Origin of the sequence: Pseudofrankia coriaricola (assembly GCF_001854805.1) — a bacterium.
Lineage (GTDB): Bacteria > Actinomycetota > Actinomycetes > Frankiales > Frankiaceae > Pseudofrankia.
In genome coordinates this window covers 1-44,186 of sequence record NZ_MBLO01000049.1, presented here as the reverse complement: position 1 = coordinate 44,186, position 44,186 = coordinate 1, and the positions used below count along the sequence as shown (strand labels likewise).

The following is a 44,186-nucleotide window of genomic DNA, read 5'->3' as shown; positions in this document are numbered from 1 at the left end:
CACCGGACCTGGTCACGACGGTCGAGAAGGCCCACGGCCGGATCGAGGCCCGCTCGCTGAAGGCACTGACCGTCACCACACCGAAACTCGTCGGCTTCTGGGGCACGAAACAGGTCGTCGAGCTGCGCCGGCGCACCCGGCGCAAGAAGACCGTCACCTCGAAACCGGCCCTGTCCGAGGAGGTGTTCTACCTGGTCACCAGCCTGCCCGCCGAACAGGCCCACCCACGGGACCTCGCGGCACGGGCACGCGGGCACTGGACGGTCGAAGCGGTCCACCACGTCCGCGACCGCGTCCTCGACGAGGACCGCCACACCGTCCGCACCGGCAACGCGCCCCTGGCCTGGGCGATCGCCCGCGACACCGCCATCAGCGCGCTACGCCTCACCGGCCACGACAGCATCGCCAAAGCCATGCGAGCCACCGCCCGCCAGCCCGAACGCGTCCTCCAGATCATCGGCCTGATCAGCGAAAAGGGACTTTGACGGCACCCTGGCCGCACAGGCCACCGCCGCGGTCTGCTCAGGAACCCGCGGCCACGGACGCGGCTGCATCGACATCGACCGACTCCTCCCGCAGCCAGGGTCAGGGCCAGCCGCGCCCCACCATCCTCCACGATCCACCATCCGACCGACCAAAGCCGCCAGCCGCAGCAACGCATCCACACTGATTATCGGCCCGCTCGCCCCAGCGCCGCCATTTTCAGATGCACTGTGCGTAGCCGATCTCGACCGGCCAGCGGGCGGGGTAGGCGCACGCCAGGTCGAGCATCGGCCACTGTTCGGGGTCGACCAGGTCGGTGACCAGGCAGAACAGCTCCGAGGTGGTCTCGCCGTCGGCGGTCGTGGAGTGCACGGTGTACTCGATGACCCGCACGGTCAGCGGCGGCCCGTCCGCGGCGCGGGCCGGTTTCAGCTCGGCGAGGTGGGTGCCGTCGTCGAGGACCTGGACCGGGGTGAGCGCGAAACTCGCCTTCGCCCGCCACAGGAAGTGCGCCCCGGTCGCGGCGAGGTCGGACGCGAGCCGGTGGGACAGGAAGTCGCGGTCCGCGAGCGTGATCATCCCCGGGGCCAAGTGGCACAGCAGGTCCCGGGCCAGTGGCTGCTCGCCGGTCGTCCACGGGCCGAACGACGCCCCGAGCAGCGCCTGGGTGCCGGCCTCGGCGGCGATGACCCAGCGGACCTTCGGGAACGGCGACGGCCCCGCGGCGTTCGACGGCCCGCCGAAGAAGGCCCGGTTGGCCTCCGTGTCCGGCACATTCGAGGTCGACCCGTCGATCTGGACAAGGCGGTGCCCGTGCAGGAACACCCCCGCCTGCCCGTCCACCCCGACCGGCCCCGCCGCGTGCTCGAACAGCATCCGCACCGGATCGGCCCCGACCCGCGCCCGCGCCTCGCCCAGCGACGGACCCGCCGGCAGCGACCACGACCGGTCCGCCGGCCGGCCCTCCACCAGCGCCGCCGCCCGCGACTGGAAGTGCAGCCCGTCGACCAGGCGCACCAGCACCTGCACATAGCCACGGTTCCGCCCCGGAACAGCCACAACGCCAGCACGAAGTACACCACCAGCCGCGACGGCAACAACCGACGCCGGACCTCCACCGTGTCCGTCTCTTCCAGCACCCGATCCACCAGCTCCGGCGGATACACCCGCGCCAGCACACCGCCCGGCGCAGCCGTCGCAGACCGCAGCTGATGGTTCGACAAGCAGGAACCCGCAACCATGAGGGAGCTCCAGAAGGCGAAACACGGCGCAGACCCCACGACGGGGTCCACACGATGCGCCGTGGACTGCTCGCCCTGGAGAACGCGCTGCTGCCCCTCATGCCAGCTAGGCCTTGGTCGTGCCCGCGGCCTGGGTGATCGCCTCCATCGACGTGCCCTCGTAACCGTGGTCGAGGAACAGCCGCAGCGCGTGCTCGCGCACGTCCAGGTCGAGGCGGGCCGCCTGCTCCCGGGTGGGCCGGCCACCGCGGTGCGGCCTCGTCTCAGCGGGCGACGTCATGACCATCAGTCTGGCAGAGGGACGCAACAACTAGACGCGGAAGTCTGGTTAAAACTAGACTGACCGGTGTAGTAAAAGCGTCGACGGCTGCGTGCCCGTCGCGCGAGGCGAGGAGGCGGCCCCGTCACCCCGGGCGCCGACCTCCACAGACCTCCCAGCACCCATCGCAGAAGAGGGGCGTCATGTCCGTGACTACCAGCCAGCAGGCCGGCCTGGCACCGGCGACCGTGGCGGCGCTCGACGCCCGGTTCCAGGAGCGCCGGGCACAGGTGCCGGTGCTCGCGCAGCGCGCGAAGGCCGAGGGCATCGAACAGATCCGCTCGGTCGAGGACATGGTCGGGCTGCTGTTCCCGCACACGACCTACAAGAGCTACCCGGAGTCGATCGTCTCGAAGGGGCGGTGGAAGCAGTTGCGCCGGTGGCTCGACTCGGTCTCGACCTACCGGGTCGACGTCGACGTGACGGGCGTCGAGGACCTCGACGGCTGGATCGCCCGGCTCGAGGAGCACGGCCACCTCGTCTCCAGCTCGTCGGGCACGTCCGGCAAGGCGTCGTTCCTCAACAAGACCGTCACCGACCGGGAGGCCTCCGGCCAGAACCTGCTCGACAGCCTGGCCTGGCTCGGCATGCCGCCGGCGAAGGTCTGGCACGTCGTCCCGGTCGGCCCGGACACGGGCATCAGCTCCGCGATGTACATCCGCGACGTCTTCCTGAACAACTACCGCCGCGACGACGCGCTCCCGCTGCCGGAATCGAAGCCGGTCACCGACCACCACAAGTACATGGCGCGTCTCGGCGCGATGCGCCGGGCGATCGCGGACGGCGCCGCCTCTCCGCAGGAGGTCGCCGCCTTCGAGACCGAGGGCGCGGCCAGGCAGGCCGACGTCGAGGAGCGGCTGCGGTACCTGGCCGAGCAGGTCATCGCCCACAAGGACGCGAACATCTTCTTCAACTCGATGTTCCCGATGCTCTACCGGCTCAACGAGATCCTGCGGGAGAAGGGTGTCGAGCCCGGCGACATCACCGGTGCCAACGGCCTTCAGGTCGCCGGCGGCCTGAAGGGCATGACCCTGCCGCCGGACTACCGCGAACGGATCTTCGAACTGCTCAACATCCAGCCGGGCCGCTTCCTGCACTACTACGCGATGCAGGAGGTCAACCTGCGCAGCGTGAAATGCCGCCAGGGGCGCTATCACGTGCCGCCGGGTCTGGTCCTGCTCGTGCTCGACAAGAACGGCGAGGCGCTCGCGCCGACCTCCGACGGCCAGGTCGAGGGCCGGGCCGCGTTCTTCGACTTTTCGGTCGACGGCCGCTGGGGCGGCACCATCAGCGGCGACAAGATCACCGCCGACCTGGGCGGCTGCCCGTGCGGCAAGGAAGGACCCACCGTCTTCGAGGACATCACCCGGTACAAGGACCTTCCGGACGGCGACAAGATCACCTGTGCCGGCACTATGGACGCCTACGTCCGCGGCTTCATCGACAACTGAGGGAGCGGCACATGACCATCACCGAACCCACCGCCGCCACGGTGTCTCCCTCGCCCGGCCTCGCGCCGTCCGGGCCGGCCAGGCCGAAGAAACTGAAGGTCCCGCACGTCATCCGCGGCAGGGTCGTCTGGGGCGAGGACGTCGAGTACGCCTCGCGCGACTTCGACGTCCCGTTCGTCACGTCGCGGATCAACTTCAACGAACTGATCACCCCACGCACCGAGCAGGGCCCCGCCTTCGACGTCTCGCTGACCGACATCATCGACTACCTGGTCGAGGTCGCCCAGCACCTGGAGCTCGGGCGCAACCCCTACCTGCAGGAGTCCCTCGAACTCACCGCGCAGGTCAGCCAGATGCCCCGGCGGATGATCGAGAACACCTTCCGCCGGCCCGGCCAGTTCCTCACCCGCCAGGCCATCCAGTTCCGTCTGGAGAAGACGTTCCGCGACCCCCGGGTCCTCGACGGCTGGGTCGAGCACACCGACCCGCACGGCCGCACGACCCGGGTCCGCGCCTTCCCACCGCGGCTCGTGCACATGCTCGCCGGCAACTCCCCGTCCGGCGCCATGACCTCCATCGCCGACGCGGCACTGGTCAAGGCCATCAACGTGTTCAAGCTGCCGTCGGCCGACCCGTTCACCACCGTCGCCGTGCTGCGCACGATGGCCGACCTCGACCCGCAGCACCCGGTGCTGCGCTCCATGTCGGCGGTGTACTGGCGCGGCGGCGACGCCAAGGTGGAGAACGTCCTCTACCGGGCCCAGTACTTCGACAAAATCATCGGCTGGGGTGGCGGCGCCGCGATCAACAACGTCATCAAGTACACCGGGCCGGGCTTCCACCTGGTCGCCTTCGACCCGAAGGTCTCCATGGCGATCATCGGGCGGGAGGCGCTCGCCGACGAGGCGACCATGCGCGAGGTCGCCGAACTCGCCGCGACCGACTCGACAGTCTTCAACCAGGACGCCTGCCTCGCCGCCCGGCACATCGCCGTCGAGTGCGACCTCGACGACGACGAGCAGCTGGCGCGCCTCGACCGGTTCTGCGCGCTGCTGCGCGAACGGCTGAACGTCGACCGCGAGTTCGCCAGCGCCGTCGGCCCCTCCACCCCGAGCGACATCCGCGAGGCCGTCGAGGGCATGCGGTTCCTCGAGCCGGACTACCGGATCTGGGGGGAGTACGACGGCTCCGGCCTCGTCGTCCGCTCCCCCGAGCTGGTCGATTTCCACCCGACGAACAAGACCGTCAACGTCGTCCCGGTCGCCTCCCTGCGGGAGGCGACGCAGTTCGCGAACGTGGCGACGCAGACCGTCGGCGTCTACCCTCCGGAACGCAAGGCCGAGATTCGCGACCTGCTCGCCACGGCGGGCGTGCAGCGGGTCGTCAGGCTCGGCAGCGCCATGACCGGTACCATGGGTAACCCGCACGACGGCATGTACCCGCTGCACCGGTTCGTCAACTGGGTGGCCGATGACGACGCCTAGCGCGACGCCGAACGGCTCCAGCGCCGAGGCCGGTTCCGAAACCACGGCCAGGGCTGGGGCTCGGGCTCACTCGGATCCGGCGGCCCCGGCGAAGGGGGTGCCGTCAGCCGCGGCGGTGCCGCCGCCTGCCTGGGTGCACGGGGACGCCACGACGCTGCGCCAACGGGTGCTCGGCCGCTCCGGCATCCGGGTCAGCGAGCTGGCCCTCGGCACCATGACATTCGGCACCCGGGCCGGCTGGGGATCGCAGGAGCGCGTCTGCCGCGAGATCTACGCCGCCTTCCGAGAGGCCGGCGGGAACTTCGTGGACACGGCGAACAACTACGCCGCCGGCGAGAGCGAACAGATCGTCGGCCGGCTCGTCGCGGGCGAACGCGACGAGGTCGTCGTCGCCTCGAAGTTCACGCTGCCGACCGACCCCGCCGACCCGAACTCGGGCGGCTCTGGCCGCAAGGCCCTGCGGCGCACGGTCGAGACCACGCTGCGCCGCCTCGGCACCGACCACCTCGACCTGCTCTGGACGCACGCCTGGGACCGCAACACCCCGGTCGAGGAGACGCTGCGCGCGCTCGACGACCTGGTCCGCGCGGGCAAGGTGCTCGCCATCGGGGTGAGCAACATGCCCGCCTGGGTGGTGTCGCGGGCGGCGACGGTCGCGTCGCTGCGCGGCTGGACGCCACTCGCCGCGGTGCAGGTGGAGTACTCACTGCTCGCGCGGACGGCCGACCGGGACCTGCTGCCGATGGCCGACGCGCTCGGCCTGGCGGTGGCGGCCTGGAGCCCGCTCGCCCGCGGCCGCCTCGCCAGGCGGGCGCCGGACGGCGACGCGGTGCCGGCCGCGCAGGCACGGGCCGCCGAGGCGCTGGGCAAGGTGGCCGCCGAGCTGGACACGACGCCGGCGCGGGTGGCGATCGCGTGGGTCAGAGCCCACGGCCTCCTCCCGGTCCTCGGCGCGAGCAGCGCGCGGCAGCTGCGCGACGGCCTCGGCGCCGCGCGCCTTGCTCTGTCCCCGGCGCAGCTCGCCGCCCTCGACGCGGCCACCGCGATCCGCCTCGGCTACCCCCACGAGTTCCTCCGCGACCGCTGCCCCACTCTCGCCTCCATAGCGGTCCAGCCGGAGTGAGTCGTCGGCGCGGGTCTGGTACGAGGTCATCCCGCCCGCGCCGACGCTGAGCCGACCGCGAGGTCAGTTAGTGGTTCCTGCGACGTCATTGGTTGGTGATGTTCCGGCCGCCGAGCATTCCGACGTCGATGTCGCTGTCTTCTCGAAATAGGGAGTACGACTGTGGACTATGCGCTTGAGGCCGCGTATGCGTTGCGCCGGGCCACGTTGGGCGACGACTACGTTGATCGACAGATCGGTGAGACCGAGCCGATCGCGCAGGAGTTCCAGGATCACATCACCCGCCAGGCCTGGGGCGTGTGGACCCGGGGCGGCGAGCTGTCTACCAGGGACCGCAGCCTGCTGGTGCTGGCGATGACCGCGGCGCTGGGCCGGCTGGAGGAGTTCCGGCTGCATGCCAGTGCCCAGGCACGCACCGGGGTGTCCGACGCCGAACTCGACGAGTTGCTCTTCCAGGTCGCGGCCTACTGCGGCGCCCCCGCGGCAATCTCCGCCCGCCGCGTCCTTCGCGGGGTGCGCGCGGCACGTGCCGCCGAGGCCCCCGCCGGGCCAAACCGCCAGTCGACGCCCACCAGGGCGGTCTGACAAGTGGCCACCCCCGTCGTTGGCTTCATCGGGCTCGGCAACATGGGCGGCGCGCTCGCGGGCAATCTCGTCGCATACGGCTTCGACGTCGTCTCTTTCGACGTGGCCGGCCCAGATCGAGCGCCGCAGGGCTCTCGCATCGCCGTCGATGTCGCCGACGTGGCCCGCGAGGCCGACGTCGTCGTGCTCAGCCTGCCTGATGGCGCCGTCTGTGAGGAGGTCGCCGCCGGGCTTGCCAGTGTCGTCGATCGCCGTCTCCGCCACGTGATTGACACTTCGACGATCGGTGTCACCGCTGCGGGCCGCATCGCCGAGTTGCTTGCCGCGGCAGGCATCGACTATGTCGACGCGCCAGTCTCTGGTGGTGTTGCTGGCGCGAAGGCCCGGCGGCTCGCTGTCATGTACGCCGGCTCGGACATGGCGGTGGCCGCCGTACGACCGGTCCTGGCCGGACTGTCAGACAAGATCCGCCGGGTCGGTGACCGGCCGGGGCTGGGCCAAGCGCTCAAGCTGGCGAACAACTTCCTCGCCGCCACGGCGCTGGCGGCAACCAGCGAGGCCGTCACGTTCGGCGTCCGAGCAGGTCTCGACATGAAGACCATGATCGAGGTCCTCAACACCTCCAGCGGCCGCAACGGCGCCACGGACGACAAGTTCCCAAGTGAGGTCCTCACTGGCCGCTACGGCTCCGGCTTCGCCAACACCCTCATGGCCAAGGATGTCCGCCTCTACTTGGCCGAGGTCCACAACGCCGCTACTCCAGACGCCGTCGGGCGGGTGACCTCCGATCTGTGGCAGCGCTTTGCCGCCACCGAACCGAACGTCGATTTCACCCGCATCTATCCGTTCATCGAAGCGGGCAGCGCGGGGGACGCGGCGAACAGTAGACCCACGCCGAGAACGAAGGGTTGATCGCCGCGTCGCCTGTCGCTGCTCTGGCCGCCGGCTGTGCAGCGCTGGACGACGACCGAGATCGTGGCGGTCTGTCCGGACCGCCTGCGGCAGAGGTCATTGACCCGCCCCGACGGTCGGGGTGAGCTCTGTCGGGATACCACTCCGGGCTCCCCCGCCCGGCATGACAATCTTGTCTGGTGCCGACAATGATCGTGGCAGGACAGCGTGATGTCGTCCGGTCGCGGTCTGGTGCCTGTCCCAGCTACCGGGTGGGGCGACGGAGATCGATTTGGTGTCGAGGAAACCTTCGATGCCTTCCTTGCCGAGTTCGCGGCCGATGCCGCTGGCCGTGACGCCGCCGAAGGGCGCGGCGGGGTCCATGCTGTAGGCCTCGTTGACGCCGAAGGTGCCGCTGCGTACGCCGCGGGCGACGGCCAGGCCGCGGTCGACGTCGGTGGTACACACGGAGCCGGACAGGCCATAGTCGGACTCGTTCGCGATGCGGATGGCGTCGTTCTGGTCGGTGTAGGGGATGACGGACAGGACCGGCCGAAGATCTCTTCCTGGGCGATGCGCATCGTGTTGTCGACGTCGGCGAACAGCGTCGGGCGGACGTACCAGCCACGGTCGACGCCCTGGGGCAGGTCGGTGCCGCCGGTGACGAGGCGGGCGCCTTCCTTCTGGCCGATCTCGATGTAGCCGCGGACCCGGTCCTACTGGCGCTGGGCGACCAGCGGGCCGACCACGGTGTTGGGGTCGGTGGGGTCGCCGGTGGGCAGCGTCTCGACCATGGCGGCCAGCGCGTCGACGTATTCGGCGTAGCGGGAGCGGGGGACCAGCACCCGGGTCTGGGCGACGCAGGCCTGGCCGCTGTTCATCAGGCCGGCGACCTCGATGCCCGCCGCCACCGCGGCCGGGTCGGCGTCGTCGAGCACGACCGCCGCGGACTTGCCGCCGAGCTCCAGGCTGACCCGCTTGAGGTTCGCCCCGCAGGAGGCGGCGACCTTGCGGCCGGCGGCGGTGGACCCGGTGAACGAGACCTTGTCGATGCCTGGGTGGGCGCCGAGGTACTCGCCGGCCTCGCGGCCGGCGGGCAGGATGCTGACCACACCCAGCGGGATCTCGGCCTGTTCCAGCAGGCCCGCGAGCCAGTAGGCGTCCAGCGGGGTCTCCGGGGACGGCTTGAGCACGATCGAGCAGCCCGCGAGCAGCGCGGGCACGAGCTTGCCGAGCGGGACGGCCTCTGTAAACACTCTGAAATGGGCGGCCATTCGGTACCCGGTCGACCGACGCAGAGGGCGACTGGAGGGGGTGGCAATCGACAGAGATCAGTTAGTCCAGGTCGAGATTGCAGGCCATGCCTCCTCTTGCGTCGAGGCCGGGCCTGCGGGACGGGCGTGCTAACGGAACTCACTGATAGCGATGTGCAAGACCTACTGCCGCGCGCGGATGCGCCCGCTGCCTCGCTCAAGGCCAAGGGCGCTCTGTCTGAAGCCGCCGTTAGCCTCGATCTTTCACGTCTCGGTGGTGGATGAGCGCGGGGTGCCTTCCCGACGTTGTTGATGTTGAGTTGTGGGCCTCGGCTGGTTCGGGTCGTGGCCGGGTGCCCCGTTGTCGCGCGGGGTGGGCGCCCGGTCCACGTCCGGGTGGGGTCCTTCGGGTCGGTGGGTCGGGGAGGTCGGTGGCCCCGGCTATCCGGGGGTGGGCAGGGCGCGTAGCCGGTTGATCGCGGCGATGGCCAGTGGTGCCCAGGGGTGGTGCGTGGGCAGGTGTAGCACGGTGCGCCGCGCGTGGCGGGCGAGCCGGCCGGCGAGCCAGAACAGCCGGTGGCGCAGCCGTTTCGGTTCCCATCGCCGCGCGTCGCCCTCGGCGAGGGCGAGCATCTGCGCCCAGGCGATCAGTGTGCAGGCGAGCGCGACGATCGCGCACCAGATCTGGTTGGCGGCGAAGTCGTGCAGCGGGCAGGTTCCTCAGGCCGGTGTCCTTGGCGCCGCGGATGCGGTCCTCGAAGAGCAAGCCGCACTGCACGCATAAATTCTTCGGGAGTGGAGGGAATGAGCGCTCCCGTGATCGGGGTAGACGCCCTGTTGGCGCTGGTAGCGGCCGTCCGACGGCTGCGGGATGCGCAGATCGACGAAGAAAATGACGAAGAACCGGGAGGTTTGTTGCGATGTCAGGAAACACAGCTGTCCCCCCGGGGTGGCGGGCCCGGCGGTTGTCGTCCCACCGTGGGGGGCGTTCCCGGAGGTGAACCGGCTGGCCGTGCGGCGCCTGCTGGGCCTGCTGGTCGAGCGGGCGGTGGCAGGGTCGGCACCGACGAGCGGCGGGAGCGGGGGTGAGCGGGGTGAGCACGGCGGCCCTGCCGTGGGAGCGGGTGCACGGCAAGGTGCAGCCGCGGCACTGTGATCTTCTCGCGGCGGTGTATGTCCGCCAGTCCACCCTCGCGCAGGTCGAGCGCAACACCGAGTCGACCCGGGTGCAGTACGGGCTGGCCGAGCGGGCGGTGGCGCTGGGGTGGGACCGGTCGCGGGTACTGGTCATCGACGACGATTTGGGGTGCTCGGCGTCGGGGGTGGCCGACCGGCCGGGGTTCGCCCGGCTGGTCGCCGAGGTCGGGTTGGGCCACGTCGGCATCGTGGTGGGCGCGGAGATGTCCCGGCTGGCCCGCGGCGGCCGGGAGTGGCACCAGCTGCTCGAGCTGTGCGCTCTGTCGGGGACGCTGCTGGCTGATACGGACGGGGTCTACGACCCCAACGACCACAACGACCACAACGACCGACTGCTGCTGGGGCTGAAGGGGACGATCAGCCAGGCCGAGCTCTACCTGATCCGGCAGCGGATGTCGTCCGGGCGGGTGAACAAGGCCCGGCGCGGGGAACTGGCGCTGGAGCTGCCGGCCGGGTATGTGCGCCGCCTCTCGGGGGAGGTGGTGCTCGACCCCGACGAGCAGGTCCAGGCCGTGGTGCGCCTGGTGTTCGAGCTGTTCGAGCGGCTCGGCACGGTGAACGCGGTGCTGGCCTACCTGGCCGACAACCACATCCAGGTCGGGGGGCGTCTGCACCACGGGCCCCGGCGCGGGGAGCTGACCTGGCGCCGGCCCAGCCGGGCCGGGATCCAGAACATGCTCCACCACCCGGCCTACGCTGGTATCTATGCCTACGGCCGCACCGGCCTGGACCCCCGGCGGCGGCAGGCCGGGCGGCCGGACACCGGGCGGGTACGCCAGCCCCGCGAGGACTGGGTGGCCTACCTGCCCGGGGTGCTGCCGTCCTACATCAGCGTCGAGCAGTACGAGCGGAACATGCAGCGATTGGACGCCAACCGGTCCTGGGCGCGCAGCATGGGCGCGGCGCGTAACGGCCCGGCCCTGCTGAGCGGGCTGGTGGTCTGCGCCCGCTGCGGCAGGAAGATGGCGGCGCACTACCGGCGGGGGCCGGGCAGCAGGCAGCAGCCGGTCTACGTCTGCTCCCGCGACAAGATCGAATATGGTGCCGAGCGGTGCCAGCAGCTGGCCGGCGGCTGCGTGGACGCCTACGTCACCGCGCTGCTGCTGGCAGCCGTGGCCCCGGCCGCACTCGAGGTCTCCCTGGCGGCGGCCGAGCAGGTCGAGGCGCAGCGGGCGCAGGTGGACCGGATCTGGCGGCAGCGCCTGGAGCGGGCTGACTACGTCGCCGACCGGGCCCGCCGCCAGTACCAGCTGGCCGAGCCGGAGAACCGGCTGGTCGTGCGCCAGCTGGAGAGGGACTGGGAGGCTGCGCTGGCCGAGCGCCAACGCCTGGGTGAGGAGTACGACCGCTTCGCCGCGGCCCGCCCGCGCACCCTCACCGCAGCCGAACGCGAGCACATCCGCGCCCTGGCCGCCGACATCCCCGCGCTGTGGCACGCGCCCACCACCGCCGACGCCGACCGCAAACAGCTGCTGCGCCTGCTCGTCGAGCAGGTCCGCGTGGAGGTCCTCGATACCAGCGAGAAGGTGAAGGTGCAGGTGACCTGGGCCGGGGGCCACCGCAGCGACGGCGAGGTGGTGCGGCCGGTGGCCCGCCTGACCCAGCTCAGCTACTACCCGCAGCTGGCCGCGCGGGTCCGCGAGCTCGCGGCCGCCGGGCAGAACGCCACCCAGATCGCCGACTGCCTGAACCGGGAGGGCTTCCGCCCGCCCAAGAGGCGGGCCTGCTTCGGACCGCAGGCAGTCCGCGACCTGATGGGCACCCTCGGCCTGACCGAACCAGCCACCCAGCGCCACACCAGCCCGCCGCTGGGCGAGCACAAGTGGTGGCTGGCCGACCTCGCCCGCGAACTCGACATGCCCCAGGTCACCCTCTACACCTGGATCGGCCGCGGCTGGGTGGACGCCCACCGCCACCCCGACGCCCCCCGCAGATGGGTCCTGCACGCCGACCCCGCCGAGGTCGAACGGCTCCGCGCCCTGCACCTGATGCCCAACGGGGGACACACCCGCCGGCCCTGGCTGGCCAACCAGCAGGCCACCACGAACACCGACATGAACACAGAACCGGAAGGAAACACCCACGATGCCAGCGAGTCGCAGTTATAACAGCACTGCGGCTTGCTCCTCTCGCAGCGGGCCCGGCGGCGGTGACGCAGCTCCAACGCGGCGAGCTGGCCGCGGCGGCTGTTGGTAGCGAACGCGGTGATCCGGTTGCCGTCAACGTCGGTGATCCGCAGCTGCGCGCCGGGGTGTGGCCGTTCCTTGCGCACGATCACCCGCATCCCCGGCGGCCAGCCGGACAGGTCGAGCAGGCCGGTGAGCTCCGCGATCCAGGCTCCGGGCCGGGGCAGGCCGTCGGCGTCGTAGGCCGCAGTCCACGCCGCGGTCGGCAGCTTCATGATGATCTCGGCGTGGTCATCGGTAAGGGTGAACCCGACCGAGTACGACAGCCGGCGGCCGTGTAGCCAGGTGAGGAAGTCGTGCGTGCCGCCGGCGCCGTCGGTGCGGACCAGCACCGAACGGCCCCGGCGCAGCCGCCGCGACAGCCCGGCGAGTGCGTCTTTGGCCACGGTGATGTGGTCGGCGGCCGTATTCGACCCGGCGTTCCCGCGGCGCAGCAGCACCGCCGCCGGCTCCCCGGTGCCGTCGGGGCCGTGGTCGACGAACCCGAACAGCGGGTGGAACCCGAAACCCCGTTTGAACGTCGGCGCGGCCTGTTCCTTCTCCGAGTGCGCGGTGACCAGGGTCGCGTCCAAGTCCACGACCAGCGGGTCGGCGACGCTGGCCGCGTGGCCTGGAGCGTGCACCCCGGCGAGCGTCCAGACCCGTTCCCGCGCGCCCGCCAACGCTCGGAACACCGCCGCCAGCACCTTCTCGACGTCGGCCGCGAGCCGGTCGACCGTCCGTGACACCGTCGGGTCCGAGGCCACCAGCCCGAACAGCTCCGGCTCCACCCGCAGCAACGCGACGTCGGCGAGGCAGTCACCGCCCAGCGCGAGACTGACCGCCAGATCCGTCAGCACCTTCGCCGGGTCGTGCACCGCCGTCGGCGCCCGCCACGGCGCCAAAGCCTCCGACAACGCCGCACCCAGCCCGGACACCCGGACCGTCTCCGTCAGCAACACCCCACCCGCCGACGACACGACACCGCGCCCAGCGGCATCGACGCAGACAGACGGATACACACCGGTAGGCTTCACCGCGAAGGTGCTCCTTGGTACGGGATCGATCAGGCCCTCAGCAAGCCCAATCCTCCCAGCTCAGGGGCACTTTCCTATTTCCAGCCACCCAACAGACGATCACCCCGGTGAAAGCCCGAGGTTAGGCGACAGCTTCTTCACCGACGAGGGTAGTGCGGTGCATCAGGCGGCGAGACGCGGCCGTATACGGCTGGGCGCGGTGCAGGATGCCGGTGTTGTCCCAGATCACCAGGTCGCCGTCGTGCCAGTGGTGACGCAGCGAGAACTCCGGCTGGGTCGCCCACGCGAGCAGCCGGTCCAGCAGCGCGCGGCTCTCCTCGGCCGCCAGGCCAACCACATGATCGGCCGTCGCGCCGACCAGCAGCGACTTGCGTCCGCTGCGCCGGGTCCACACCAGCGGATGCTCCCGCGACGGCACCTTGTCCCACGCGGCCCGCATCTTCGCCGACGCGTCCGGGTTGGACAGCCGCTGGGTGGCCGCGAAGCTGTGCACCACCCGCAGCTCGGCCAACGTGGCCCTCTCCTGCGCGGACAGCGCCTCGTAGGCGGCGTAGAGGTTGGCGAACTCGGTGTCCCCACCCTCGGTCGCGACCTCCAGCGCGGTCAGCAACGTCGCCTTCTGCGGCACCAGGTCGTTCGCCCCGTCGATATGCCAGAAGAACGTACCCGCCCGGTACGCCGCCAGCGTGCTCTGCGCCGGGTCCAGCGAGATCGTCGACACCTCCGGGAAGTCCTCCTCTCCGCCCATCGGCGCGACGATCACCTCACCGAGCATCCGGGACAGCGCCACCAGGTCGGCGTCACCGATCCGCGCCTCGCGGTAGATCACGACACCGTACTCGTCGAGGTACTCGCGCACCTCGGCGGCGACCTGCGGAGTCGCCAGCTCCGGCCCACTACGGCCCGAGATCTCGACGCCGACCCCCCGACTCACCGGAGTGACAGACACGGCCATGGCTCTCTCCCGCTTCTCCAACAAACACGATCCACAACGGCATGATCGACCCAATGGCCGCCGACGGACGCCATCTCCCTGCCGGCGCCACGGCAAGTACCCAAACCGGATCCACGCCGGATCGGCACGTAGATGGATGTCGATCTGCCGTCCTTGAGCAGGTCATCCCGGCGCCTGCCCCGCGCCTCGGGCGCCAGAGTGCCACAACCATACCGACGGGTCTAGTTCTGGCGCACCAGCTCGCCAAGGCAGGCCGGCGGCGTCAGGCGAGCACAGCGACCGGACCAGGCCGAGATCGCCCTCCGGCGGAGGAACAGGCGAGGGCCACCCGCGGGTAGCCGGGATGCCCGCCACCAGGCAACCCAATCCGCGCAGCCAACTGGCCGCCAACCGCCGTCGACCGCGCCAGACCGGACGCGTGTCGGCACCACGAGCAGGAGATTATCGACAAAACTAGACCTAGTGGTATAGTTCTGGACGCCGAGGTCGCTGGTCCGCCGGCTGGCACCTCGTAGGAAGGCTGACGGGCCCGTGCCGGGCCGCCTCGCCGACAGCCTTGGACATCCACCAAGGCAGGTCCTTCTATGCCACCCCACCCAGCAATCGCCATCCCGTCCGGCGCTGAGGGCAGCAGGCCGTTCGCATGGGCACGACGCCCACCGGACAGCGGACCCGAGCGACGCACCTGCCTCCCCGCCGCAGCAAGCTGACCGCCGCCATGGCCGCGACGACCAAGACCGGCGTCGACCTCCTCTTGCCTACACGCGGACGCGCTTGTCCACGCGTCGGCCGCCTGGGCTTTCCGCCGATCTTCGAGCCGAAAAAACAGCGGCCGACCCGCACGAACCGACCCGGTCTCCGGTATTCCGGTCCCGCCTGGCGCACGCTCCTCGTGCGCGGATACCCACTCAGTCTATTGGTTCACGGAACAACCTTCACCGCTGCCGGGAAACAACATCCGACTAGCAGGTCCACTTGGAGGATGCATTGGGCGCCAACAGTCCTGCCTACTGGGACCCTTATGACGGTAGTTTCAATACGGATCCCTACCCGGTCTTTAACCAGATGCGGGAGGAGGCCCCGGTCTACTACAACGAGAAGTACAACTTCTATGCGCTCAGCCGGTATGCGGACTGCGAGCGCGGCCTGCCGGACTGGCAGACCTTCCAGAACTCCCGGGGCAACATCCTCGACATCATCCAGTCTGGTATGGAGATCCCGCCTGGCACTTTGATCTTCGAAGACCCACCCATGCACGACATCCACCGCAAGCTGCTCGTCAGGGTCTTCACCCCTCGCCGGATAGGCGAACTCGAGCCGCGGGTTCGGGAGTTCTGCGCGCGCATTCTCGACCCGTTGGCCGGAGTCACCGACTTTGACCTGATCGCGGCCTTGGGCGCGGAGATGCCGATGCGGGTCATCGGCATGCTCCTCGGCATTCCGGAGGCCGACCAGGCGGGTATCCGCGACCTCACGGACGAGAAGCTGCGCACCGAGTCCGGCGGGCGGATGGACCTCTCGGAGGGCGTGATGATCGACAGCGGAGTCTTCGCCGACTACATCGACTGGCGACGCGACCACCCGTCGAACGACCTCATGACTGACCTGCTGAACGCCGAGTTCACCGACGAGAACGGCGTGGTCCGGACGCTGACGCGAGACGAGGTGCTGACCTACGTCACGGTCGTCGCCGGTGCCGGGAACGAGACGACCGGCCGGCTGGTCGGCTGGATCGGAGCTCTCCTCGCCCGGAATCCCGACGCGCGACGCGAGCTCGCCGCCAACCCGAACCTGATCCCCAACGCGATCGAGGAGATCCTTCGCTACGAGCCGCCCGGCCCGTTCATGGCCCGCTACACCGCCACGGACGTCGAGTTCCACGGGCAGACGATTCCCGCTGGAAGCGCCACGATGTTCATGCTGGCCGCCGCAAACCGTGACCCGCGCCGATATACCGACCCGGATCGTTTCGACATCCACCGGAAGATCGGCCAGTTGATGACCTTCGGGCTCGGTGGTCACTACTGCCTGGGCGCGGCGCTCGCCCGCCTGGAGGGACGAGTCGCGCTGGATGAGTTGTTGCGTCGCTTCCCCGACTGGGACGTCGACTGGTCGGGCGCGAAGCTCGCGCAGACGTCGTCCGTCCGGGGCTGGGAAACCCTGCCGCTCGTCGTCGGGTAGCCGGCCCGGGCGACGTCGGCGGGCGGGCACAGACGCTGGTCGGGAGTAGAGCGACCAGGTTGAAGAGGAGGACGCATGGGACAGTTGGACGGTAAGACGGCCGTCATCACCGGAGCCGGCTCCGGAATGGGGAGGGAGGCCACGAGGCTCTTCGTGCGCGAAGGAGCGAGGGTGTTAGCCGCGGACATCAGCGAACGGGAGAAGGAGACGGCGGCCGAACTGGGCGACGCGGTCGTACCGTTTCACTGCGACGTGTCCCTCGAGTCCGATGTCGAGACGATGTTCCAGGCCGCCCTCGCGGAGTTCGGCGCCCTGAGCGCCGTACTCAACGTCGCCGGCGTCGGGGGCGCGCAGCCGCTCGCCGAGATCACCATGGCCGAGTACGACCGGATCATGGACGTGGACCTGCGCGGCGTGCTGCTGGGCACCAAGCACGCCATCAGGGCGATGCTCCCCACCGGCGGCGGCTCCATCATCAACTGGTCCTCGACGGGCAGCATCAACGCTTCCCAGCGACAGGTAAGCGCCTACTCGGCCGCGAAGGCAGGGGTGAACGCCTTCACCAAGGCCGCCGCCGTGGAGTACGGACCAAAGGGGATCCGCGCCAACGCGATCTGTCCCGGCTTCATCGTGACCGAGCTGTCGGCCGAGGCCGTCGAGAGGTTCCCCCAGCTGGTGGCGAGCTCGCCGATGCGGCGCGCCGGCCGGCCGGAGGAGGTGGCGGAGCTCGCGCTCTTCCTCGCCTCCGATCGTGCCAGCTTCATCAACGGCGCGATCATCCCGATCGACGGTGGCACGACCGCATCGCTCCCGTGAACCATCCGCCCTGCGCCGCCGTCGCGAACCGTCCGGCAGGCCGGCCCACGGATCTCGTCCGATTCGCCCAGGCGGACGATGCGTCGGAGCAGGGACCCACCAGATGCCGCGGGTCGGGTCACGGCGGCGCAGGGCGGGAGGCTGTGCGCACAGCGAAGGTCTGAAGGGATACCGTCAGCGGGACAAGACGGACGGCGCGGGCGCTGACCTGCGTGGACGTCCTGGCCGTCCCGCGGGCACGGCGGCCAGCCGGACCGCCCCCGTCTCAGTTTGGCTGACACTTTTCATTGACACTCGCCAGCGAGCGCGGTAGAAAGATCTCATGCTGGAGGAGCGGACCAAGCCACACGCTCGCGAGGCGCAGCGGCTCGAGACGCGCCAGCGGGTGTTCGACGCAGCCATTGCCGAGTACAAGCGTTCTGGTATGGCCGAAGCGGACATTGGCGCCATCGCCACGGCGGCGGGGGTGGCGCGGGGCACCTTCTACTTTCATTTCCCGACGAAGGAGCATGTTCTCGCCGAGCTGGACCACAGCGAGCAGGAGCGGATGGCGAAACAGCTGTCCCGGTTCCTCGCGTCGCCTCGGGACCTGCCAGCCGTGTTCGACGAGGTGGTCCGTTTGGTCACCGCGATCGAACAACGACTCGACAAGGCGCTATTCCGGGATGTGCTCGCCTACCATTTCTCCCCCGCCCGCCCCACGTCCGCCGACTGGACCGAGTACCCCGTCATCATCCTCGTCATCCAGGCGATCGAGCAGGCGCGGGACCGGGGCGAGATATACCCCGAGGCGGACGTCAGACACAGTGCTTTCTTCTTCCTGGTCGGGCTGTACGGGCTGCTGATCGCGGTCACCGGCTCCCAGTCTGACCGCACCACCATTCTGCAGAATTTCGTGGCCACTGTGCTCCGCGGCCTCGAGGCGCGCTGAGGCCTCTTCCGCGAGGTCGAAAGCTACAGATCTCCGCATTTCCACTGTCCAATATTTGCCCGGATCGATTACCCGGGAGGTGTCGTCATGCTCGTGGACCTACTGCGCTTCGGCGCGGCGTGGGCCCTCGTCGCCGGCCTTCTGTTTTTCTGGCACTACATCATGAGCCGCATCGGAACCTTCTGATGGACATTCCGTACGACGGCCACCGCCTGCCTGACCGATCGTTACCGACGGAAATTCACTCGCGGCCGCGATCCGTTGGCAGGCCGATGGCCCACCAGTTCTGGCCTGTGGGTAGCCGGCAATGACCGAGCCCGCCAGCGGCTCGGCGTTATGGGTGGAGCAAAGATGTTCGCTGGCTGCCGTCGCATTCTCCGAAGGGCGTCGCCAGGGGGCGCGGCTTGTCTCCGGTGAACGCCGGACCTTCGGGCTGGGTTCAGGCCGCTCTGTCGTGAACGTCCCTCATCCGGCTCCCTCGCGCGGCTGGACGGTCCGGACGCTGACCTGCGGCGTCGCGCTGCAGTGTTCTCCGTCCAAGGACCGTATCGCCGGCTACCTACTTCACAAGCTCGCGCCGCGAGAGCTCAGGGCATTGGCCCTCGTGGAGGGTGGGGTCGCGATGGGCTGGGTCAGCGCCCACTGGCCGGGGCTGATGCCCGAACTGCGACGCGTTCTTCCCGATCTCGAGGTCCTCCACGGTGGGCTCGACGGCCCGACCATTCTCAGGTGCGCGGTGAACCTGGCCAGGTCCCACCATGAGTTGACCCCACATCCGCTACTCGGTCAACTCTCGATGGACGCCGTGGTGCCCAACGGTCTGGCCGTCTCCGCTCGGCGCCGGTACGGCAGGGTGCCGTGGAGTACCAGGCGCAAGGACTCCTACCGGTTCTACGCCATTCCGGTGGGAGGGGAGGGAGGCCTCAAGAATCCCAACATCCCACCGCCGAGCAGGCCGGAGGAGGAGGACGTCGAGGTCCGTCCGGACGCTCGGGTTGGCGTTCCCTATCCAGAGTGGAATTTCTGGACACAGCAGTTTCTACCCGATCACGTCGCCGTTCTCGAGCGCCGGCACCCGGCCCGACCCGCGCAGGCGATTCACGCCCCCGCGGACGTACGGCGCTGGTTTGAGGAACACACCCACCGCGCCCTTAGGAACCGGTTGGAAGACGGCTCGGACCTCGACATCGATGCCTATGTCTCCCATCACGTCGCCACAGCCGCGGGCGACGCCTCCGCGGGGCGAGTGTTTCGGGACCTACGGCCCGGTCAGCGGGACGTCAGCACCGCGCTGCTCCTCGACGGCAGTTCGTCTATGGGTGCCCAACACGGGCTGGTGTTCCGGCTGGAACTCGCCTGCGCCGATGCGCTGTCCGCGGCGATGGTGCAGGCCTGCGAACGCCACGGCGTCTTCGTGTTCTCGGGCAGCACTCGTCACCGGGTCGAGGTCCGCTGTCTCAAGGACTTCACCGACCGCCGGTTCGTCGCGCCCAGTGGCCTCGGCCTGGTCGCCGGCGGCTACACGAGGCTCGGAGCCCCACTAAGACACCTGACGAACCGGCTGCTCGCGCAGCCCTCCGAACGGCGCCTGCTGATCGTGATCGGCGACGGCCTGATGTCCGATGAGGGATACGAGGGCCGGTACGCGTGGGCCGACGTCGCCCACGCGGTCGAGGAAGCCGAGGAGGCGGGGGTCTCGGTGTACTACCTCGGCGTCGGGCGCACGCGGGTGGACCCGCTGCCAGAGGTATTCGGACCCCGCCGTTCGCGGCGGATTCTCCGGGTGGAAGAACTCCCCCGGGCACTGGCGCACGTTCACCGCGAACTGGTCGCCGCCTAGTGTCTCGTGATTCTGTTTGCTTACCGTCGGTTGTTGGCGACGAGTTTCCGGATGCTGGTCTGGGTGAGACGGACCTTGGCAAGGATCTCGTCGGCGGTGGCGGTCCAGGTGAACGGTTCGGCGTCGGTGTTCCAGTGGGTGATGTAGTCGCGGATCTGGCGGGTCAGGGCGTGGACGGACGGGAAGGTGCCGCGGCGGATCGCCTGCCGGGTGATGATCCCGAACCAGATCTCGATCTGGTTGATCCAGGACGAGCCGACCGGGGTGAAGTGGAAGTGGACGTGCGGGTTGGCCTCGAGCCAGGCGTTCACGTCCGGGGTGGTGTGGGTCGAGAGGTTGTCCAGGACGATGTGGATCTCGCGGCCGGCGTGCGGGGCGACCGCCTTGGTCAGGAAGGCAAGGAACGCGGCGCCGTCACGGACTGGGCGGCACTCCCCGTAGACCTGGCCGGTGGCGGCGTCCAGGGCGGCGAACAGGTTCGTCGTGCCGTGACGGACGTAGTCGTGGGTGCGTTTCTCAGTGCGCCCGAAGCTGATCGGCAGCAGCGGCTGGGTGCGGTCGAGGGCTTGGACCTGGGTCTTCTCGTCCACGCAGAGCACGACCGCCCCGCCGGGCGGGTCGAGGTAGAGCCCGACGATGTCGGCGACCTTGGTGGCGAACTCCGGGTCGCGGGACAGCTCGAACGTGCCTTGTCGGTGCGGGCGCAGCCCTTCGGCGCGCCAGACCTTCGCGACGTAGTGCCAGGACACGCGGACACCGCCGGTCCGGCTGACGTACGTGGCCAACTCGCGGCTCGACCAGTGCGAAAGCCCGGTTTCCGCCGGCGGCGTGGCCCGGGTCAGCGCCACGATCCGCGCCCGCACCGAGGCGGGCACCTGCTCACACCCGGCTCCCCGCGGCCGGTCGACCAGGCCGGCTACCCCGTCGGTCTCGTAGCGGCGAAGCCACAGATCCACCGTCGGCCGCGACACCCCCGCCAACTCCACGATCCGCCGCTTCGCCAGCCCGTCGGCGTGCCGCAGCACGATCCGCACCCGCGTCGCCACGTTCGCCACAACGTCCCGACTGTTGACCAGTGCCACCAGTTCGGCCCGCTGTTCAGCACCCAACTCCACAAGATCACTCCAGTCGAAGGCCGGAGGATGTAAAGGACACAGAATCACATGACACTAGACTCACGCCCGGCCATTCATTCCACATTTTTCCGCGGCCGCCGGTCGCCTATTTTCACATCTTTTCGGAGGTCAGATGGCCGCCCACGACTACCAGGCCATTGGTAGTGAGGTGACGCTTTTCGAGCACGCATTCAGCAGGCGCCTGCCGGTGATGCTCACGGGGCCGACAGGTTGCGGCAAGACCCGGCTCGTCGAGCACATGGGCGCCCGGCTGGACCGTCCCGTCGTCACCATCAGCTGCCACGACGACCTCACCAGTGCCGACCTGGTCGGCCGGTTCGTCGTCCTGGGCGGCGATGTCGTCTGGACCGACGGCCCACTCACCAGGGCGGTCAAGGACGGCGCGATCTGCTACCTCGACGAGGTGGTCGAGGCCCGCCACGACTCGCTGGCGGTCCTCCACTCGCTCACGGACCACCGGCGCACTCTGTATCTTGACCGGTCCGGCGAGGTGGTGGAGGCACCCGACACCTTCATGCTGGTGTGCTCCTACAACCCGGCCTACCGCAGTTCCCTGAAGGATCTAAAGCCGTCCTTCCGACAGCGTTTCGTCACGCTCCCGATGAGCTATCTGCCACCCGATCGCGAGGCTGAGGTCGTCGTGGCCGAGTCGGGTGTCACCGCAGAAGTCGCGAGTCGGCTGGTCCGCTGCGCGACCACCATCCGTACGGCCGAGTCCGTGTTTCATTTCGAGCCGCCCTCGACCCGAACGCTCGTGACCGCGGCGCAGCTCATCGCCGCCGGAACGGACGAGAAGGCCGCCGCCGAGGCGAGCATTCTCGCGCCGCTGAGCACCGACGGGGCCGTCACCGAAGGCCTGCGGGAGGTCGCGGCAGCCTGCCTGCTACCGGCCGGCGTCCCGGCCTGACCACATACCTGGAGGCATTCGCCATGGACGTACGCGACCGACAGCGGCGACGAGCCCTGATGGTCTTCCAGATCGCCATCTACGGATACCTGGCCGCGATCATCGGCGTCCAGCTCTACATGTACTCGCAGAGGAACTGGTAGGAGACCGTGAGACTTCCTTTGATGAAGCGCCCGCCGACGCCGGCGCTGGCCGGCGCGGCGAACGGCGCGGCGATCGAAGCCGGCCCCGACAGCTCGGTCTCCTACGAGGACCATCTCGAGGAGAGCCGGAAGGCCCAACGCCAAGCCGACAAATGGCTCATCGCGGGCACCGTGCTGATGGGGATGACGCTGCCGGGCATCATCGGCCTGCCACTGTTCTTCCGAGGCCTGGCGCTGCTGCGCAAGGCCTCGCGCGCCGGTCTCACCGTTCGTCCGATGATCGTCACGTTGATCGGCTACATGGTCTTCCTCGACGCCGCGATCAACAGCTTCGGCTGGGCGTTGGACCTGATGGCCAACCATGCGCTGATCTACCGGACGTTCATGATGGGCTGGGGCAGCATCTTCGACGCCGGTTACTTCTGGCACTACAACGAACTCGGGCTGGGCGGAGCCAGCGCGCCAGGAGAGAAGGCCTGGGAGATCGCCTGCGTGCTGACCGTCTTCCCCATGCGGATGGCGGCGTGCATCGGCCTGCTGCAGATGAAGCGCTGGGGCCACCAGTGGATGATCATCACCTGCTGGTTCGGCGTGGTCATCTGGGTCGGCTACGTGTTCAACATGACGATGTACGCCGACCTCCGGTTCTCGGGCGTTCTGCTCCCGGTGATCGGCTGGTGGCTGTTCGACATCTTCTATATCACGCCATTCCTGGCCATCCCTTATCTACATACCGTCAATCGCGAGATCTTCTCCGACTGAGTATGGGCCGGCCGTGGCCGGCCGAAGGAGCAATCCGTGAGCAAGACTGAGGCTAAGGACCTCCCCCTCGGCACGTCGGCGGAACATTCCCGCATGCACACCGTCATTCGGCGCGTGTGCTGGGTGCTCCTGATCGGGCTCGTGATCGAGGGGGCGCTGGTTACGCCGTTCACCCTGATCTGGCTTGGCTGGCCGACACTATCGATCCAGGAGATCTGCGACGGTCTCACCAAGGTGCAGTACTCCGACCCGGAGCAGACCTGCGAGGACTCGTACCCCATCAACAGCCCGCCGTTCGGCGGAGAGCCGGTCAAGGGCAACCCGGAGACCTCGGGCGACCAGTGGGGTGTACAGCCGCGCCCTGGCTATGACAAGATCGGATTCCGCGAGCTCGTCCGGATCCAGCAGGAGCTGGACGCGCAGAACTCGACCGCGGGCAAGTAGCCGCGGCATCCTCCCGGCCGCGAGGCCGTCTAGCCCGCCGCTGGCGGCCGGCAGGGCCGGATCGCGAGGACACCGTCGTGGCAGCCGCCGGCGTGCCCGCCCGCTCGCAGGCGGGCACGCCGGCCAACCGGCCGGAACACAGCCGTCAGCCGCGGCATTCTCGACGTGGTTTGATCAAGGGCGAGGATTCCGAAGCCCGCGCCGGGTGTCAATGACACTTCATGCGCCAGACCGATCGAGCGCAGGCCCGACGAGGGCGCGAAGGCGAAGCTTCACTCCATTGCCCTCCAGAGCGATCTTCCACATTTAGCGCACACGGATTAAAGCCGGTCCGTACGACGCGCCAGAATTTCCGGCCCACTGTACGCGGCGTACCTCTCAGTCACAGAAACGTCAGGCGACGAGAGCGAGGAGATATGTTGCACCACTCGAAGCCCGTCGGCCGGCAGATGGACGCCCGGCCGTCTCGGTCCGGCCCATCCGCGCGGCCAGGCACCCGCCCGACCGGATTACGACTGGTTGGCGCCGCTGTCCTTGCCGCGAGCGTGGCCCTGGTCTCGGCCTGCGGTGGCGGATCCGGTGACCGGGACGAACCCGCGCCGACGACCGGCACCGCGAGCACCGCCGAGGTGCTGGGCCCAGTCGAAAGGGCGACCGGCGCGCCGGTCACGCTCGGGGTCATCACGGATGGTGCCAGCCCGACGGCCGACCACACGAACGACAACAGGGTCGCCGAGGCCACCGCGAAGTACCTGAACGAGCACAAGGGCGGCCTCGGCGGTCACCCGATCGAAATCACCATCTGTGAGACGCTCGGTGACCTGTCCAAGGCTTCCGATTGTGGCAATGAGATGGTGACGAAGGGTGTGTCCGCCGTCCTGATCGGCACCTCCGGCGTCGTCGAGGCGGCCTGGGAGCCGCTGAACGAAGCCAAGATCCCCGTGATGCTCTCCGGATCGGCCGACCCCGAGCTACTCGCCAGCCCAACGACCTTCAGCCTGGCCAACCCGACCTTCCCGATCATCGACCTGCCCATCCAGGTGGCCAAGGACAAAGGCAACAAGAAGGTCACGGCCATCGTCATCGACGTCCCCGCCGCTCTGCACTCCGCCCAGGAGGTCGCGCCGCCGCTGTTCGAGAAGGCCGGCATCGGCTACGAACTCGTCCGGGTCGCGCCCGGCACCGCCGACATGACCCCGCAGATGCAGCGGGTCGGATCGAACGGCTCCGACCAGGTGTTCATCATCGGCAACGACACGTTCTGCATCAGCGCGATAAACGGCCTCAAGGCCGTCGGCTTCACCGGCACGATCAGCGCCATCTCCCAGTGCATCACCGACTCCACCCGGAAATCCGTCTCCGGCAGCACGCTGAACGGCACGGTCATCAGCGCAATCGCGCCGGTCGGTCCCGACAGCCCGTCGATGCGCCTCTACACCACGGTCGCCGAGACCTACGGCGAGGACATCGACCTCAGCTTCCAGGACAGCATGCTCATGTTCATGATTATGTCTGGCTTCCAAGCTGCGGCACAGGGCATCTCGGGCGACATCACCCCGGCGTCCCTCACCACGACGATCAAGGCAATGAAGGAGACCGAGCTTCCCGGCGCCGGCGGCCTGAAGTTCCGCTGCAATGGCAAGGCCATCCCCGGCCAGCCCGCCGTCTGCGTTCTCGGCGGCCTGACCACCACTCTCGACGACGACGGCCGGCCTGCCGCGTACGCGGTTCTCGGAAATACCCCGATCGCCGACTGATTCGAAAACCCAGTGAGTCGTCCCCTGTTTCGTCACCCAGGTGTCGGTACGGGGGCGGGCTGGAGGGTGACGTGGTAGCCGAGTTGGGTGAGCTGGTCAACGAGTCGGCGGGCGGAGCGGGCCTTGCCCCGGTCGTCGAGGCGATTGACGAAGTGGTCGGGGCCGAGGTCCTGGTAGGGCAGGTCCGTGGTGAGCATGTGCCAGACGGAGGTGAGAACGGAGTGGCCGACAGCGACCAGTGCCCGTTTCTTGCCGCGGCGGGCGGCGATCCGCCGGTACCGGGCCGCGAGGTAGGTCCCCTTCGTGCCTTCGTGCGGCCGGCGGAAACGGCGACCTGGCCGAGGGCGGCCTTGAGCCAGGGGTCGCCGTGGCGGGTCGGCCCGTTGCGGGCGGTGGCTCCGGACTGGTTGTTGCCCGGGCACATCCCTGCCCAGGACGCCAGCGCGGCCGGCGAGGGGAACCGTGCCGGGTCGGCGCCGATCTCGGCGAGGATGACCTGCGCGGTGCGCCGGCTCGCGCCGGGCACGGTCTCGATCAGTTCGAGTTGACGGCGAAAGGGCCGGACCTGTTCGTCGATCTGGGCGTCGAGGCGTGCCTCGGTGGTGCGGCAGGCGTCGATGCGGTCGAGCATCGTGCGGGCAAGGAACGCGTGATGCTCACCGAAGTGGCCGGTCAGCGCGTCGGCGAGGATCGGCCGCTTGCGGCGCATGGAGCCCAGCGCGAGCTCGGCCAACACCTGGCCGTCGCGTTCGCCGGCGATCAGCGCCTCGAGCATCGCGCGGGCGGAGACCCCGAGCAGGTCGGAGACGATCAGGGACAGCTTGACCCCGGCGTCCTCGAGGAGCTTCTCGAGCCGCTGCGCCTCCCGGGTCCGCTCCCGGACGATCTCGGTGCGATAGCGGGTCAGGTCACGCAACTGACGGATCGGCTCCGGGGGTACGAACGAGGGACGGGCCAGGCCATGCTCGATGAGTCGGCAGATCCACTCGGAGTCCAGCACGTCTTCTCCGAACTAGAAAATGTCTGGGGAATAGTCGTTTTGAGCGATATGACGGGTCATGGATTGACCTGGTTTGCGGGTGGTGGGCTTGTGCTGGCGCGGCCGGCGGCCTCGGCGAAGGTGGGGATGCCCAGCTGCACGGTCTGTCGGCGGTGGTTGATGATCTGGTTTATCTGGGCAAGCTTGGCCTGGGCGCCGGCGAGGCTGACCTTGAGTCCTTCGGCTTCGCCGAGCCAGTGGTGGGTTTCGGCTTCGGCGATGCGGGCGACGAGGTTGTCGCGGATGTGGAGAAGACGGTCGCGGGCGGCCGGGTCTGGCCGTAGGAGCGGGCAGCGTAGGTCCCGTTGACCGAACCAACTGGGCGGCTTCCTGGACTCCTGCCGAGGTCGACGGACAGTGCCTCTGCGGCTGGTCTGGGCCCTGGGTCGGTTTGAGATTACTCCCTGTGATGGCGCGGATCTGCTGTCATCGCGTGTCGTCGACTATGGCGGCTTGCGGAGGCGCGGGTGTCGGAACGCAGCACGACGGTTCGAAATGTTGCATTGCTGCAGATTGCGAGGGTCGGCCGGGTTGAGGAGACCGCTGATCCGCTGCTGCCGTTCCGTGTTGTGGACGGCGAGGGTGTCGAGGTGCCGGCGGTCGCCGAATTCCTGCATCACATGCTCGCTGACGACGCCAGCCCGGCGTCGCTGCGGTCCTATGCCTACGAGTTGTTGATGTGGTTCCGGTTCTTGCAGGCGGTGGAGGTGCCGTGGCATCGTGCCGGTCGCGCCGAGGCGCGGGACTTCGCCCTGTGGCTGAAGACCGTCAAGAAGCCGCCGCGGCAGCGTCGCGGTGATGCGCCTGTCCCGGGCTGGGTGAATCCGGTGACTGGGAAGGCGACGCCCGGGGAGAACTACGCTGCGCGGACCAGGCGGCACGCGCGTGCGGTGATCCGGTCGTTCTACGAGTACCACCGGGAGATGCACGGCCGGCCGCTGGTCAACCCGTTCCCGCAGGCCGGGGGCATGGAGGACGGACGGCTGGGCGCCCACCGCAATCCGATGGAGCCGTTCCGGCGGCCGTCGCGGCGGGCCGTCTACCAGCCCAAGGAGCCCAAACCGGCCCCGCGAAGCATTCCCGACCAGGCGTTCAACGACCTGTTCGCGGCCCTGTCGTGCAACCGGGACCGGGCTCTGGTCGCGTTCTACGTCTCCACCGGCGCCCGCGCCTCGGAGCTGCTCGGCGTCTGTCAGGGGCAGGTGACCCCGGAGGACCAGGTGATCGGTGTGGTCCGCAAGGGCAGCCGGGCACTGCAGCGGCTCCCAGCGTCGTCGGACGCGTTCGTGTGGCTGCGGCTCTACCAGCAACAGATGCGGGACCTGGTCCCCTGGGGGTCGGACGAGCCGTTGTGGTGGACGCTGCGCCGCCCGTTCCGGCCGCTGGCCTACGACGCGGCCCGGATGCTGTTCACCCGAGCCAACCGTGTTCTCGGCGCGAACTGGACGTTGCACGACCTGCGGCACAGCGCCGCCAAGCGGATGGTCCGCGACCCGAACCTGACCTTGGCCGACGTCCAATGGGTCCTCGGGCACGCCCACATCTCCACCACTGAGATCTACATCGCGCCGACCCCTGACGAGGTCATCGCTCATGTCCTGGCCCATCACGAGCGGCAGCGCGCTCAGCGGGAGCGGCCACCGGCGCCGCCAGCGCCTGGCTACCGGCCCGAGGTGCTCGCTACGTTGTTCGGCACGACGGCCTCCGGCGGGGGAACCCGATGACCGTCGCGGCGCCTGCCGCCACGGTCGCGAAGACCAGCACCGTCGAGGTGGGACGGCCGGCTGAACTGGACCTGCGGCCCTGCGAGCAGAGCTGGTGGCAGACCCGCCAGAGCCGGGAGGCCCTGGTCGAGCGGCTGCTTGGTCTGTTCACCGAACCGAGCGCGGGCCGCACCCGCGACAAGACCCGGCGGCGTGGCCTGAACAGGGTCCTGGACTGGCTCGAGGGCCAGCCCGGGGACAGTTGGCAGGAGCGGTGGCTGGCCAGCGGGGCGGACACCGCCGGTTCCAGCTGGGCTGACCTGCCGCTGAAGGGGTGCGCCCCGGCTCGACGCCATCATCGTGACGAACTGTGCTGCGGGGTGGCGCTCCTGGTCGCCGGGCAGGTCGTCCGTCCCAGCTACCCGTGGCTGCTGCGGCAACGCCAGGCGCTGATGCTCGCCGAGGCTCGGGCGGCTATCGACCCCGACGGCTTCCAGCGCCTCGGCCTCCGCGCCGACCACGCCGCCGGCTGGGCGAGGTCGGACGCCCTGAACAAAGTCACCTGGATCCTGGTCCGCAAGGGCGGCCTCGTCAGCGACATCACTCTCGGCGACTGTGTCGAGCTGACCAGAGCTCTGCAGGAGCACCATTTCCGGGGCAGCGCGGGAAGGCCGCTGTTCTACGCGTTGCTGAAAAAGACCGGCGTGCTTCCGGCCGCGGCACCGGAGCGGTTGCGAGTGCTGCGGCTCGACGGCCGTCGCAGCATCGAACAGATCGTCGACGGCTACGGCATCGAGTGCCGGCCCGTCCGCGACCTGTTGGTCGAGTACCTCACCGAGCGGGCACCCGACCTCGACCACACCTCGCTGCGTTCCATCGCCCGCAACCTTTGCAGACTGTTCTGGCGCGACCTGGAGACCCACCATCCCGGCATCGACTCGCTACGGCTGGCCCCCGAGGTCGCGCAGGCATGGAAAGAACGGCTGGCCCACATCCGGGACGCCGACGGCCGGCCGGTACGCCCCCGCGTGAACTACCGCAGCGAGCTGGTATTCGTCCGGGCCTTCTACGAGGACATCGCCCGATGGGCCGCCGACGATCCCTCCCGGTGGGCGACGTGGGTCGCGCCGTGCCCGATCAAAGCGGCCGAGGTGACGCAGAAGAAATTCAAGTCACGGGTCAAGTCGCGGATGGATCAGCGCACCAGGACCCAACTGCCCCTGCTGCCGGCGCTGCTACGGGCCGTCGAACAGCAGCACAAGGACGCCGAGCAGCGTGTGAACACCGCCAAGGCGACCGCCGCCGAGGGGCGGTTCAACGGGGGCGGTCAGCAGTTCCGACGTTGCCGCCAGGGTGAGTCCGGCCGGGTCTATGCCGTGGACCTGGCCACGAGCAGGCGGCGGGACCTCACCCACGAGGAGTCGGCGGCGTTCTGGTCGTGGGCGACGGTGGAAGTCTTGCGGCACACCGGGATCCGCATCGAGGAGATGCTCGAGCTCACCCACCACAGTTTCGTCGCCTACACGCTGCCCACCACCGGCGAGGTCGTGCCGATGCTGCAGGTCGCCCCGTCCAAGACCGACGCCGAGCGGCTGCTTCTGGTTTCGCCCGAGCTCGCCGACGTCCTGACTACGATCATCTTCCGGGTCCGTGGCGGGAAAGCGGCCCTGCCGCTGGTCTGCGCCTACGACGTGTTCGAGCAGACCTGGAGCCCGCCGATGCCGTTCCTGTTCCAGCGGCGGTACGGCACCGAAGACCGTCCTCTCACCCGCAGCTACATCCGAGAGTGCCTCGTCGCAACCTCACAGGCCGCCCAGATCACCGCAGGAGACCAGCCGTTGGAATGGCGGCCCCACGACTTCCGCAGGATCTTCGTCACCGACGCCATCCGCTCCGGACTGCCTCCGCACATCGCCGCCAAGGTCTGCGGTCACTCCACCGTGGACACGACAATGGGCTACGCCGCGATCTACCCCGAGGACGTGATATCCCACCACCGGGCTTTCATCGCCCGCCGCCGCGCCGAGCGGCCCAGCGAGGAATACCGCGACATCACCACCCAGGAATGGGACGAGTTCCTCGCCCATTTCGAACTACGGAAAGTCGCCCTCGGGACCTGCGGCCGTGACCACGGAACCCCCTGCGCGCACGAAAACGCGTGTGTCAGGTGCCCGCTGCTCCGGGTCGACCCCGATCAGATGCCGCGACTGGAAGGGATCCGCACCAATCTCCTCGACCGGCTCCAAGAGGCCAAAGAACAGGGATGGCTCGGCGAGGTCGCCGCGATCCAGACCACCCTGGCAGCCGCAGAGCAGAAACTCGCGACCATGCGCGAGACTGCCCGCGTTGCCGCCGTCCACCTGGGCATGCCCGACCTGCGTTCGGCCGCCGGACGAGCGGAGCAGACAAGGGCCTGACCCCAGAGGCGCCACCCATCAGATTATGATCTTGGATGTGAACTCTCCGGTCGCGAGCCCGTCAGATGCCGTGCTGGCGGCATTCGGCGTCGCGGACGACCCGGTCGTACTGCCCGGCGGCCAAGGTGGGACCTGGCGAGCTGGCCAGCTCGTCCTCAAACCGGTGGAGCTCCTGGCGGAAACGCTCTGGCGAGCCGAGGTGCTCACCGGCCTGCCGGACGCCACCGAGTTCCGCGTTGCCCGCCCCGTCCAGACGCTGGACGGGGCATGGGTGGCCCACGGCTGGGAGGCGTGCCAACTCGTTGCGGGCGAGCCAGACGTCAGCCGGCAAGACGACGTGCTCCGCGCCGGGGCGGCCTTCCACGCGGCAATCGCGGACCTGCCCCGGCCGGCGTTCCTGGACCTCCGCGACGACCCGTGGGCTTATGGGGACAGGGTCGCGTGGGAAGAACTCCCGGTCCGTGGCTGCCCGGCGGCCCTGGACCTGCTGGCACCACTGGCACGCAGCCGCCGTCCGGTCGACCTCACCCCGCAGGTGGTGCACGGCGATCTGCCGGGCAACGTACTGTTCGCCGCCGGGCTGCCACCGGCGATCATCGACTGGCCCGCGTACTGGCGCCCCGCGTCCTGGGCCTCGGCCGTCGCGGTCGCCGACGCGTTGTGCTGGTACGGAGCCTCACCCGACCTCGCTGCCCGATGGGCGCACCTGCCAGCCTGGGGTCAGATGCTCGTCCGAGCCCTGATCTACCGGATCGCCACCCACGAGGCGGCCTTCGGACCCACCGGGTGGACACCGGACCAAGTCGAGGCCTACCGACCCGCGGTCAACCTCGCCGTGACCTACGCCAACCACGATCCGAACTCGGGCAACCGCCACGATCCATGAGCCGCTCCCGCGACACGCCCGAAGCCCGAGCGACGGCAATCTGATGTGCGTACTCTCCGTGAGCGGTCCTCCCAGGGAAGGCGGCCCACGAGGACAGCAAGATCATTTCGGTTAAGCAGCTGTGCTCGTGGATGCAGGGCGTGTCGTAGGAGCGGCCGCAGTCGCCGACGGAGACCTTGCGGTGCTCGAAGTGGCCGGTGAACTGGTTCCATTCCTCGTCGGTGGGGGTGCGGTATTCCTCGCTGGGCCGTAGCGCGCGGCGACGGGCAAGGAACGCCCGATGTCCGTTGATCACTTCTTCGGGGTAGACGGCCTTGTAGCCCATGGTGGTGTTGATGTCGCGGTGGCCGGCGACGAGCTGGGCGATGTGTGGCGGCATGCCGTGCAGGATCGCGTCGGTGATGAACAGCCTGCGGAAGTCGTGGAAGGTGTAGCGCAGCTGCTGGCCGGAGGCGTCTTTGATGCCGAGCGCGGTGAGCGCGTCATCGAGGTAGCCGCGCAGCGAGGTCTCGGTGACGGGCCGGTTCTCCAGGCGTCGGCGCCATTGGAACAGCAGCGGCATCGGCGCGTTGTAGACGCGCTCGTTCTTGTCGTAGGAGACCACCAGCGGCACTCGTGATCCGCCGCCGCGGATGCGGGCGACGATGGTCGACAGGACGTCGGCCAGCTCGGGTGAGATGACCAGCAGCCGTTCGGTGTCGGTCTTGGAGGGGGCGATCTGCAGCAGGGGGATCAGCTGCCCGCCCTCGGGCAGCCGGTACTGGATCAGGCTGTGGTGCGACAGCTCGGTGAGCTCCTCGATCCGTATGCCGCTGTGGCGGAGCACTTCGACCGTCGCCCAGGTCCAGAAGCCGCGGTGTTCTTCGAAGGTGAGGTCCCGGCGTCGGCCGCCGCCGGACGGTTCGGCCCAGAGGCGGCCGGTGGTCAGGGTGCTCATCACCGTCCGGCGCAGCGTCTCGGAGCCGGCGGCGGTGAACAGTTCGCCGGGCGGGGTGGCCTCGGCGGCGGCGAGCAGTGCGGCGGTGCGGGCGCGTTCGGTCTCGACCCAGGCGGCCAGCGCGGGCAGGACCGGCAGCCGTTCGCGGGTGCGTTGGTCCATGCGGGCCTTGCGCTGGGACCGGTCCTTCTTGTGCGAGACGTCGCTGGCGGCCACCGGGCAGCGCACCGCCCACGGGCCCCAGCGGGCCGGGTCGTCGTCGGCCCACTCGGCGAGGTCGAGGTAGAAGGCACGCACCGCGGACAGCACGCTGCGCCCGTCCAGCCGCGTCGAGACGACCTCGGCCTGCTCGCCGTCGGGGGTGGTCGTGGCACGGGTGCGGGTCATCACCCGTTGCTTCCACGCGGCCGCGACGTCGCGGGGCAGTTTCAGCGAGTCGAGGCCCGGGTGGTGGGCTTCCAGATCGGCCCAGAACAGCTTGCCGAGCAGGTAGGCGAAGCGCTGCAGGGAGGAGAAGTCCACCGACGGCTGGCGTTCGCGCAGGTAGTCCACCAGCACGTCACGCACCGGACGGCACGCGATCCGGTAACGGTCGATCAGCTGCTCGCAGCTGGGCTGCCCACGTCCGGAGAACATCTCGATCGCCGCGGGCGCGTCCTCGCCCAGCACCCCATGGCGGCGCAGCAGCTGGTAGAACAGCGGGCTGTGCGCGTGCGCCTCGGAACCCGAGGAGACACGCAGGTCCGCGGCGGCCTGCAGGAGCTCGACGCAGTCACCGACGCGCACCGCGTCCGCCGGCCCGCCCTTGGCGGCCATGATGACCGCGATGCGGCCCAGTGCCTGCTGCCCGGTCTGCAGCCCCACCTGGCCCTGCGCGCACAGCTGGTCGAACGCGGCGAACGTGACGGGGTCACGGGTGCGGGCCATCTCGGCGGCGAGCCCGCGCCGGGCCGGGGCGAACCGCAGCAGAAAGCCGAGACCGGGCCGGATCACATCGGCGCAGACCAGGACCAGCAGCCCGGGACCGAGGTGCGGCAGCTGCCCCCGCGGGCCGGCGGTGACCGCGTTCCGCCAGTCGAGCAGGTCCTCAGCGCCGCTGGCCTGCCAGCGTTGCTGCCAGCTGTCCCCGGCCTGGATCTGCAGCCAGCTCAGCACCGCCAGCACCCCCAGCCGGCGGGTCTGCTGGCTGGCGGGACTGTCCAGAGCGAACGGCGCCGCGAGCACCCGGGCCAGTACCTCGGTGCGGCCGGCCTGCGTCGCCGGCCACTGTGACACGACCGGCCGGGGCGGGAACGCGGCCAGCAGCCGCGCCCCGGTCGCCTTGGCCGCCGCCCGGCCCGGCGCCGGCGCCGCCGCGCGCGGCGGCGCGGCCGGCTGTCCGGTGCCGGTGGTCACGACTGGCCGTCCTCGCCGAACAGGACCCGCAGGCTCTCCGCCCGGTATCCGGCCGCTGGCCGCGCCGCCGGCGCACGGTCACGCTGGCGAGCGTGGAAGGCCAGCACACCGGCGATCACATCCTCGGGCACCGTAATGGCACAGTCGGTTATTGGAACCGTCCGAATGCCCTCCCGAGGCGCCCGATTTCGCCCAGGATGACCCGCCCTTTTCCTCGATGCGCTTTGAAAAGTGCCCACCAGCTATCGCGGCCGTCTGACCTACATCCGCCAGTAGGGCGTTGATGTTGGGGTCTTGTAGATCGTTATAAGAGAACAGGTGCCTGCCGCGCAGGGAGAATCGGGGTTCTCACACCAGACCGATGTCCCAGGCGAAAGGCACCTGACGGGTGACGACTCTACGCGGCAGCAGATCATCAGGGAAGCCCTCCGCGGGCGGTCCAGTGCCCCGGCTCGGGCGCCGTCCGCTGGTCCGGATCGGTCCTGTCGACCCGACGGTGACGGGGGCCGCGGGGCTGGTCGCGGTGACCGAGCTCGTCGATCGGCTCGGTGTTGTCGGCGCGCTCGACGACGGGATCGGCCCGATCAAGCAGCGCGACCGGGGGCTGACTGGCGCCGAGTTGCTCGTCGGGATGGCGAGCAGCCAGCTGCAGGGCGAGTCGGCGCTGGTCGGGCTGGACCGGTCCCGGGCGGACCGGGCGGGGGCGTGGCTGGCGCCGGTGCCGTGCGCTCCGTCGCGGACCGCGGCCCGGCTCGCCGGGCGGTTCGGACCGCCGCAGCTCGCCGGGATCGAACGCGGGCTGGCTGTGATCGCCAGGCGGATGATGCGCCTGCTGCCTGCGCAGCGGCGCGCCGAGCTGGTCACCGGACGCCCGGTGCTGGACTGCGACTCCTCCGACGTGGAGGTCTACGGCCGCAAGAAGCGCGGAGTCGCCTTTACCCATGACGGCAGGCGAGCGGGCCGGCCGCTGCTGGTCAGCTGGGCGCGCACCGGGCTGACCCTGGCCGCCGATCTGCTCGCCGGTAACCAGGACCCGCGTCCGCACGTCATCGCCCTGCTGCGCCGGGCGCTTTCGGTGCTGCCCGACGCGGTGTGCGCCCCACCGGTCGTCCGTGCGGACAGCGGGTTCTACTCGACCGCGTTCATGCGGGCCGTCGTCGCCGCGGGCGGCGACTTCGCGATCTCCGCGCCGCGCAGCGCCGCGCTGTGGCGGGCCTACGCCCAGATCCCCGAGGACCGGTGGGTCGAGGCCCGTGACATGCGCGGCGCGCAGGTCGCCGCCGGCGACCACGCCCCCGAGGGCGCCCCGCCCGGGACCTACACGATCGTGCGCCGGGTGAAGGTCGCCGCCGGCGAGGTCTCCGCCGACCCGCGCTCGCGGCGGGGACGCACGCTCGTGCCCGGCCAGCGCCAGCTCCTGCTCGACGGCATGATCGACCACAGCTGGGCGGTCAGCTTCCTCGTCACCTCGCTGCCCGCGGACGAGCCAGGCGGCATCGTCGCCGTCGAGTGGTGGTTCCGCGGCCGCGCCGACATCGAAACACGGATCAAGTCCCCCGTTCCCTTGGGGAAGCCCGTTCCGGGCTGAAATTTCTGGCGGCAGCCCGCTGCCGGGGTTGTGGTGATCGCTTCGGGTCTCGGGCTGGAGGCAGCTGTGGGCTCGGTGTGCGCCGGCGTTCCAGCGTTCCTGATGGGGGCCCGGTGCAGGTTGACGATTCTGGCGGCTGCCCGCCGACGTCGAGGTTCCGTGGTCGCTTCAGGCCGTGATCAAGTCGGGCGCTGGGAGCCGCACCTGTGGGCCCTTCCGTGTGCCACGAGCACGAGGACCAGATTCGATCCTGCCCCGCGGCTCCTGCGGGCAGCCACCTGTCCGGACCCACCGGAGACGGGAGGCACCCCGTGGTGCTGAAGGAGACCCAGGAAACCGAAGAGATCATCCAACGGATCGCCGCGCTGGACATCGGCAAGGCGGAGTTGACCTGCTGTGTACGGGTCCCCGACGACGACCGGCCGGGCCGACGGCTCCAGGAGGTCGCCACCTACCCGACCATGACCCGCTCGCTGGTCGGGATGGCCGACCACCTGCGCACCCTCGGCGTCACCAGAGTGATCATGGAGGCGACGTCCGTAATCAGGCGTCGCCGTGAGGCCGTCCGTGACGGAGGTTGACAGGTCGGGAATCGGTCCGGCGTGTCGGTCACGGACGGCGAATCTGTAGTCGCTACGTTACGAGACGTGACAGACGTTGGGGAGCCGTGTCGGACGCAGCGGCTCGTGCTGCCGGACGGCGCGACGAGCTGGACGGTGCTCGGGCCGGACTACCGGGTGGTCGGGCCGGCGGAGGAGTTCCTGGAGTACCTGCGGGCGCAGGGCTCCTCGCCGAACACGGTGCGCTCGTATGCGCGGGCGCTCGCGCTGTGGTGGAGCTATCTGGCGGTGTTCGGCTTGGCCTGGGACGCGGTGACGCTGGCGGGGGTAGGCGGGTTTCTGACGTGGCTGCGCTGCGGGGACGGGCCGGATGTGGTGTCGATCGAGCCGCGGGCCGCGCGGGTCGCCGAGTCGACGGTCGCGAACCGGCTGCGGGCTATGACGTCCTGCTACCGCTACCACGAGCTCAACGGCGTGCCGCTGGGCGGCGACCTCGTTCGGCTGGTGCACGGCGGGCGGGCGGCCTACCGGCCGATGCTCGAGCACGTCGCCCGCAGGCGTGGCCGGGAGCGGGCGGTCGTGCGGGTCCGCACCCCGTCGCGGCAGGCACCACCGGTGCTCACGCCGTCGCAGATCGAGCTGATCTGCGATACGTGCGCGACGTTCGACGCGGCCACGGGCAGGTGGCGGGGGCAGGCGCGTGACCGGCTGCTGTGGTCGCTGCTGGCGGAGAGCGGCCTGCGCCTGGGTGAGGCGCTGGGTCTGCAGCACCGGGACTGGCACACCGGCCGCGGCGACACCCCGTTCCTCGAGGTCGTCCCGCGGGAGCATCCGCACCGGGTCCGGGTCAAGGGCGGCCGCTACCGGCGGATCTATGTGTCGGACGCGCTCGACCGGCTCTATGGCGAGTACCTCTGGCAGCTGTGCGACGCCGGCGTCGACCAGGCAGTGGCCGATCTGGACACGGCGCCGGTGTTCGTGAACCTCGCGGGCGGGACGCGGTTCGCGCCGTGGCGACCGGAGACGGTCTATGACCTGGTCCGCCGGCTGCGTCGCGACCTCGCCGGGAAGGTCCCGACGGGCTGGGCGCCCCACTGGCTGCGCCACTCGCATGCCACCGCCCTGCTGCTGGCAGGGGTGCCGGTGCATGTCGTGTCCCGCCGGCTCGGCCACGCCGACGTGCAGACCACGCTGGAGATCTACGCCCACGTGACCGAGGATGCCGATGCGAGAGCAGCGGCGAGTTGGCGGGCGTTCACCGCGGGCTGGCGCCCCCAGGCCGTGGCCGGCGGCGGGCAGATCGGACCGTGCTCGTGAACATCACGGTCGAGGAAGTCATGGACAACCTGGCCGCCGCGGGGTGCGGTTATGACCCCGTGATCCTGGACCAGCTGTGGGCGACGGTTCCTGATGACCTGCGGCTGGGCCGGCTGTCGGCGGCGACGGCGCCCGAGCGCTACCGCGACGCGTTCACCGCGGCCGCCCCGAGCAACGCGATCCTCGTCGAGAGACTGCCCGAGCCGATGGGCCGCGAGCTGACCTGGTGCTGTCTGCGGGTGATCGAGCTGGGCGGGAAGATCGCGCTACCGGGGGTAGCGATGCTGACCCGCCGCCTCGCCGAGGCCGTCGCCGACCTCGGCGCTCGCGGCCCCGTCTCGCTGATGGACCTGCCGGCGCGGGACTGGTGCCAGCAGTTCTCGTTGGCGGTCCACCGGCGCAAGGGCAGGCTGCCGACCGCGCGCTCGACGCAGACCGTGCGGGAGACCTTGGTGCGGTTCCTGCGGCTGCTCGCCCTCGCCTACGACACCAGACCCTGGTGGCAGCGGGAGTCCTGGAACCCGGTCGAGGATCCCCGCATCCCGCTGCGCGCGCACGAGCCCCAGGGCCGTGAGGCGATCTACTTCCAGCGCGTCAGCGCGCCCCGGCTGCGCCTCGGCCTGCAGTGGTACTGCAAGATCAGTCTCGAGACCGGGGCGCTGCGATGGTCGACCGTCGGCCAGCGGGTGTTCGCCATGACCATGTTCGACGCGTTCCTCGCGAGCCGCGGCGGGCGTCCCATGCACCTGGCCGACACGCCGGAGGGGGTGCGGGCCCTCATGCTCGACTACCTCGGCCACGTCCGTGCCTCACGGGCCAGCCGCGGGCCGACCGAGGGACAGCCGCTGTCCGCGAACCACATGAAGATCCTGCTGATCTCCGTCGAGCAGCTCTACGCCTTCATGCACGACCACAAACACGAGGCCGCGGCGACACTGGGCGACCCAGGCTGGCTGCGCCTCGGACCGCAGCATGCGGCGTTCTACCGGCGCGGCGAGATCCCCCGTCCCGTGACACACCGCGACACCGAGCAAAACGTCATCCCCGAGGCCGCGTTCACGCAGATCATGGCCAGCATCGGGATGCTCGGCGATCCGGTGGCCAACGGCGGGTTCGGCGACGAGCAGGCCATGCGGATCATGATGCTGCAGACCCGGCTCGGCCGGCGGATCAGCGAACTGCTCCTGCTCGACCACGACCCGCTCTGCGCGCTCGCCACGCAGGTGCCGTCCGACGAGGAGCCAGACGCGTTCGCCGCCCGGCTCCGCTACCAACAGACCAAGATCGACGGTGCGCCGGACACGGTCCTGGTCGACCGCGAGATCGTGACGATCATCCGCGCGCAACAGGAATGGGCGTCCGGATGGATCGCTCGCCACGGCGCGCCGGGAGCGACGCCGCGTTACCTGTTCCTGGGCGAGAAGATGAACCGCCACGGCAACCGGCCCTACGTGTCGAGCACCCTGCACCGGATGCTCACCGAGATGGCCCGCCGGCTCGATATCCGCGACGACGTCGGCCGTCTGGTCGACTTCCAGCGCACGCACCGCTTCAGGCACACGAAGGCGACCAGCCTGCTCAACGCCGGGGTGCCAATCCACGTCGTGCAGCGCTACCTCGGACATCTGTCACCGACAATGACGATGCACTACGCGAAGACCCTCACCGAGACCCACGAGGCGGAGTTCCTGCGCTACCGCAAGCGCACAGCCGACGCCCGCGAGCTCGCCATGCCGGCGGCCGATCTCTACGACCTGCTGCATCTCGACAGCCGCACCGACCGGATCCTGCCGAACGGCTACTGCCTGCTGCCACCACGGCAGTCCTGCGACCGGGGGAACGCCTGCCTGACGTGCGACAAGTTCACCACCGACGCGACGTTCCTGCCCGAACTGCGCGCCCAGCACCGCCGCACCCTGACCCTCATCGACACCCGCCAGGCAGCGTTCACCGCCCGCACCGGCGCCCCGATGGGCACCGACAACGTCTGGCTCGCCGGCCGTCACCGCGAGGCGGCCGCCCTCGGAGCGGTCATCGCCGCCCTCGACGCCGACACCGCCGCGCAGGGGCAGCCGGTCCGCGGCGCCGGGGTCGTCGCCCGCACCGACGCCGCGGCCCGCCGCGCGACCGGCGACCTGGGACGGGGCCAGCCCGATGGCCGGTAACCTCGACAACCTGCGCAGGGCCACCGCGACGCGCACCGCCACCGCCGTGACCAGAGCCGAAAAGACGCTCGAGGAGATGCGCGCCGCCGGCGAGCCGGTCACCTTCCGCGGCCTGGCCGCCAGATCCGGGGTCTCCCTGGACTTCCTCTATCGACACACCGGCCTGCGCAGCCGGATCGAGCAGTTGCGCGAGGCGCAGACCGCCCAGCCATCCCGACCGGCGGAACCGGACCAGCCGAGCAACATCGTGCGGACACTGACCGCGCAGCTCAGCGAACTCAAGGCCCGCCACCGCGCCGAGATCACCGCGCTGAACGAGGCGCTCGCCGCAGCCCACGGGGAGAACCTGCTACTCCGCCGCCGCCTCGGCCCCAACGCCACGGCCGGCACCAACACCAGCCCCAACGACCCGTGAGCGCCACCCGGACACAGTCGTCACGTGACGACCGCCCCCAGCGCGGCGCCGGACAACCCCACGCGGCGCTGCCCCTGCCTCGGCGCCAAACCCCGGGTCCGCACACACTGATCCGGCCGAGCCGACCCGCCCCGTCGCGGGCGCGTCCGTGACGGCCCTGACCTGCCAAAACGCTAGCTTCGATCTTGAAAACTACAGATAACCGGGGACTACTGGCGCTCGCCGTTCTACGTCCTGGAAGCCGCCGGCTTCGAGACATGGCTGGTCAACGCCCGCGACGTCAGACACCTGCCCGGAAGGCCCAAAACGGACTCGATCGACGCTGTCTGGCTGTGCAAGGTCGCCGAACGGCAGATGATCCGGCCCAGCTTCGTCCCGCCGGCCGACCTGCGCCGGCTGCGTGACCTGACCCGCTATCGCACCGACCTCGTCAACGTGCGCACCGCGGAGATGAACCGCGTCGAGAAACTGCTCGAGGATGCCCAGATCAAGCTGGGCACGGTCGCCTCCGACATGTTCGGGGCCTCCGGTCGGTCCATGCTCGCCGCCCTGGTCGCCGGCGAGCGCGACCCGAAGCGGCTCGCCCAGTTCGCCCGCACCCGGATGCGCCGCAAGATCCCCGACCTTGAGGAGGCGTTCGTCGGCGAGTTCACCGACCACCACGCCTACCTGCTGCGCCGGATGCTCGCCCGCATCGACGCCACCACCGCCGACATCACCGACCTCGAGAAAAAGATCGAGGCGGCGGTCGCGCCGTATGCGGACCTGGTCGCCCGGCTCGACGAGATCCCCGGCATCGGACCCGACAGCGCCCACGTCCTGATCGCCGAGATCGGCGCTGACGCGACCCGCTTCCCGACCGCCGGCCACCTCGCCTCCTGGGCGAAGTTCACCCCCATCACGTCCGAGTCCGCCGGCCGACGCAAAGGCCGCAACTCCACCGGCAAGGGCAACCGCTACCTCGCCCGCACCCTCGGCGAAGCCGCCGTCACCGCCGGCAGGACCAACACCTTCCTCGGCGCCCGCTACCGCCGCCTCACCCGCCGCGGCAAGAAGAAAGCCATCGTCGCCGTCGGCCGCTCCATCCTGACCATCGTCTGGCACCTGCTCGCCGACCCCGACGCCCACTTCCACGACCTCGGCCCCGACTACTTCGACCGCCGGATCGACCCCAACCGCGTCCGGCGCACCCACGTCCACGCCCTCGAAGCCCAGGGCTTCATCGTCACCCTCACCCCCGCCGCCACCTGATCGGCGCCGGCCGCGCCCGTCCCAGCGCGGCCGGCGCCGTACAACACCCATCCCAGCAGGGTCGGCCCCCTCAGCAGCCCGTCCCAGCGTGGTCACCGCGGGTGGGCGCGAGCCTGCCCACGTTGCGACCCAATTTCGGACCAGGAACACAAGCTCGGAGCCGGGCTGCGCCACCTCCCGTCCGCCGACCCGACGATCAACCAGGTCTGGATGTGGGCAGCGGTCCTCGCCGGCTGGATCTCCGCGCTGCTCCAGGCCATCTCCGGCTACGACCAGCACGCCGGCCGCGCGCACGCCGCCCGCTTCCGCCACGACCTGCTCCTGGTCCCCGGCCGGCTCGTCCGCCACGCCGGACAGCTCCTCCTGCGGCTGCCGCCCGGCCGCGGTGACCTGCTCACCAGGACCCTCGCCGCACTACGCGCCGCGACCCCTATCCCAGCCACCTGACAGTCAGCACGCCACCACCCCGTGTCTCCGGCGCACCACCCCGCCCACGGTCACCATCGCGGCCCCGACAGGACCCGGACCCGCTGTCCCGGAGCGCATCCGGACCCTCACCCTGCCCCAAAACCGAGAAACGGTCCCCAACCCGGCCTCGATCAAACCGAGAAGCCCCAGACGATCTCCAGTGGCCCTACTGGCGAATTTAGGTCTGACGGGTGGATCACGCATCAGAAAGAAGATCGCGAGAGAACACCCTGGTCAGGCGGCGTCCCCGGCCGGCCGTCCCGCACCATTCCGCACGCCGGCTGACCTGCCCACCTGCGGGTTCTCGCCCGCCTGGCGCAATTCCCGAGGGTTGGTTCAAGTAGCGCTGCGTGGTCGACAGATGTGCGTGGCCGAGCACCCACTGGATATCGGTCAACGGCATCCCGGGATCGCGTGCCATCCGGTATGCCGCCGTATGGCGAAGATCATGCAGCGTCCAGTTCGCGTCCAGCCCGGCGTTGGCCCGGGTGAACATCGCCCGCGTCGCGTCATAGCCGAGCGGCCGCAACGGGCGGCGCAACGTCCGCCACAACGGCTCGTCCCGGCCCGCCGGCACCAGCCCGAACAACTGCGCCTGATAGAGGCGCAGCCACACGAACGCATTCGGGGCCGCCGGCAACGGCTGCAGCACGCGGGTGCCCTTGCGCATCACCGTGATCAGCTGCTGGCCCGGGTCGACATCGCCGACCGTGGCACCGAGCAGTTCGCTGGCCCGCGCGCCGGTCGAGACCCAGAACGCGACCAGCGCCCGGTCACGATGTGACCCCAGCCGGGCGAACAGCGCGTCGAACCGGTCGTCCGGGATGCTGCGCGGGGCCCGCGTCACCACCTTCGGCCGATACCGGCCACGACGGCCCCGGTCGAACGGCTCCATCGGGTTGTGATGCGCATGCGCCCGACCAGGCCGGGCATGCCGCGCCAGCGGGAACGGATTGAGCATCGGCCCCGTCCCCGCCTCCAGATGGAAGTCGTAGAAGCCGCGCAGCACGCTCTCGCAGTGCGCCACCGTCGACGCCTCATACCGATCACCCCGCGACGGCTTGCCGGTCACCGCGTTGACCCGACCAGCCGCAGCCCGGTCCCGCGACGGCGGGTCGCCCGACGGGTCACGCCAGTGCGGCCGCGCCGGTTTCACCGTCACCTGCAGCCACCGCACGAAGTCCCGCGCCTCGACCCGGGTCGCCTGGTCCCAGTCGACTCCGACCGCCCACAGGAACCGGAACCAGCGCAGCAGATCCATCCCATACGACCGCTGCGTCGTCGCCGGCCGCCCGCAGGCCGCCAGCTCGGCGAAGAACGCCGCGACCGGCGCCACCGGCCGGCCATCACCGTCAACCAGCCGATACGGCGCGAACAGATCCCCAGTCGACTCCAACCCACCCAGCAACGGCACCACCAGCCGCGCCAGGTCCCGCGGCACCTCGCCCTCGTTGATCACGAGCAGCGAACCTAGCGGGCCAACCACCACAGCGCGAGCATCCCACTACAGAACGTGCCGCTAGTTCGGTCAACGGGTCGGTCTTGCGCCCGGGGACCGTCTTCATGTGTCGGGCGTTGAGCAGCCAGCACTCCAGGTCGTGTTCGAGCAGGTAGAACACTGGCTTCCAGTAGGCGCCGGTAATCAGGCGTCGCCGCGGGGCCGTCCGCGACGGCGGTCGACGGGCCGATTTGTCCGCCTCCTCGGCCGTGGCGTACGGGTTATCCGGCGACCGTCCGTCATGGGGACAGCCGAGCCGACAGCGGGTCTGGCGCTCGTCGCTCCTCGGTGCTGCTTTTGTCCCTCCCATGGCGTACGCGTCCGTGACAGCCATGACCTGCAAAAACCCTAGATTCGATCTTGAAAACTACAGATAACCGGGGTCGCCTCCATCCCGACCACCGTGACCCGTTCGGCGAGCAGCCAGTCCCGCATCACCAGCAGATCCCGGGTCATCGTCGAGAACGTCCGGACCTCGCTCTTCCTGCGCCGGCCCGTCCCTGGCAGCCGAACGCAGACCTTCACGTCGCCCTTGCTGATGTCGATGCCCGCGCACCGCTCATGCACCACGTCGTCCACGTGGCACCTCCCGCCTGGTCCCGACCGGAGCGGACCGCCCGGCGGGGATCTACCAGGTCAAAGAGTCTGATTCACGTGCTCGAGGCAACAGTTCCGGGTGCCTGTCGATCAGATCCCCAGCGTCCTACTAACCCACGGGCTCCGGAACGCGCCAAGTCGACACGACGTCAGCCGGACGATCCACAGACAGTTTTCACCCGATCAGGGTGCGCCGTCAGGCGCACGGACTACTAACCCTCGTTCCGACCGGGGGGCAGGCCATCGGACCATTCCGATGGCCAGCCCGCCCTCGCGTCGTGGTCCACCCACGCGTTCCGTGGCGAGGACAGATCGAATAGCGCCGTCGCCCCTTCGCTCGACTTCCCCCACACCACACCCAAAGCCGCATCGACCATCACGCCCCACACATCGATGTTGACTCGCACATCCAACCACTAACGGCACACGCGCCTGACATCGGGAGTCACCGAACAATCGGCCCCACTCCGAGCACAGAAGGCTCCACGCCGACGGGCCGGACGATCCAGACCACCAACCGCCACACGCCATAAGGCGGATCTCCGCGCGTGCGGGGACGACCGGTCGGTCTCGATCGAGGTGCCCAGCCAGACGGGAAGATCCCCGGCGCGGGCGGGGACGACCCCAAGACGGCGACGGCGATGGATCAAGCCGGAAGAGATCCCCGCGCGGGCGGGGACGACGAACCGTGCGGCATGGTCACGCCGTGCAGGAAGGGAAGATCCCCGCGCGTGGCGATGCCGCTGGGGTATAGCCAGGGCTGCGGCAAGTTTGCTTGGTAGCGACCGGTAGGTCGTGCTGAGGGTTTCCGGTGGTTCCAGGGCGCGGGTTGGTGCTGGTGGGCGGGGC

Annotated in this window: 35 protein-coding genes and 5 pseudogenes; 26 read left to right on the top strand and 14 right to left on the bottom strand. The window is 69.8% G+C overall.

The features are described 5' to 3' along the window. A partial coding sequence (locus BCD48_RS09870) for a transposase (RefSeq protein ID WP_157910464.1) occupies positions 1-485 on the top strand: 485 nt, incomplete at its 5' end. Between the two features lie 217 nt (positions 486-702). On the opposite strand, the gene BCD48_RS45855 is transcribed toward BCD48_RS09870, so the two are convergent. The 3 genes and pseudogenes from BCD48_RS45855 to BCD48_RS45850 form a co-directional block, all read right to left on the bottom strand. Then, positions 703-1,542 (bottom strand): transposase domain-containing protein, encoded by an 840-nt coding sequence (locus tag BCD48_RS45855; RefSeq protein WP_274536507.1) that lies wholly within the window; start codon positions 1,540-1,542, stop codon positions 703-705. A gap of 50 nt (positions 1,543-1,592) precedes the next feature. Further along, a pseudogene (locus BCD48_RS56465) lies at positions 1,593-1,724 on the bottom strand (hypothetical protein); the annotation flags it as partial. A 106-nt stretch (positions 1,725-1,830) separates the two neighbouring features. Then, on the bottom strand, positions 1,831-2,004 hold the full coding sequence (locus BCD48_RS45850) for a TetR family transcriptional regulator (RefSeq protein WP_491677126.1): 174 nt from the start codon (positions 2,002-2,004) through the stop codon (positions 1,831-1,833). A gap of 182 nt (positions 2,005-2,186) precedes the next feature. Between BCD48_RS45850 and BCD48_RS09855 the strand changes: the two genes are divergently transcribed. From BCD48_RS09855 to BCD48_RS09835, 5 genes are all read left to right on the top strand, one after another. Then, the gene (locus tag BCD48_RS09855) at positions 2,187-3,494 is read left to right on the top strand and encodes a hypothetical protein (protein WP_071048040.1); all 1,308 of its coding nucleotides are present in this window, start codon (positions 2,187-2,189) and stop codon (positions 3,492-3,494) included. An 11-nt stretch (positions 3,495-3,505) separates the two neighbouring features. After that, entirely contained in the window at positions 3,506-4,978 is a 1,473-nt protein-coding gene (locus BCD48_RS09850; RefSeq protein WP_198543180.1) for an acyl-CoA reductase, read from the top strand. After that, complete coding sequence (locus BCD48_RS09845; RefSeq protein WP_198543179.1) at positions 4,965-6,101, top strand: aldo/keto reductase; 1,137 nt, start codon at positions 4,965-4,967, stop codon at positions 6,099-6,101. The genes BCD48_RS09850 and BCD48_RS09845 overlap by 14 nt, the downstream gene beginning before the upstream one ends. A gap of 162 nt (positions 6,102-6,263) precedes the next feature. Then, on the top strand, positions 6,264-6,686 hold the full coding sequence (locus tag BCD48_RS09840) for a carboxymuconolactone decarboxylase family protein (RefSeq protein WP_071048039.1): 423 nt from the start codon (positions 6,264-6,266) through the stop codon (positions 6,684-6,686). A 3-nt stretch (positions 6,687-6,689) separates the two neighbouring features. After that, positions 6,690-7,598, top strand: coding sequence for an NAD(P)-dependent oxidoreductase (locus BCD48_RS09835; RefSeq protein ID WP_083418413.1), 909 nt, complete (start codon positions 6,690-6,692; stop codon positions 7,596-7,598). Positions 7,599-7,850: 252 nt separating this feature from the next. Here the strand turns inward: BCD48_RS09835 and BCD48_RS09830 are convergent. After that, positions 7,851-8,812, bottom strand: a pseudogene (locus tag BCD48_RS09830) (aldehyde dehydrogenase family protein); the annotation flags it as partial. Between the two features lie 459 nt (positions 8,813-9,271). Beyond that, a pseudogene (locus BCD48_RS09825) lies at positions 9,272-9,587 on the bottom strand (transposase); the annotation flags it as partial. A gap of 328 nt (positions 9,588-9,915) precedes the next feature. Here BCD48_RS09825 and BCD48_RS56460 point away from each other — a divergent pair. Beyond that, positions 9,916-11,061: pseudogene (locus BCD48_RS56460) on the top strand (recombinase family protein); the annotation flags it as partial. Positions 11,062-11,900: 839 nt separating this feature from the next. Here the strand turns inward: BCD48_RS56460 and BCD48_RS45840 are convergent. Both BCD48_RS45840 and BCD48_RS09815 read right to left on the bottom strand, forming a co-directional pair. Beyond that, on the bottom strand, positions 11,901-13,229 hold the full coding sequence (locus BCD48_RS45840; protein ID WP_083418410.1) for an IS1380 family transposase: 1,329 nt from the start codon (positions 13,227-13,229) through the stop codon (positions 11,901-11,903). Between the two features lie 121 nt (positions 13,230-13,350). Continuing rightward, positions 13,351-14,184, bottom strand: coding sequence for a TauD/TfdA dioxygenase family protein (locus tag BCD48_RS09815; protein WP_071048036.1), 834 nt, complete (start codon positions 14,182-14,184; stop codon positions 13,351-13,353). A 987-nt stretch (positions 14,185-15,171) separates the two neighbouring features. Here BCD48_RS09815 and BCD48_RS09810 point away from each other — a divergent pair. From BCD48_RS09810 to BCD48_RS09795, 4 genes are all read left to right on the top strand, one after another. Then, the gene (locus BCD48_RS09810) at positions 15,172-16,365 is read left to right on the top strand and encodes a cytochrome P450 (protein WP_071048035.1); all 1,194 of its coding nucleotides are present in this window, start codon (positions 15,172-15,174) and stop codon (positions 16,363-16,365) included. 75 nt (positions 16,366-16,440) lie between these two features. Next, a complete protein-coding gene (locus tag BCD48_RS09805) occupies positions 16,441-17,181 on the top strand; it encodes an SDR family NAD(P)-dependent oxidoreductase (RefSeq protein ID WP_071048034.1) in 741 nt (246 codons plus the stop codon). A gap of 322 nt (positions 17,182-17,503) precedes the next feature. Next, entirely contained in the window at positions 17,504-18,112 is a 609-nt protein-coding gene (locus BCD48_RS09800; RefSeq protein ID WP_071048033.1) for a TetR family transcriptional regulator, read from the top strand. A gap of 454 nt (positions 18,113-18,566) precedes the next feature. Further along, on the top strand, positions 18,567-19,952 hold the full coding sequence (locus BCD48_RS09795) for a nitric oxide reductase activation protein NorD (protein ID WP_198543178.1): 1,386 nt from the start codon (positions 18,567-18,569) through the stop codon (positions 19,950-19,952). Between the two features lie 20 nt (positions 19,953-19,972). On the opposite strand, the gene BCD48_RS09790 is transcribed toward BCD48_RS09795, so the two are convergent. Further along, entirely contained in the window at positions 19,973-21,067 is a 1,095-nt protein-coding gene (locus BCD48_RS09790) for an IS630 family transposase (RefSeq protein ID WP_071048031.1), read from the bottom strand. 133 nt (positions 21,068-21,200) lie between these two features. Between BCD48_RS09790 and BCD48_RS09785 the strand changes: the two genes are divergently transcribed. The 4 genes from BCD48_RS09785 to BCD48_RS09770 all read left to right on the top strand — a co-directional run bounded on the left by BCD48_RS09785 (position 21,201) and on the right by BCD48_RS09770 (position 25,101). Continuing rightward, positions 21,201-21,995 (top strand): CbbQ/NirQ/NorQ/GpvN family protein, encoded by a 795-nt coding sequence (locus BCD48_RS09785; RefSeq protein WP_071048030.1) that lies wholly within the window; start codon positions 21,201-21,203, stop codon positions 21,993-21,995. Between the two features lie 149 nt (positions 21,996-22,144). Next, positions 22,145-22,900: a hypothetical protein gene (locus tag BCD48_RS09780; protein WP_198543177.1), complete on the top strand. Its 756-nt coding sequence runs from the start codon at positions 22,145-22,147 to the stop codon at positions 22,898-22,900. A 36-nt stretch (positions 22,901-22,936) separates the two neighbouring features. Beyond that, on the top strand, positions 22,937-23,344 hold the full coding sequence (locus BCD48_RS09775; protein WP_083418407.1) for a hypothetical protein: 408 nt from the start codon (positions 22,937-22,939) through the stop codon (positions 23,342-23,344). A gap of 449 nt (positions 23,345-23,793) precedes the next feature. Further along, positions 23,794-25,101, top strand: coding sequence for an ABC transporter substrate-binding protein (locus BCD48_RS09770; protein WP_071048045.1), 1,308 nt, complete (start codon positions 23,794-23,796; stop codon positions 25,099-25,101). A gap of 32 nt (positions 25,102-25,133) precedes the next feature. On the opposite strand, the gene BCD48_RS52125 is transcribed toward BCD48_RS09770, so the two are convergent. Together BCD48_RS52125 and BCD48_RS55505 are read right to left on the bottom strand one after the other, a co-directional pair. After that, complete coding sequence (locus tag BCD48_RS52125) at positions 25,134-25,298, bottom strand: hypothetical protein (protein ID WP_198543182.1); 165 nt, start codon at positions 25,296-25,298, stop codon at positions 25,134-25,136. A gap of 167 nt (positions 25,299-25,465) precedes the next feature. Then, positions 25,466-26,101 (bottom strand): annotated as a pseudogene (locus tag BCD48_RS55505) (transposase); the annotation flags it as partial. A gap of 152 nt (positions 26,102-26,253) precedes the next feature. On the opposite strand from BCD48_RS55505, the gene BCD48_RS51145 reads away from it, so the two are divergent. From BCD48_RS51145 to BCD48_RS09750, 4 genes are all read left to right on the top strand, one after another. Then, complete coding sequence (locus BCD48_RS51145; RefSeq protein ID WP_157910463.1) at positions 26,254-26,424, top strand: hypothetical protein; 171 nt, start codon at positions 26,254-26,256, stop codon at positions 26,422-26,424. A gap of 219 nt (positions 26,425-26,643) precedes the next feature. Next, positions 26,644-27,864 carry a tyrosine-type recombinase/integrase gene (locus tag BCD48_RS09760; RefSeq protein ID WP_198543176.1) on the top strand — a complete coding sequence of 407 codons (1,221 nt, stop codon included), beginning with the start codon at positions 26,644-26,646 and terminating at the stop codon, positions 27,862-27,864. Then, complete coding sequence (locus BCD48_RS52115) at positions 27,861-30,260, top strand: tyrosine-type recombinase/integrase (protein WP_198543175.1); 2,400 nt, start codon at positions 27,861-27,863, stop codon at positions 30,258-30,260. The genes BCD48_RS09760 and BCD48_RS52115 overlap by 4 nt, the downstream gene beginning before the upstream one ends. A gap of 37 nt (positions 30,261-30,297) precedes the next feature. Next, positions 30,298-31,146 carry a TIGR02569 family protein gene (locus BCD48_RS09750; protein ID WP_241841620.1) on the top strand — a complete coding sequence of 283 codons (849 nt, stop codon included), beginning with the start codon at positions 30,298-30,300 and terminating at the stop codon, positions 31,144-31,146. Here BCD48_RS09750 and BCD48_RS09745 read toward each other — a convergent pair. Both BCD48_RS09745 and BCD48_RS54800 read right to left on the bottom strand, forming a co-directional pair. After that, the gene (locus BCD48_RS09745; RefSeq protein WP_071048026.1) at positions 31,085-33,478 is read right to left on the bottom strand and encodes a tyrosine-type recombinase/integrase; all 2,394 of its coding nucleotides are present in this window, start codon (positions 33,476-33,478) and stop codon (positions 31,085-31,087) included. The genes BCD48_RS09750 and BCD48_RS09745 overlap by 62 nt on opposite strands. After that, on the bottom strand, positions 33,475-33,609 hold the full coding sequence (locus BCD48_RS54800; protein ID WP_274536506.1) for a hypothetical protein: 135 nt from the start codon (positions 33,607-33,609) through the stop codon (positions 33,475-33,477). The genes BCD48_RS09745 and BCD48_RS54800 overlap by 4 nt, the downstream gene beginning before the upstream one ends. Positions 33,610-33,974: 365 nt before the next feature. On the opposite strand from BCD48_RS54800, the gene BCD48_RS09740 reads away from it, so the two are divergent. The 7 genes from BCD48_RS09740 (at position 33,975) to BCD48_RS09710 (ending at position 41,221) form a co-directional block, all read left to right on the top strand. Further along, positions 33,975-35,066 carry a transposase gene (locus BCD48_RS09740; protein ID WP_157910462.1) on the top strand — a complete coding sequence of 364 codons (1,092 nt, stop codon included), beginning with the start codon at positions 33,975-33,977 and terminating at the stop codon, positions 35,064-35,066. 311 nt (positions 35,067-35,377) lie between these two features. Then, entirely contained in the window at positions 35,378-35,647 is a 270-nt protein-coding gene (locus BCD48_RS09735; RefSeq protein ID WP_071048024.1) for a hypothetical protein, read from the top strand. Positions 35,648-35,713: 66 nt separating this feature from the next. Next, positions 35,714-36,943: a tyrosine-type recombinase/integrase gene (locus BCD48_RS09730; RefSeq protein WP_071048023.1), complete on the top strand. Its 1,230-nt coding sequence runs from the start codon at positions 35,714-35,716 to the stop codon at positions 36,941-36,943. Further along, positions 36,934-39,108, top strand: coding sequence for a tyrosine-type recombinase/integrase (locus tag BCD48_RS09725; protein ID WP_157910461.1), 2,175 nt, complete (start codon positions 36,934-36,936; stop codon positions 39,106-39,108). The genes BCD48_RS09730 and BCD48_RS09725 overlap by 10 nt, the downstream gene beginning before the upstream one ends. Next, the gene (locus BCD48_RS09720) at positions 39,098-39,523 is read left to right on the top strand and encodes a DUF6262 family protein (RefSeq protein ID WP_071048021.1); all 426 of its coding nucleotides are present in this window, start codon (positions 39,098-39,100) and stop codon (positions 39,521-39,523) included. The genes BCD48_RS09725 and BCD48_RS09720 overlap by 11 nt, the downstream gene beginning before the upstream one ends. Positions 39,524-39,721: 198 nt before the next feature. Next, complete coding sequence (locus tag BCD48_RS09715) at positions 39,722-40,774, top strand: IS110 family RNA-guided transposase (protein ID WP_116271469.1); 1,053 nt, start codon at positions 39,722-39,724, stop codon at positions 40,772-40,774. Between the two features lie 210 nt (positions 40,775-40,984). Beyond that, on the top strand, positions 40,985-41,221 hold the full coding sequence (locus tag BCD48_RS09710) for a hypothetical protein (RefSeq protein ID WP_071048020.1): 237 nt from the start codon (positions 40,985-40,987) through the stop codon (positions 41,219-41,221). Positions 41,222-41,438: 217 nt separating this feature from the next. Here BCD48_RS09710 and BCD48_RS09705 read toward each other — a convergent pair whose 3' ends face one another. Together BCD48_RS09705 and BCD48_RS09700 are read right to left on the bottom strand one after the other, a co-directional pair. Beyond that, entirely contained in the window at positions 41,439-42,701 is a 1,263-nt protein-coding gene (locus BCD48_RS09705; protein ID WP_198543173.1) for a tyrosine-type recombinase/integrase, read from the bottom strand. A 387-nt stretch (positions 42,702-43,088) separates the two neighbouring features. Then, positions 43,089-43,319, bottom strand: coding sequence for a hypothetical protein (locus BCD48_RS09700; RefSeq protein WP_071048018.1), 231 nt, complete (start codon positions 43,317-43,319; stop codon positions 43,089-43,091). Positions 43,320-44,186 lie beyond the last annotated feature (867 nt).

Bases quoted from the DNA above. Each gene is read 5' to 3' on its own strand.
- BCD48_RS45850 (WP_491677126.1), bottom strand. From the start codon at position 2,004: ATGACGTCGCCCGCTGAGACGAGGCCGCACCGCGGTGGCCGGCCCACC.
- BCD48_RS09855 (WP_071048040.1), top strand. From the start codon at position 2,187: ATGTCCGTGACTACCAGCCAGCAGGCCGGCCTGGCACCGGCGACCGTG.
- BCD48_RS09850 (WP_198543180.1), top strand. From the start codon at position 3,506: ATGACCATCACCGAACCCACCGCCGCCACGGTGTCTCCCTCGCCCGGC.
- BCD48_RS09845 (WP_198543179.1), top strand. From the start codon at position 4,965: ATGACGACGCCTAGCGCGACGCCGAACGGCTCCAGCGCCGAGGCCGGT.
- BCD48_RS09815 (WP_071048036.1), bottom strand. From the start codon at position 14,184: ATGGCCGTGTCTGTCACTCCGGTGAGTCGGGGGGTCGGCGTCGAGATC.
- BCD48_RS09805 (WP_071048034.1), top strand. From the start codon at position 16,441: ATGGGACAGTTGGACGGTAAGACGGCCGTCATCACCGGAGCCGGCTCC.
- BCD48_RS09800 (WP_071048033.1), top strand. From the start codon at position 17,504: ATGCTGGAGGAGCGGACCAAGCCACACGCTCGCGAGGCGCAGCGGCTC.
- BCD48_RS09785 (WP_071048030.1), top strand. From the start codon at position 21,201: ATGGCCGCCCACGACTACCAGGCCATTGGTAGTGAGGTGACGCTTTTC.
- BCD48_RS09770 (WP_071048045.1), top strand. From the start codon at position 23,794: ATGGACGCCCGGCCGTCTCGGTCCGGCCCATCCGCGCGGCCAGGCACC.
- BCD48_RS52125 (WP_198543182.1), bottom strand. From the start codon at position 25,298: ATGCTCACCACGGACCTGCCCTACCAGGACCTCGGCCCCGACCACTTC.
- BCD48_RS52115 (WP_198543175.1), top strand. From the start codon at position 27,861: ATGACCGTCGCGGCGCCTGCCGCCACGGTCGCGAAGACCAGCACCGTC.
- BCD48_RS09720 (WP_071048021.1), top strand. From the start codon at position 39,098: ATGGCCGGTAACCTCGACAACCTGCGCAGGGCCACCGCGACGCGCACC.
- BCD48_RS09710 (WP_071048020.1), top strand. From the start codon at position 40,985: ATGTGGGCAGCGGTCCTCGCCGGCTGGATCTCCGCGCTGCTCCAGGCC.